The sequence below is a fragment of the Novosphingobium sp. AP12 genome (genome assembly GCF_000281975.1).
Classification (GTDB): Bacteria; Pseudomonadota; Alphaproteobacteria; order Sphingomonadales; family Sphingomonadaceae; genus Novosphingobium.
This window is the reverse complement of the sequence record NZ_AKKE01000029.1, coordinates 1-42140: the sequence shown is the minus strand read 5'-3', so window position 1 is coordinate 42140 and position 42140 is coordinate 1. Positions and strand designations below refer to the sequence as shown.

Genomic DNA, 42140 nt, shown 5'->3' with positions numbered 1-42140 from the left:
TGGCGGGACGCCACGGCCGCCGCAATGCCCTGCTGGGCGCCAGCGCTCTGTGCGCAGCCGCCTATTTCAGTTGGCTGTTCATCCCGGCCGAGCATCCCGAGCCCTATGTCCACATTTGCGCTCTGCTTTCGGGGATTGCGACCGGCGGCGTTTTCCTTGGTCTCTACACCGTGCTAACCGACACGATGGACTATTCCCGCCATGCCCAGGGCGAAAACCGCGCCGGCATGCTGGCCGGAATCTTCGTGATGGTCGAAAAGGGTACGGCGGCCTTCGGCACCTTCGTGTTCAGCATGGCTATGGCCTGGGTGGGCTTTGTATCTTCGACCGGCGACGGCGCGAGCACGCAGCCCCCGGCTGTGCGCGTGGGCATCATGATCGCGCTGTCGCTGGTGCCAGCCCTGGCCGCCGTGGCCGCCGCGCTGATCATGATGCGCTACCGCCTACCGGGAGAGCCCCTTTCGCCTTCGGGCAAGCCTGACGTCAACGGGCCGGAGCCTCGACACGGCAGCGCTATATTGGAGACAGCTGTGCCGTAATACCCATGAATACCCAAATACTACATGACGGCGGGCCACCGATGGGTGGCCCGCCTATTTGTGTTCTCGCTATTCTTAACATATCCGACCTACGGATATAGGTAACTAGACATTATATTTGGGAACCAATCACGACATCATGATGCCTCGAGGACAATATAACTTGAGGGAATTATCCATGACCGATCGGCCGAGATGTTTTTACGTGACCGGAAGCGCTATCGCTGCCGCGCTCGTCCTCGCATCAAGCCCTGCATTGGCACAGCAGGCGGAAGACAGCGAAAACAGCAACACCATCGTCGTCACTGCCAAGAACCGTAAGGAAAACCTGCAGGACGTGCCGCTGGCGATCACCGCGCTCAGCAGCCAGGATCTCGCCAGCGCGCAGATCCGCGATGCCCGCGACCTCCAGAAGATCACGCCGAACCTCAGCCTCTTCGCCGGGTCGGGCCGTAACGACCCATCCGCCTACTCACTGCGCGGACTTGCCCCCAACACTTCGGACGAGCGCTACCAAGGCATCTCGATCTTCATCGACGGCGTGGCGCTGTCGGGCCAGCTCGCTTCGCTGGATCTCGAGAACCTGCAGCGCGTCGAAGTCATCAAGGGGCCCCAGAGCGCCACGTTCGGCCGCGCGACCTACAGCGGTGCGATCAACTATGTCACCGCCGACCCCTCGGGCGACACTATCGCTGGTTTCGTCAAGGCGCGCGGAAGCCTGACCAACAGCGCTCCGGAAGCTAGCTATTACGTGGGCGGCACCATCACCGCGCCGATCGTGCAGGACGCGTTGTGGCTATCGGTTTCTGGCTCACTGATGCAGAACGGCGCCTTCGCCAAGTCGGTAGACGACCGGGCGCCGATCGGACGCGAGCGAACGCAGGTCGCCTCCGGCACGCTGTTCTTCAAGCCGGACGAAACCTTCTCGATCAAGCTGCGTGGAATGTACCAGCACGACCGCGATTCCTCGCCGTCGCAGGTCGCCGAGCATCCGCGCGAATGGCTGAACGCAGGCGTGCCGGTTTCGCCCTTCGCGCGCGGCAACGGCTCGTTCTTCCCCTCTTACCTTCCCAGCGGTGATCTCGATTCCATCGGCACTCAGGGCGCCACCGGATACGGCCGCGACCGCTACTTCGCCAGCGCCGTCGTCACCAAGCAACTGGGCGACTACGAACTGAGCTACCGGGGCGGCTACTTCAAGGAATCGCGCTGGGCCAACGTGGCAACGGTGCCGCGCGCGGTCAAGCCGGGGCAGGACCCGGTCTTCGGGGACCTGGTGACCAACGGCACCGTCACCGTGCGCAGTTCGGTGCTCGGCACCTTCCCCTCGACCGAGACGTTCGAGAACACGAGCCACCAGGTCATGCTCCTCTCACCGGGTGACAAGTCCTTCCGCTGGAGGGCGGGGCTTTACTACTTCTGGGAAAACGATCTATCGGCCTTCACCGGCTACGGCACGCCTGCAAACCCCAAGGGCGTGACCCGCAACGACAACCTTACCAACATCGCGGTTCTCGGCGGATTCGACTGGGATTTCACCGACAAGCTGACGCTCAGCGGCGAAGGCCGGTATGCGCGTGAGAAGGTGTCGTCGCCTGCCTGCCCAAGCTGCGCATTCTATCCCACCGCCACGGATTTCAGTAACAAATCGAACGACTTCAGCCCTCGCGTGACCCTGAGCTACAAGGTTACAGGCGAGAACATGGTCTATGCGCTGTTCTCGAAGGGCGTGAAGAGCGCTCGCTTCAGCTTCGTCAACGTCGCCGGAACTTTCGTCGGCCTGGCTGCGGATCCCGAAAAGCTGTTCAACTATGAAATCGGCAGCAAGAATTCGTTCTTCGACGATCGCCTGACACTCAACCTCGCAGCCTTCTACGACGAAGTGAAGGACCAGCAACTGGTCTCCACGCAAGAGCGCACGGTCAACGGCAACACCGTCAACATCGCCACGGTCGGAAACGTCGGCGCCTCTACCATCCTTGGTTTCGAAGGCGAAGCCAGCCTGAAGGTGACGCCGCGTCTGACCCTGCGGGGTTCGGTCGGCTATGCCCACCAGGAATTCACCGCCAAGAACCCCATCATCATCAGCGCCAGCTCGACATACGGCTTCCCGCCCAGTGGGAACAATTCCGTCGTGCTCGACGGCTTGACCCAGGCCAACGTGCCGGACTGGAACGGCTTCATCGGCGGCGAGTACAAGCTGCCGGAAGTGGGTGGTTTCTCACCGACCCTGCGCCTGGACGGGGCCTATCGCGGAAGCTGGTACGCCAACCTCGCCAACACCGTGAAGGGCCGCTCGGCCTGGACAATGGACACGCGGATCAACTTCGCCAGCGACATGATCGACTTCTCTCTGTTTGGCCGCAATATCCTCAACAACCAGCGCCCGACCGGCTCGGGTCTCGCCGGTGCCACGGCCACCTGTATCTTCGTGGAGCGTGACACGGCCACCTACGGCTCGAACCAGCAGTGCCTCTACGCCTCGGTTCCCCGCCCCGCCGAATGGGGCATGGAAGCCACGCTGCGGTTCTAAACCACTCCGGAAGTGATTCGAAATCGGCCCGGTAGGAACTTTCCTGCCGGGCCTTTTCTTTTTCTCCGGCCTCCCCGCCCGGAAGTCTCGACGAAATGTCCGGACACGACCCCTGCCGCATGGACTTTTCCGCAGGGCCGCGACATTCAGGTCCCGCATCGTCATGTCCGACCTGCGGTGATCCCCGGTGATAACCGACCTGCAAGGACATAGCTCCTGCATCCCTGATGCGTCGGATGCAGATCGCGCCGCAGGCAGGGAAAAATCCCGTCTTCTACCCACGGGCAGGTGCCGCACGAAGTCGACGTAGAGCGACCCGGTGACGGAAGGCAAGGTTCAGGTTCAAGTGGAGTTTTTATATGAAAAAGTCTGTCACGCGGGTGCTGCTGGTCGCAACGGCACTCACCACGCTTCCGACAATAGCCATGGCGCAGGACGCACCGCAGGACACGGACACCGCCTTCGGAGACATCGTGGTCAGCGCCCAGCGCATCGACCAGCGTCTTCAAGATGTTCCGATCTCGGTCACCGCGATCACCGCCGACGAGATCGAGACCCGTCAGGTCCTTTCACCGACCGACATCGGCCGCCTCGCGCCCAACGTGAACCTTAGCTCGGTCACCGGCGGCAGCGCCGGCCTCACCGCCTATATTCGTGGCGGCGGCGTCACCGACGGCGGCTACATCATGTCGGAGCCCGAGGTCGCACTCTACGTCAACGATGTCTATAATGCCCGCATGCAAGCCGCTCTGCTCGACTTCGCCGAGATCGAGCGGATCGAAGTCCTGCGCGGGCCCCAGGGCGTGCTCTACGGCCGTAATGCCGCGGCGGGTGCGATCAACATCATCACCAAGCAGCCGGCCGACACTCTCACCGGCAACGTCCAGGTCGGCTACGGCACCTGGAACGAGCGCCGTGCGAAAGGCTACCTTTCGGTGCCGATCAGCAAGGACGGCAAGTGGGCCTTCTCCCTCAACGGGATCGTTCGTGCCCGCGACGGCGGTCGTCAGTACAACGCGACACTCGATCGCAAGGTGGGTAAGGAAGACTTCCAGGGCGGCCAGTTCGACCTCGCTTACAAGGGTGATGCGATCAAGGGCAGGCTTAACCTGTTCTACGTCCACCTCAATAGCGACGGACAGTGGGCCAGCAACACGGTAACCAACGACGAGGGCAAGATCGTGCCGCTCTCGGGCTCCTACCGGACCGTGCTCTCGCCCTTCCCCTCTTATACCACGGTCACGCAGAAAGGCGGATCACTGCGCCTCTCGGCCGACTATCCGGGCGGTACGATCACCTCCATCACTGCCTACTCGCGCCTGAAGGACAGGTGGGGAGAGGACTTTTCGGGCGGCGTCTATCCGGCGATGATCGGTAGCCCCGGCGAAGCGCCGCTATCGCTTTTCGAGCGCGAAAGCCGATCGAAGTCCTGGCAGATCAGTCAGGAAACCCAGTTCGCCGGCGAGCTAGCGGACGATCTCGTGAATTATGTCGCAGGGCTCTACTACTTTCACGAGCAGGGCGATCAGGACATGAACTCCACGATCTTCTTCGCGCCTTCGTCAACGCGGTTCCATGCAGCAACCGATGCCTGGGCAGGCTATGGCCAGTTGACCTTCAACGCTACCGACCAGCTCTCAATCGTTGCGGGCGGACGTTATACGCTGGAGGACAAGAACCTCAACGCCACGCTGGCGGGCACGCCCGCGATAAGCCGCGACCACTACGAAAAGTTCACGCCGAAGTTCGGGATCAACTTCAAGCCCTCGCGCGATGTTCTGTTCTATGGGTCATACACTGTCGGCTTCAAGTCGGGCGGCTATAACGGCCTGGCCTCCACCGCCGAGCAACTCGCAACCGCTTACAAACCCGAAACCACCAAAGCATGGGAAGCGGGCGTCAAGGCAGACATCGGCCGCACCCTGCGCGGTTCGCTCGCCGGATTCCTCAACAAGATCATCGACCGGCAGGAAACGGTGAATCTCAACGACGGCGGCTTCCTGGTCGAGAACTACAACGTCAGGATCGCGGGCATCGAAGCCGAACTGGCATGGCGCCCGGTGACCGGCCTTCAGGTCTGGGGCAACGGTTCGGTCAACTGGGGCAAGTACCTTTCCACCGACTCTGTCGTAGCCTCTGTCATAGACAACGACCCGCCCTCGCTGCCCAAATACCAGGGAACCATTGGCGTTGACTACTCACTTCCAATGGGACCGGGAACGGCCAAGATCGGCGCGGACGCCGCATTCCGCGACCAGTACTATTCTACGCCGGACAATCTGGAGGTCGGCCACGTGGAAGCCACGCAGTTGGTCAATGCCTATTTCGGTTACGATGTAGGGCCCTGGACCTTCCAGGTCGCCGGCAAGAACCTCTTCAACCAGACCTATTGGACGACCGGCTTCGGGTTCTCCGTCATCAACCCGCGCATCATGGCCAATCCGCGTACGGTGCTCGCCACGGCAAAGTACAGCTTCTAGCGACGCGAAAGTCGGGCTCCTCCGCGACAGGGGAGCCCGGCTTCATGAGTTGGAGCGTGGATCCGGGAGTTCAGGCAATGCAGTCAGGTCGCTTTTACGGGCTGAACGTCGTCGTAACCGGGGGACGCGGCGGCATCGGGGCCGCCATCGTTTCAAGTTTCGCGCAGGAAGGTGCATCCGTCGTCAGCGCAGATATTTCCTGCGAGGACGAGGAGCCGCACAACGCTTCCGGTTCTCCGGGCGTGATCGAGCGCCGGCTCGACGTCAGTGACGAAACGGGCTGGAAGCACATGTTCGAGTTCGTCGAGGCCCGGTTTGGAGCGCTCGACGTTCTCGTCAATAATGCTGGCATCTATTCACCAAACATTGCATTCGAAGACATGCCCCTCGATGTCTGGCAGCGCCACTTCGCCATCAATTCCGATGGCACCTTCCTGGGCTGCAAGCACGCTATTCTGCACATGAAGGAGCGCGGGCGCGGTTCGATCGTGAACATAGGTTCGGGCATGTCCATCACGGCCAACCCGAACGGCGCCGCCTACAGCGCCTCGAAGGCCGCAGCCCTGATGACCACGCGAACGGCCGCACGCGCCGCCGGCCGGTACGGTATCACCGTCAACGCGGTGCTGCCGGGCGCCGTGCAGACCACGATGCTGATGGGCAATCTCCGGGACGAGGAAACGGAGAACGATTTCCTCCGACGTATGGAGAGCTTCAGCCCGTTGGGCCGCCTTGCTTCATCCCTCGATATCGCCCGCGCCGTCCTGTTCCTCGCTGACCCCGCCAATCGCGCGATTTCGGGTATTCATCTGCCCGTAGATGGAGGAAACATCCCCGGGGCATGACGGCCGTTCCGATCATCGCCGGAAGACCGCATCGTGCATTTTTTGGATCACAAGCTTTTCGCTGGCGCGCTACGATCAGGGCTGACTGAGGTTGGGGCTGATCTCTGGACGATCTCAGCTGCCCCCGAGTGGGGGCACAGAGTCGCACGCATCGCTCTACGCCACGCGCCGCTGCCGAACTCGATGCGATAGTCGCTGGACCGTGCGGACCGACGCGGGTCGCTTTATTGATGTTCTGCTGGAGATAATTGTCGAGCCAAGCGCCAGTCACGCACCATGCCGGAGCCGCATCCCAGACCCTGAACGCCGTACGCCCCGCGAGGCTGTGCCTGCGGAGTTGGGGTTAAGCTGGGGGTTAAGTGCTTGGTTGCGTGGGCGCGCAGGCCCAGACGATGGAAGAACGCGCGCGCACTGCTACGACAGCCGCGCAGACCAAGACCGGCACGAGCGACGCGCTGCGCGAGAATTACGTGACGCCCGGCATCAGCGGCCAGGCGATCTCGACAATCGACAGTTCCGCAACGCTCACGCCGTCGCTGAGCTGCCAGAAGTCAGCGAGCCTGCTCCAGGTCCTCATCCAGCCCAGCGCCACCGGCGACATCACGATGCTTCGGATATCGCAGGACACGGATTCCGACGGCAGCTTCGACATCTCGAACACGCTGGCCCAGCAGTTTTCGGGCATCTGCGCCAACGGGGTGATCTCTTGCGATCCCGGGACATGGAGCCAGTGCCACCATTTCCGTTGGGACATCGCCGCCGACCGCGCCGCCAGGCTGACAGAAGTCGAGATGCCCAAGCTTGCCGGATGCTACTGTATCAACAACAGTTGCGGCACCAATCTGGTCTGGGGTAACCTCGCCGAAGTGCTGAAGGACATCGGCGGCGGCATCGTCGGTGCCCTGACGACCAGCGATCCCAGGATGGGCGTGGCGCAGGCGCAAGTCAGCGGGCCGGTGATCGACTATATCGGCGCGCAGGCGACGGCGTGTACCGCGAACTCTTCGGTCAGTCAGACGGCCTACCGGGCCAGTCCGGCCGCAATCCAGAGCGATGCCACCACGCTGGCCACATCGAGCAGCGTGTTTCAGGCACTGGCGGCATCGCCGGCAGGCACGGGCAAGGCGGAGCAGGTCAGAAATTGCGCAATCGAACAGCACGTCACGGTCTTTGATCCCTCGATCGACGACATCGTCAGCCGCACTTCAGGAGGCCATTCCGAGGTGCGCTCGGGCAGCACCGCGATCGACTTTCTCATGGGGTCGCCTGCCGACAACAGCCTGAGCGGAGGGCAATGCAGCCTCTTCGATTTCAGGATGATCCTGCACGTCAGCGACCCGACGCGGATCACCCGGCGCGGCTGCCTGAGTATTTCGCGGACGACTGGGCCCAGGTCCGGATGATGGCGCGCTCGTCGCGTCCAGTCCGAATGCCTGGACGACGACCGGCCTGCCGCCCGGCAAGTGAGAAGAAAGATACCTTCTACGCCTATCCCGATCTCGACCTCCTGCCTTATCTCACGCAGGGCGATCACGAGATCTGGCTGCGCGTTGCGGTTGCGCAAGGCGGCGAAGCCTTCGCCAAAGTCCACGTGGAGGTCGACGATGCCTGTGCCACCAGCGAGCAGCTGATCGACCAATGTGCGGGCTATGCCTCCGACACCCAGTGCCGCCTGGTATCGGAGGAGGTCGACGGCGTCGCAACGTTCAACAAGGGCGTACAGACTGGCCTGAAGCCCCTGACACAGGCCCGGCAGTTCGGTGCGGATCGTTGCGCGGTGTCCGTGACCCGCGACTTCTTCGAGCGGGCGCGCAGCTACGGCTGCGTTGTCGATACCGGAAATATCGCCGCGCCCGATCTCTCGCGCGGCGCCTATATCATCGATCATTCCACCGAGACGATGCTGGCCGACCAGGTCCGCCATCCGGATGGCAGCACTGCGCAGACAACGTCTGCATTCTCGCTTCCCGATCACGGCTCGGTCGCGGCCTGCGAACCGGTCTGCAAGACCCGGGCACCCCGGGTCAACACGGCCGCGTCGCCTGCCGGCGTCATGGCCGCGCAGCAGAACGACCCTGTGCGTTGGGACACCTTCTTCCAAGTCTGCGGCGCGGCAAACGTATGCCCGGCAGGCGAAGGCGAGGAAATCGTCGCCGCATGCGGGTGCCTCGACGATTTTCCCGAAGCGGTGGTCATGATGCAGTCGGTCAGGCTCGCCGGTGCCGACACGACCTGCACAAGCGTAGCGCCATGACGTCGCATCCCTTCCGCGCCGCCCTGCTGGTAGTGGGCCTCCTTGCTGCAATCGGTCTCGCGCCGCCTGTTCAGGCGCAGCAGGTCTGCGCGAGCGACCTCGATGGCAACGGTGATGCGGCGGATGCTGGCGAAACCGCGAGTTGCCTCGCGACCGTCGCGGGAGGATGGCAATGCCCTATCCAGCAGACGGCGTGCACGGTTTCGCAGGCAGGTGTCTTCGCCTGTCCGCTGGGAAGCCAGTATTCGTGCGAGACACCGGCAGCCGGCGGCGCGCCGACCTGCTCTCCCAGTGCCTGCATCGACACCCAGGCAAACCCCGTCGAGGACGAGGGCGTAGTCGACGATCCAGGCGTGCCCGCCGACGGGACGATTGATGCTGACGGCAATTGCACCGCCAATATTCAGATCTTCTCGGGACGGGGCATGCGTTGCCGGCCGGCGGGGCTCAAGACGACCTTCCAGAACTGCTGCAAGGACAAGGGCGAGATCATCAAGGACGGCATGTGCTCGTCGCTGACATCGCTCTCGACCAAGATCGCCGTCGCCAAGGGCGTCTTCACTGGCACGAAAGCGGCCTACACCGCCTTCGGGCGTCAATGCCATTATTGCCGGCATCGACCCGACCTCGATCGCGATCAGCCTGGCGATCAATTTCATGATCGAGGTCCTGCTCCAGGGCTGCGACCAGCAGGACATGGAGGTGGGCATGCTGCGCGGGTCAGGCATGTGCCACGAAGTGGGCAGCTATTGCAGCTCGAAGATCCTGGGCATTTGCGTGCAGAAAGCGCGCGGCCACTGCTGCTTCAACACCAAGCTCGGCCGCATCATCCAGGAGCAGGGTAGGCCCCAGCTGAAGGCGTTCAACGCGATCGGATGGGGCACCCCCCGAAGCCCTGCGTGCCGCGGCTTCACCGCCGAGGAATTCCAGGCGCTCGATTTCAGCAAGATGGATCTGTCTGAATACTATGCGGACATCGAGATGCGCACTTCCGGCGAGATCCAAGTCGACATGAAGGAACGGATCGATGCCCACTGCAGGTGTTCGGACACTGACATGCGCAAGGCAATGGCACTTGCGGTCGCTGCGCTCGTCGCCGTGCCGGGTCATGGCAACGCCCAAGCCCCAGACCGAGCCCAAGCCCAGGTCGAGCGCGGCGCTGCAAAACGAAAGATCCAGGCACAAGGCGACGACGCCATGGAACGGGTGAGACGCGCGATCGAGGCGCGCAAGCCCGGCGCCGATGCACCGATGCCCGCTCTGCCAGCGAACCCCGACGCCGTGACATCACGCCGGGCATTCGACGCGCTGCGCACGCGCGGCAAGACGCCCGACATCGACCAGCGCGCCAGGACAGCTCTCGAGCAGGGCCGCCGCGATGTCGCGAATGACCGTGATGCGATGGTGAGACGGCTGAACCAGGCGTTTGGCATCGAGGCACCCGAGACCGCCGCGCTCGCGCGCGCCGCCCTGCCTGCAACCCCACCGGGGTGCGTGCCGGTGCTGTTCGTGTCCTCGTCGATGCCGATCGCGACGTTACGCACATACGCCGCGCAGCTCGAAAAGGCGCGGGGCGTGATGGCGTTGCGGGGCATGCCCGGCGGCCTTAGCAAGATCGCCCCCCTGGCAAAGCTGTCCGCTCAGATATTGCGCCTCGATCCCGGCTGTGACGGCCCGGCCTGCGCAATGCGCGACGTTCAGCTGATCGTCGATCCGATCGTGTTTCGCCAGCATGGCGTGGCCCGGGTTCCGGCTCTCGCGATGATCCCCAGCAACCCGACACTTCCCTATTGTGAACGTGAGGATGAGAGCCCGCGCAGCGCGCATCTGGTCCTGGGCGATGCCGCGCTTTCGGGAATGGTCGAGGAATTCGCCCGCCTGGGCGGCAAAGAGGAGGTGCGCGATGCTCAGGCACGCCTGGAAATTCGCTAGGACCGCATGGCCCGAGATCAAGCTGTTGCCGCTTCGCGCAGGCGTCGCCCTGGGTGCCTCGGGCCTCGGCCAGCCGCCCCGGCCAGGGCAGCTCTTCAAGGCCTACTGCATCGTCCTTCCGGTGGGCCTACTGACGTGGTGGGCCATACCCCAGGTCACCTGAGTAATGAGCCCTTCGATCGATGCCTGGGCGGTCCGTGCAGATCCTGGACCGATCCGGCGCGGCGACCTCGTCTCATTCATGCTGGTCCATCCTCTGGCTGGCCCCACGCCCGTCCCCGTGACCAAATATGCAATGTGCCTTCCCGGCGACCGGCTGCAGATGACCGAAAAGCGCTCGATGTGGCCCGGTGGCAAGGATGGCTGGTACTACTGCAACGGGCACCTGATCGCGATAAGCAAGCCGGTTGGACGTGGCGGGGTGCGCCTGGAACATTACGTTCCGCATCAGCCAATAATACCCGAAGGCTTCATCTTCGTCGGCTCGCACCATCACATCGGTTGCGACAGCTATTACGGGCCGGTCGCGATCCCGCGGCTGACCCGAATGGGGCGGGTGCTGTGAGACCACGGTCCATCATCGCACTGACCGCGCTGGTCTCGGCGTGCTGCGCGACCGACGCCCTCGCCGCGCCACCGCCGACGGTACAGCAAGATCGCTTGAAACTTGGGTACTGGTGGTACGCGCCTGATCCCGAACCAGCTGAGCCTGCGCCAAATGAGGTACTGGCCAAACCCGTCATTCCGCCATCTGCCGAGCTTGCGCGCCTTTCTCCGCCACAGATCCGCAAGCTCATCGAACAGCAGCGCGACTATGCAGCGACAGTGCTTAGTGTGGATGCCGTCGCCGATTTCTGGTGACTGGAGGATTTCGCCCGCCGCAAGGCGCGGGCGTTCGCCGGCGTGACCCAGATCGCCATGCTGCAGCATCCCGAACTCAATTCCAGATCCGCCAATCCCATGGTCGGCGATGCGCGTAACCAGTTGCTCGCTCACAAGGACGATGTTCGGCGCCAGTACCTGCGCTGCCAGGCGGGTGAATTCGCGCTGGTGATGTTCAGCCGGACGAGCTGCGGCTACTGCCGGGTCCAGTGGCCGATCGTCCAGCGCTTTCAGGACGACATGGGCTAGCAGGTCACACTGATGGATCTCGACCGGCGCCCGGACTCGGCAGCCGGTTCGGCATCGAGATGACGCCCACGACCATGATCATCCGCCGCGCCAGCCAGCAGCGGATGGTCATCGCCAGCGGCGTCGAGGCTTATCCCGCCCTCGCGCAGATGGCGTATCAGGCGGTCCGCCTGCTGCGCGGCGATATCCGCCCCGAACAGTTCATGACCGGCCCGCGCGAAGACGACAGATTCTTCGATGCCCTGGGCAACGGACCGGTGTCGGCAAACGATCCCAACGGGGCCGCCGCGGGGATCGTCGATGCGAGCCTGGGAGCGGGACGATGAGGGCGGCGCCTAAGACCGCACCTGGAACACCCTGCCCCCTCATACGCCGCTGCGCGTCAGGCGGGGATTCGCGCCGCCTCGCCGCGCTGCACGAGCAGGCGCACTGCCTTCTGGTCGAAACTCACGAAAGTCTCGCCGCCAAGCCATTGCCCTTCGTGAGCGATCACCCCATCGGCAAAGTCACCGCCGGCGTCGAGCATAGCAAGCCCGGCCTCGACGGCCTGGCGGTCGAGGCGCACGTTTTCAGCTTCCAGGAGGACCCGCACCGCACCTGCTATACCGGTGGCGGGCAGTTTGTAGAGGCGGGCGAGCACCCAGCAGAACTCGCAGAGCGATGGGAGCGCGATAGCGACGATCTCCGCCTCGCGCATCAGCTTCTGTGCCAACAGGCCCTGCACCGGGTCGTCGAGCGTCGCGGCGCGCACGAGGATGTTGGTATCGGCGGTGATCTTCACAGCTCGCCGGCCCAGCCTTGTTCGATCGCCGCATTCATGTCCTCGATCGAAACCGCCGGCTGGCCCTCGCGGCGGAGCGCCCCGAAGAAGCCTTCGATGCTGCCCGAAGGGCGTGTCGCGCGGATCCGCACTTCGCCGCCAGGTGCCTTCTCGAACGTGATCCGGTCGCCCGGATGGACACCGAGGTGCTGGAGCAAATCCTTGCGCAGCGTGATCTGCCCCTTGGTCGAAATCGTCAGCCCGTTCATCGCCCGAGTCCTTTCGTCGATAAATGTAAGTAGGATTTCCCTTACTGACAAGTCGCCTGCCGCTCAGGGGATAACGGGCCAGACCCGGCGGCGCGATGTCAACTTCACCAGAGCAATCTGTCTTCAGCGGTCGGCCGCGTTGATGAGATGTGGCCTGGCAAACCTGGACACCGGGATAAGTGGATTTTCTGCCTGACGGCGGCCAGGATGGCCGCCTGACAGGAGTAGAGATGAGCAAACGCCCCCATAGGAATCACAGCCCGGCCTTCAAAGCGAAGGTGGCGTTGGCCGCCGTGAAGGGCGAGAAGACGCTGGCGGAGCTGGCGCAGTTATATGATGTGCACCCGAACCAGATCACGACGTGGCGCACGCAGCTTCTGGAAGGAGCCGCCGGCGTGTTCGGGAACGAGGCGCGTAGCGAGGGGTCGGATCCCATCCGCAACGCCTTTGAAGACCTCAGAAAGCTCTTCCATCCGCAGGCGGGCGGCATCCCACAGTTCATCTGTCAAGATACGCAACTGCGGCACCTCCTTAGGAATCCATGGCCATGACACTCGCTTCCCAGTCGATGGGTTCTTTATGAACTTCTGCCGATTCCAAACAAGGACACCCACATAGAGTTTGTTCTGTAGAATTCCCGTCCTGCGCGCCCGGTGCCCGCGTATGGTTGTGTCAGACCACTGTTTGCCGAACGGTCCAGGTATGCACTCACGATTGAGATCGGTCGCAATTGCTCGCGGGCTTTTTCCGCTAGAGAACTCCCGGAAGATCTGATGTATGACAAGCGCTTCGGCCTCATTTATCGATCTCTCCCCTCGGATCAGCTCACCATTGCCATCCACCCTTTTGGCGACGTCGTAGCCGTAGCAAATACCCCCGCCCGACTTGCCTTTTTCAACTCGACCGCGAAGCCCTCGATGGGTCTTTTTCGCAAGGTCCTTGAGGAACAGCGCATTCATCGTCCCCTTCAGGCCGACGGGTAGTTCCGTAGTTTCGCCTTCCGCGATCGTGACCAGCTTTGCCCCAGCGAACTGAAAGTGCTTGTACAACGTTGGCACATCCGCCTGATCGCGGGAAATGCGATCAAGTGCTTCAGCCAGAATTGTATCGAACTTTCCCAACTGCGCGTCTTGCAGCAAAGATTGAATCCCAGGGCGTAAGATTACTGATGCACCCGAGATTGCGGCATCATGGTAGGTCTCAATAATCCGCCAGCCTTCCCGGGAAGCTTGATTACGACAGATGGCGAACTGTTTTCGATCGAAGTATGACTTTGTATATCGCTTGAATATCGAGCGTAGAGTGCAGTTCGGGTCACTATAGATCTCCAGTCATCAGGGTAGACGCGCTGCGATGGATCAGCTTGCAAATGTGTTCGATACCGATCTGAAGTTCGGCGGCAGTTTGAGGTAAACGTCCATCTCGATGTATCGGTACCATCGGGGTTTCGCCGCGAATTACGGGGTCCGAAAATCCTGACAACCATCCTTTCCACTTCTCCTCTCCTATACCGGATGGGAGGCTTGGATTGTCGCTGTTACGCGCACTCTGACTCACATAAGACGTGGCTGGCGAATGGATCGCTGCTACTTCTAAGCCGCTCGATCTGTCCATGGGTGGCATTTCTCTGCTTTTCGGTTGCAATGCCACGCACGCAATGGCGAGCCCAAATGGGCGGAAATCCAGGCCACCCTTCGCAATCATTCAGGTCGGTTTCTAGCGGAACGATCTCGTTTTGGCCCTTAGATCGCCTCGCCATATCCTCACGCGCGATGTGCCTATCGATCGCTTCGGCTATCCGACGGATGCGCGCGTCCAAATCATCCATCGCGTTCTGGCCGCCCGGCCTATCCTGGCCAACAGGCGAGGTCACTTGGTTTGGTCCTGATCCGCGTGGTCAGTTTCAAGCGGCAATGACTGGGGCGAGACGACAGTCGCGAGATGAAATACCGCTCCGCCAAATCTGGAAACCAGGCGTTGCGCTACACTCTTGCGGTATCGCAGTTGCCGCTCGGGGGTCGGGCTGTGGTATACGCCTACAGCTTTCCAGTAGTCATGGGTCACTCTGAGCCCGGACAGGAATATCCATTTCGCCGCTTGCACATTGAAGCAGGGGTCATGGATCAGCCATTTGCGGACTAATGCGGGTTCGCGGCCAACGAGCGACGATAAACGGGCGACCCACGAACTGTTCACCTGAAGAGGGCCGAGATCGTGCGTGCCGTTCGTGTTCGCAATTTCTGCGCCGATCCACCCGGCCTCCTGATCGCGAAGTCCCCACAGGGTCCTCTCAAGCCAGGCTCTGCCACCGGCCGCCTGTTGAATGCACTGCGCAAGGCGAGCTTCGTGGTGGTCAGAGGGTGAAGCACGTCCTTCAGCGTGGCTGACTGACACCAAGAGCGAGGCGAGTGGGAGCAATCGGCGGAGGGTCGGATCAACGATCATGTCCACCTCCATGGTCATGGCTGGAGACGTGGTGAGGCTCAGGCGGGGACCGGGAAACGGACTGCTTTCGCGCGGCGTTTTCGTGCTCGTCTCCTTTGAGCGAACTCCGGTCAAGCAGCGAGACGATCCATCGATCGATAGAGCTCGCCGCCGATTGCGCCCGCCCGGCAATGTACGACGCGAGGCCGTCAGCCTTGGCTAATTTCGGCTGAGATTGGGCCGCCGAGAGACCGTCCATGCGCCCCTCCCGCTCGATGCGTTGCTCGTCGCGCAGCCGATCCCAGCGATCGCCATGGAGGGCGGTGCGCCCTTTCACGCGGTCTTTCTCGATCCGGCCCAGACCCTGCAGGGCGGACGTCTTTTCGCCGGATCGCACCTTTAATCTATCGACCAGTCTGTCGCGGTCCTCTGTCCAGAGACTCGCGCCAAACCGGGCGCGGGTGATGGCGGTATAATAATTCTGCATCATCTCGAAGATGGAGGCTGCCACCAATTTCCTGAACTCGATCCAGGTGAACGACTGCCGCCTCGCCAATCGCATGGTCCAGATAACCAAGGGCGACGACAACATGTCCGGCATCATCGAGGAGATGACGGGTTATCGTTCGGTCAAGCAGGGCTTCGCCAAGAGCTACCAGCAGAGCCGTGAGAAGATCGAGGCGAACAGTAACAACCCGACCGAGGACCTCAAGGACGCGCTTGCCAATTGCCCGCCGGAGGTGACCGACATTTTCCGGACCGGCTCGCTCCTTGCCCATGCCGCTTCGCGCGTCGGAGCGGGCGACTGGGCGAGTGTGATGCGGGCCCGGGTTGGTGATGTCTACATGCGCTGGGATCCAACGGACAAAGTTCCCCTCTTCACAGCAATCCCGCAGTGCGCAGGCCAAGATACCGAAAGCGCGCAGGATTTTCTGGCGGGACGGGTGCAGCGCCGTTCGATCAACCTGCCGCCGACAGCCGCGGACTGCGGGCCTGACGGTGCGGGCCGCGGCGCCCTTGTCCTGGCGCGCGAGCGTATGCAGTCGATCGCAGTCAAGATCCGCACCCGCGCCGCCCTTTCGAGCGAAGAGCGGCAGTTCGTTGCGAACGTGCGGACCTTGCCGGTCTACCGCATGCTCGAATGGGGCGTGCGCCAGGGCGTGGTCGATTCCGTGATCGCCGATACCGACGAGCTGGTGGCGCTTACGCTCGCCTATCAGATGCTGAACGACCTCACCCGCACGATCGACTACGCAGTGACCAATGCTGAACGGGGCGCGACGATTTCGGGTTCCGCCGACGCGGGCGTTGCCAACGTGTGCCAGACACGCATCTTGACCAAAGGGATCGAGCAGCTCCGGGACCTGCGCGACGAAGTGCAGCGCCAGCGCGCACAGATGCGGCAGAGCTACATGGCCGCGCTGGACCAGGCGAACCTCTCCACCAGCTATGCCGGTCTCCTGCGAGAGCGCGATCGTGACGCGCGCGACGCCGCCGGCGCCGCTGCGCGCAGCCAGTAGGTTCGTGCGTCATGCGCCAGTTGGTTAAGCTCTCCGCCGCCCTCCCCGCGCTGCTTCTCGCTTCGCCCGCCTTGGCGGTCGATACCAGCTTCCACACCTATGACGGGTTCGCCGAGACGGTCGAGGCATTCCGCCTGGTCTCGATGATCTTCGGCGACCCCCGCTATGAGACGCTGGTGATGATCGTCGCCACCGTAGGGATAGGGCTTGGCGCCATTATCGCGAGCGTGCGCGGCACCGGCATGGGGCTTGTCGCCTTCGGCTTCCAGATCCTCATCGGTGTCGGTCTCTTTGTTGGGCTCGTCGCGACGACGGGTACGGTCCATGTCTATGACCGGGTCCGCAATGCCTATCAACCGGTGGGCGGGGTCCCGAACCTGCTGGTGCTCGTCGCCGGCGCGACGAACATGATGGAACGGGCCCTGGTCGAAACGATCGACGACAACACGCTCGATCCCAATGCCAAAATCGAGTTCGGCGCGGGCGGGCACAGCTTCGACCTGTTCCTGAACGCGGTGTCGCCGCGCGGGCCGATGACCGACATCTTTACCGACGCGACGATCAAGGACTACGTCCGGCAATGCTATCCGGTCGCCCGGGTATCGGCCGCCTACGGGGTCGATGACGACAAGCTCTTTCGCACTGCGAGCGATTTGCCGAGCGCCTTTGCGGCGATGGCCGGCCCTGCGACCTTCGCGACCGTTTACACGGCGGCAGACAAGGGCGGCACTACGGTCAGCTGCAGCGATGCCTGGACACACATTTCGGATCGTTTGTCAGATCCCAGCCTATTCGAAGACTACACCCGGCAGGTCTGCGCGCGCACCGGTTACGACATCGGCAATGGCCAGCAGATGACCCGCTGCCGCCAGCGGCTGGGAGAAATGGGCCAGATGATGCTGGGCCATCCGCTCAGCGCACAGGCGCTCATGACCCATGTGCTGCTGGGGGGCAGCGTGGGCGATGTCCTGTTCGAGGATTCGCCTGCCAGCGCAGCGCGGGTGATGGCCAACCGAGCGATCGTATCGAACGGCCTGGCCACAATGTCGGTGGCCAACGAGTGGATGCCGACGATCCGGGCGACGGTGTTCGGGATCATGCTGTTCATGATCCCGATCGCCCTCCTGTTCATTCTGACGCCGATCAACCTGCGCGTGGCCAGCTTCGCTATCGGCATGTTCGTGTTCGTCGCCCTTTGGGGAGTGATAGACGCCGGGATCTACCAGCTTACCCTCGGCCGTGCGGTTGCAACGATGGAGGAGCTTCGCTCGAACGCGCTTGCGGCCAATGCGTGGTTTCTTGCGCCTTCTGCGGCCATGAAGGCGCTCGCAATCTTCGGCAGTTTCAGGACCGCGGCCGCCGGCCTGGCCGGCGCCTTTGTGTTCACGGTCTTTCGCTTCAGCGGCAACATGTTCACTGCATTCACCTCAGGTTCGCTGGGTATCGCCGGTCAGGGCAGTGCTGCCGCGGCGCCAATGGCGACTATGGAAGGTCAGGCCTCCGCCCTGGAAGCCCAGGCCTCTGCAATGGGCACGCGATCTCGCGCCGCGGCAGCCTCGAGCTTTGGCGACTTCGGCGAGCGATCGAGCTTCGCCGCTAATCGGACGTATGGCGAGGCGGGGCATATTCTGGGCGAGCGTCCCGGCACGCAGGGCAATACCGCCTTCGCGCTGGGCGGCCTCGAGGGCTCCCGCCAACTCGGCAGCCTGGCCCCTGCTCTTAACGGCCGCGACCTCGCCGACCCTCAGGTCGCGCGCGCCGTCCAGGCCAATGCGGCGACCAGTGCTATCCATCAGTTCGCGGAGAAGGACGCCCTGCGCAGTCTTGGCACCGCTTATTTCGGAGAAGGGGAAGCCGGGGAAAAGGCTTTCGCCGCCTTCGGCCAGAACCTGGTCCAGTGGCGAGCGTTCGGAGACGAACGCGCGTACGACATGATGATGCAGTCGGCGACGCGGCATTTCGAGCGGGCCGGCTATTCGGGGAGCGATGCCAGGCTGAAGGCCTCGGGCATCATTGGCGAAGCGCAGTCGGACCCGACATTCGCGAAGCTCATCGCCAACACCTGGGATCAGGAACAGATGCTGGCAAACGACCTGACCTCCGCGCAAGTGCAGGTCGGCGCCATGGAAGGACGGCGCGATTATGCCGGCGACAATGTGGCGGGAGTCGAACGGGCCAATGTCGCGACCGAACAGGGATGGCGCAGCGGCAGCAACCAGGGCCAACGCGAGGCTGCCGGCATGCTCGGTCTTTCGGTCGACGAAACCTCGCGCCGCATCGGGTTCATCAACGCGCTTTCGGGCGAGGCGCGAAGCAGCGCGATCAGCCAGCTTGGGAAGGCCACGGGGCGCAACGAGGCTCAGGTACTCGCCGCGCTCGAGCATTACACGGCGGCGACCCAGGTCGGCACTGCGGACGGGGCAACGGCCGAAGCGCGCCGGGAAGGCACCAGTGTTTATGGGCGAACGCGCGAGGCGGCCGGCTACGACTTTGCCGAACGATCGGGCAAGCTCGATGCCCAGCGCGAAGTCGGCACCAGCGGAACGCGAAGCGCGGCGCGGATCGGCGAGCAGCGCCGCCAATCGGAGAATTTCGGTTTTGCCGAAGGGGCAGCTGCTGCGGGCGTCTCCACACGTCAGGCCGCCCGGCTCGACAGCTTCATCCAGGCCCTTAGCAAAACGTCCGGAAACCAGATCGACATGGCTGAAGGCGGACCGGAGGGTATCGCCGATCGCGCACGGAACGAGCGCCTCACAGGGATTGTCGATCGCGAGCGGCTGACCCGCATGCAGGGGCTGCTGGCCGAAAAGGGCATCAACCTGTCGAAGCGCCAGATCGCCATGGACCAGAACGGCGACCTCGGCCTCAACCTGACGCCCGAAACCGCAGCAGCCATGTGGAAAGCGGGCCTCATCAACGAAAGCCAGCTTGGCGCGATCGCCAATGGGGGACATGCTCGGCTAAGCTTCGCGCACAACGACCTCCTGGTCTCCAGCGGCACGGATTTCGCCCGATCGGCGCGCAGCGATACCAGCACACGCTTCGAAGCCGGCAAGCAGGCCGGCCCAGACACGATCGAGCATTTCATGGGCGGCGGCGCCGAAGGCCAGGCGATGCTCGCCAACTGGCTTCGCGGCGGCTTCGAAATGGACCGCAAGGGCGAGTGGCGATTGAAACCCCAGGTCGCCGATACGCTCCAGCGCGATGTTCAGGCGATCATGACCCAGACCGGATGGGAGCGAACATTGTCCCGATCAGCGCAGGATCAAGCCACGATGGGGACAAACATTGGCCTTAATCTGGGCAAGTCGGTCACCGTATCAGAAACGGAATCATCAGGAGGCCGCGGTGCCACCTCCAGCCGAGGCCAACGACGCTCGGATGTTCCCTTCGAGAAAAAGGATCAGATAAAGTCTGGAAATTTCGGCGCCAATCTGGGGTTTGAAAGCCGCGACGTCGGAGTGCTGAGCGAGAACGCTCAATCCACAATGGATATCGTGAACTATGACGTTCGAAATTCAATAGCCGCAGCAGAACTGGCCGCAGCGCGTAGCAGAGATCCCGCCGCATCGTTCTCGCGTGAACTGTCGACGCGGATTCTAGGGAATGAGGGCATGCGCAACCGCTACCTCCAAGACGCCAACAACGGACGGGCAACATTTGACGTCACCGGACCGTTGACATCCCTGGAACAGAACTCGGTCCTCTCGAAAGGAACGTTCTCAACCGATGTTCACGGAAGTGCCGCCGACGGAGACAGCAACTTCAAAAAGCATCAGGAATGACGATTCCTGTGCGGATCGATGTACGATCCATTGTTCGGGTTGTTGGGATTTCCAACCCACAGCCCCCCAGATCGGGGATCATATATGTTGGTTCCCCTTCTCATCTCAGCCATGAAGCGCATGTGATCTTGGTGGGCGAGCTCGGCCATGAGGCCCTCCTCTTCCTCATCCGTCAGCGACCTTCCCTCGCCCTGACCGACAAAGCTGTCCATCCACTCACGGACAAAACCGGCGCCCAGCACGAGAAGGGCCGTCATCGGCAGGAACAGAACATTTAGGAAGCCCGCCAGCGCACCGCTGTAGAAATCTGCGAGGAACTCGCTCACGTTCGAAGCTGCAAGCCCGGTCCACCAGACAGGGATCGCAGCCCACCACAGTTTCGCATACCAAGGCTTCCACAACCAAGCCGACAGCGCCGGGCGAGGACGGTCTTGATGAGCCATGTCGTGTTCGATGGTAGCGGCCACCGGTGAAATCCTTTCGGATCTCAATTACCATCCAACGCCCATTTTGTCACGTTCGAAAACACAAGGCATCTTGTCCTTTTTGTCTAATTCCGTATTCTATCGACAGAAAGGACGATAATGGCAACGTACGCACGGTCGGCTGGACGGCACCCTGCACTTCCCGGAAACCTGGCCCCCAACGACACACTCCGCCGCAAGGCACTGGAAAAGCTGACGCTCGCAATCGCTAGGGCAGTCGAGTCCGCGAGCGACGATACACTGGCGGATATCGTCGGAACTGAAGACCTGCGCCATGCCCTCACGATCGCCCCACGGGATATTGCGCCAGAATCCTCTGCGGATCTTGCAGCGATCAAGGCTGCGCGCGAGAAGACCGCTCGTTTCCGCGACGACATGGCAAGCCGCGCAGGTGGTATGCTAGAACGCGCAGACGTCGCCGAGATGCTGGGCGTCAGTGTAGCTGCAATCGAAAAGCAGCGGCAACGCCGCCAAGTATTGGGCGTCCTTTACGGTAACGAAATCCGCTATCCGGCCGCCCAGTTCGTGGCCGGCGCGACTGTCGCGAACCTCAAGCAGTTGCTCGAGGCTCTCGGCGACTCCGACCCGTGGGAGCAGCTTATGCTGCTCACGACGCCAGTCTCGGGATATGGGCCGGAACAGGAAACCCCGTTGCAGATCCTTGCTCGCAAGCCCGGTGCAGAAACGCTGAAGCAAGTCGTCGCGCTCGTGACAGGCTGGGCAGCCTGACGCGTCATGGCCGTAACCTTGATGCGCCGTATCGGCGCAGGCGTACATCTGCACCGATACCATCGCGCCATTCACAGTCCGATTTTCTTTGGTCCGAGTGGCCCCAATCCGGCCAACCGGTTCGACTCCCCGGACGGCAGCTACAGGATCCTATATGCTGCGCGATCCATCGAGACGGCGTTTGGTGAGACGTTCGTGCGCGCTCCGGCCAATCCTTACATACTCTCGACAACGATCGATGCACGGGTTCGAAGCGAGCTCGTGACAACCCGGGCACTCAGGCTTTATACGCTTGTGGATGCCGGGGTCTCCACGCACGGTTTCTCCTTCACTGATCTCCATGGCGACGCCTACACGCGCACTTGGGAGATTAGCGGGCATATCCAGGAGACGACGAGCGCCGATGGGATCCTCTACACCTCGCGCTTCAATAATCAGCGGTGCGTTGCGTTGTTCGAGCGCGCCTCCGATGCGATAGCGGTCTCGGCCGTGACCGCCGTTCCTATTTCACCATCCGAAGCGGAACGGTTGGCTGCCCAATTCGGCAAGACGTATGTGGAACCCTGACACTTCGCGCGGCATTGCGCCGTGCCAGCCCAACTTGTTCAAAGTTTAAGCCAACATGTCTGAAATCCTTCTGTTCAAGCACGGTGATTTCATTCAGGCTGAACCGAAAGCCCCCTCCCCTACCCGAGCCGCTCAATCGATAAAGCCATGAAAAACAGCCTTGATCACCTTCCTTCGAAAAAGCAGCGCGACCTGGACCGGATCGTCCAGATCCTGTTCGAGGAATTCGAGGACGCGCACGGTAGCCCTACAGGGGAACGTAAGCTCGGACGCATCCTCAAAATCATTCTGTTCGGATCCTATGCGACAGGCCGGTGGGTGCATGAGCCGCACACAAAAAGAGGCTATCAGTCGGATTACGACCTGCTCATCATCGTCAATCAGAAGGAACTCACCGACCGGGTCGATTACTGGTCGAATGCCGAGGATCGCCTCGACCGCGCATGGTCAGTTACACGAGAAATCAGCGCGCCGGTGAACTTCATCGTCCATACGCTTCAGGAAGTGAACGATGGCCTGGCCCATGGCCGGTATTTCTTCATGGATGTCGCGCGCGATGGCATTGTGCTCTATCAGCTCGACGATAGCGAATTGCACGCGCCCAAGCCGAAGACCCCGCAGGCCGCTTACGATATGGCGGCAGCGTACTTCGACAAGTGGTTCAAGCTCGCTGTTTCGGCTCAAATGGGCTTCAAGTTTTTCCATATCAACGAGCAGTACGAAGATGCAGCCTTCAATTTGCAGCAGGCATGCGAGCGGCTCTACTACTGCGTGCTACTAGTCTACACCTTCTACACTCCTTACGTTCACAACATCAAATATCTGAGAACACAGGCGGAGAAACTCTCACCTCGGCTGATCGAAGCGTGGCCCCGGCCGGCGCGCAAAAAAGAGGCGATGTTCCAGAAGCTGAAGGACGCGTATGTCAAATCCCGCCACTCCGACCATTTCAAGGTGACGGAAGAGGAGTTTAGCTGGCTCTCGGAGAGGGTCGAGATGCTTGGCGAAATCGTAAACGAGCTCTGCCAAGCCCGACTTGCGGAATTGAAGGCCGCGATCTGAAGCTAGGCGGCGGCCATTGCGGTATCACCTTTCGAAGGTGGGCCTAAAGGCAGCCCTGCTGCCGCCGGCCGTGTAGGGTGTGCTGAAGATTAGGCACTGAACACCTCGCCTGTTGGTTGGTCCGCTTTCTGGGAAACTGGCGGATTACCGGGCTTCCCGTGGGGAAATTTAGCCCGGCGGGCGTCTGATGGCCAGCGATGAAATCGCTGATTGAGACCAAAAACGGTCTCTGGTACGCAAATAGCCACCATTCTATCGTCAGCAGCGGTTCCCGCGATCAGGACCCGCGCGGACCTTGCGGCCTGCGAGTCTGCTTCCAGCGTTTGCGTCTCAGGTCTCCTCGGGGCGGACGAGTCCTTAATCTGGCCCGCCCGCCCCATTTTCTCAGGCGGCCTCCCAAACCCGGTTGAGAACCTGCGCCGCCATTGCCGATTTGTCTTGCGGCAGGAACCGCCCGTAATGCTTCGCAACCGTGTCCGGGGTATCCTGGATACCATAACTGGCCTGCTCGTAAGATCCGGTCTGTTTCAGGATATGGGTCGCCAGGACATCCCTGACGTTATGGGGGCCATGCGGCAGCAGGCCCCTGATCGCACCGCGCCCCGTGTATGGATTGAAGACCCCGTAACGCTGGGTAATGAGGCGCCACGCCTCGTAAAAGGTGTTTTGATCGTAGGCCGCATCGCGGCTCGTGGCCTTCGCCGATTTAACAAAGAACGTGCCGGGGTCATCGGCGCCATTCAGGAGCAGCGCGCGGTCCTGCCGGAGGTACATGTCGATGTGGTCGTAGAGGCCGCCAAGGTCCGGTAATACGAGACGAAACGGCTTACCGGAAAAGAACGAGGAGTGCGCGTTCTTGAATGCGGCCGAAGGCACCAGGACCTCCCAGCCCTGATCGCGATCGCTCCATCGAAGCTCGCCTCGTTTGAGCGTTTCCAGCTGCCTTTCCGTGCGTGACTGTTGGGCCTTCGGACAGACCATGAGCTGACGCAAATTCTTCTGCCGCAGGCCCAGATGCAGGCCGAGCCGTAGAATGAGATAGGACCGGGTGACCTCCGCCGCCGCGCGGGGATGACGGCGGGCGTCGGGTCTGTGTTTCAGCACCTCCTCGGCGATCTTCAGATACTCCGCAACCGGACTGGGGGCTTCCAGAATTGGGAGGATTGGCTCGAATGGATCACGATGGACGCGTGCCACGCGTTCGACTTCCTTCACCCTCGTCAACACATGGACGTGCAGTCGCTCGCAGGCCCCTCCCCAATCGCTTTTGGCCACGGCCACGTCGTCTTCCGAGACCAGCCCCGCGATCGGAGCGAGCCGATTGGCCAGCTCCGGATGCTGACGGATCCACCCGGTTTCCGACCGGACCATCGCCATCGCATTGCGGAGCATGTCGGCCTCCCAGAGCGTGAAGAATCCGCGCCGCTGCTCGCGCCACTGGACGTACCAATCCCACACCCTGGGAAAGATCAGTAGCGCGAAACTCAGCTGGCCGAGAGGCACTCCCAATCCCGCCACCGCGCCCTTGGGTGATGCCGCCAGCGCCCCGAACATCAGACCGAAATGCTCGATTTTCTGTGCCGTCGTTTCCCCGCCCCAAACGCCCGAGCGCTGGAACCCGACATCGGTGAGCGTGGCGGTCTTGAAGCGGATCAATTCGCGCATTTCCGCAAGAAGCTGTGGGGGCGCATCCGGCCCTCCCCTGCCCGCTTCCGCAGCGACTTCGAGGCCATCGTTCGCCGGCTGGTTTCGAACGGCCTGGGCCCTCCTGCCGGTCAAAGCCGGGAAGCGGACACCGTAGCGATCTCTCATCGCCTTGGCCTGGTAGCGTCGGTAATCCGTCGCTCCCGATATGACGACGGTGCGGATCCAATCGAGGATCTCCGCTTGCTCGCGCCGGGAGCGTTCGGCGAAGTCGTCGGGGAGATGCCAGGCCAGCCGCCGTTGCTCGGCTTTGGAGATTCCATCGATGCCGGCAAGCTGGCTCACTCGGCGCGAGTGGGGCAGTTTAGCTTTGAAGTAGCCGGCCGGCAGCCGGTAGCGTCCTTCGATGCGTGCCAGGATCAGAAGGCTGTCCGCGCTCCCGGGGCTGCGCTTACCGGCAAGCCAGGATTTGAGGGTCGAGGAGGTGAACTTTTCGCCGGTGTGCACGAGAGCCTTATGAAGCTGATAGTAGCTTTCGCCATGGCGCTTTATGTGCAGGTTTAGTGCCTCGGGAAAGCCGGGCGGATCGATCCATTCGCTTGACAGCGGTGTGGGTTTTTCAATCACGGGCACAGGCTTGCGGCCGCGTCTGCGAGAAGGGTTTTCGGTCCCGTCGCGGCACACGCGGCGTGAGTTCGAAGGCATCGAAATTTGTTTCCGTTTTCTGCTTGACTGAGACCGGGCAGGACAGCCCGGCGCCAGCGCAGTGCTACGGTTTCGGCACGCATTTCAAGCCGGGCTGCGCAAGTTGGGGGGGACAGGGTTTGGGACTTTCCGGTCAGTCCGCTTTGGCGTGGAGCGAGTGAGATAACGGACATTCTAATGTCTACTTTCCTACCCCCTTCTTGATCGTTTCGGGCGAGGTAGGCGATGGCGAAGATTTGGCTTCCCCAGCAGCTGTAACCACAAGATCGAACGCGGCGATCACCTGGCCAGCAAACTTGATTGTCGTATCTGCGCTAAATGCCAGCAATCCGTCGCTGCAGTTCAACTAGGCGCGGATCGCCCTTCAAATCGGCGATTCTGGCTAGTTTTTCAACAAGTTGTTGAACGCCGTACGGCCAGTCACCTGCGCGCACGGGCAATATCGCTGACATGACGGCCAAATACTCTTCCGGATTTACAGCGACGGTCTCGTCTTGCGACCGCATCCACCACAGTCCCAACGGGGCTGCGTTAGCAACCCTAGTCAGAAGTGGAAGGATCGCCTCGGTTAAGATTGAGACATGCTCTCCCCCAGTTAGAGCGATTTGCGCGAGAGCCGACATCGCACCGCCCGATCGGACGAAACTCTGCCGCGGCCAGACCTCTTCAAGAAACGCCAGCTTATCGGCGAGCGGATTGGGCGCGGGAGGATCAGCCGTAGCATCCTCGTTCCAACGCATCAGTTGATTGAGCGCCATCACGCGATCGGCATCGCTGGCCGTCATTAGCGCCGCTTTCAAATCTTCGCTCGAAAGCAGCCGGCTTCCACTGTCATCGTGCTGGCGCCACGCCGACAATAGAATGCCAACGATCCGCCGATAGCCGCGCGGCAGTGCTCTGTCCTCGACGGATGCGGCCTGCGGATCATGGGCGATGAGCCTGCGCAACGCGTCGACCAGGCGATGCGCGAAATCTGAGGCGTGGTTGATGCCGAAGTCATGCTCGTCGTCGCCATTAGCCGATTCGAACGGGCGCAGCATGAAATATGGTTCGCTGCGAAGTCGCGTCTCCAATGCGACAGCAAGCGTCAAATTGCTTCGTAAACCCTCGACATATCGGCGGAGCCATTCATCGGGAACCTCGACCTCAGGGTAGGTCGGGTAATGGACTTCCCAAGAAAGGACGTTGTCGCTGGACGCAGTCGGATCAACTGGTACGTCCGTCCAAGAGCGTCGTACCGCCAGTCGGGGTTCGGTTGCTTCGAATAGGCGCTGCATATACCATTCCGACCAACCTCCGGAGGCAGTGGCGGAAGAAACGACGCCGTAGGCGGCGAGATCGTGCCCGCCATATCGCAGGTTGTTCTTTCGCTTCGCATCGACCAGGTCACGCCAAGTCTGTCGCAACGCCGCATCGGCAGTTGGCGTTTCGAACGTTCGTTCGATCGCCTCACTGAGCGCGGGGTGGAGATGATGCTGTCCGGCGGCCCACCACATGGCGAATGGCTGTTCGGCAACTCCGCCGAGCCAGTTGGATAAAATGAACTGCCGCGAAGAAAGTTGATGTGGATCCTGGGCGCTTCCGCCGCGCATGCTTGATCGTGGTATCGAGCTGTTCGGGTAGGTGTCGGTGGGCAGCGGCTCGAGCGCCGACCACGCGCCATCAGGTAGTGCCCGATCGCTTCTAGGATTTTGCGGGTTGCTCGGAGACGGTAGCAGATCGCTGTCGAGACCGAACTGCGCGAATGGATCGATCGCCGTCCCTTTTGGATCGATCAGCCGATCCCTCGGCGTGGCGTACCGGATCGCTGGATCGAATACACCCAGCCATTGCGCGGGCGGCGTCGGCTTTGCGGCGAGAAAAGCACGAGCGCCTACTTGGGACGATACTAATTGCGCAATCTGACCACGTTCGAAAGGATTCAGCGACCCCGGCGGCTGTGACGCGAGTTCGGCGATACTATTATGCCAGGCTTCCGGATCACGAGCGCGTTTCGCCCAGAGTGTGATCGTCGACCAAAGTTGGTCGAAGCGGTCAAACGGAATGGCGGTAACACCCTTCTGCATCCATAGCGTGGAGGCGGCCTTCGCGGTGCCGCTTTGGAAGGCGTACAAGCGATCACCGGCATAGTTTGGCCGCAACGCTTCGAGCAAGTATTTCAACGGTGGGTCGTCCGCAGAATACCCGACGAAGACAATGCGAAACCGCTCGATCAGCGCCTGCATAAAGCGCGTTGCCCAGCCGTCAGAAAGATAGGCTCGGCCGAAATCGGCCGATGAGAGAACAAACTCTTCGCTGTCGATATCGTCGTACGCGTCATTGACCTTGCCGTGCAGGTGCACGATCCCGCGAAACCCTGCCCCCTTCGACGGATTGGGAAACAGGGGAGGAACAAGACAATCGAGCGGCGTTGACGCAGCGGCCTCGAACAGCAAATCGAAATTGGTCGTTACCAACCGCGTGACGCCGTCTGGTCCTCTTGAAAGGTCTAGAAGCGACCGATGCGCATCAAGAATGGCAGTCTCAGGAGGTTTAACTGCCTTTGAGACCGCGCGCCGTACATTCTGCACGGGAAAGTCACGCTCAAGCAGTCCGAAAATCTGATCCGTGGCGACGACACTTCCCACACCATCGATTGCCGGGAGGTTTTGTGCGATATCCAAGACTTGGGCGGCCGTGCTCTCGCTCGCAACGCCGAGTTCGGTGATCACGCGCTGGGCGAGCTGGGGGAAGGTCGGTCCGCCTGCCTGATGCAAGGACACGCCAGATCCACAAAAAATATGACTTGGCCGTCATCCCGCGCATCGAGCAGGTCGCCGGGAATATCTGGTCCGTCCGCAGTAAACCGCATGCCGCCTTCACTCCACTTCCGCAGCCTACCGTAGGTCGATTGTCTGCTCCAGTCGATTTCTTGACCGACGGTCAATTACTCAATTTTCGGCGCAGCTCGCCGGTCTCTTACAACCAGCAGACAGTCGGCAGTCAGCCCCAAACAGAAAAGCAGTCCGACCGCTCCCGGGGGCCGGAAATCGGCGGCTACGCGTCTGAGAAGGCACGGGTTTGTGGTCTGCGCAACGCCTTGGGTTGGGACATTGCTGCCGTTCGAAGCAGCTGCACGGAACGACGGCTTCTGGCAAATTGCTGTAGATGAGAATGGCGCTCAGGATTGCTCCCGCGCTGCTCGCTGAGTGCCAGCTTTCCAAGCGATGACTGCGCCCAGGCTTGCGATCATTGCCCCGCCGACGAAAGCAGCAGAGAGGCCCGACGCGAATTGGTCAGGCGTCGCTACAGCGGCATAAATGGACGTGATGACCGCGATACCGAGCGCACCGCCAATCTGCTGGTCCATTTGCAGAAGCCCAGATACCGCACCGGCATGCTCTTCAGGCACGCCATGCATGATGGCGACCGTACCCGGCGCAAAGATCAAGGCGACGCCGATGGCATGGATCAAAAGAGGGACGAGGACGGCCGGAAAATAGCGGCTGTCAGCCGCCAGAAAAGCAAAGCCCAGCATGCTGAGAGCGACGACCAGACTGCCGGAGATAAGCAGGGCACGAGACCCAAACCTTGCAATCAATCGTGGCGCAAAACGACTGATCATCGCTACAGCCAGCGTGAGAGGCAGATAGCCCAGGCCTGCTGCAAATGGCGTCCAGCCAAGCACGCGCTGAAGATACTGGACCAGCATGAAAAGCATGGCGAAATGCATGCCGACGATCACCGCCATCACCGTAAGCGCTGCAAGGCGTGACCGGTCCTGCAGCAGGCTGAGGTTGAGTAGCGGGTTGGGATGAACCCGCTCGGTCTGTATGAAGAGGCCCAAAAGCAGTGCGGCAGCGACAAACGAGAATAGCGTGCCAACCGCCGCCCAACCGTTGTCGGCTGCGCTGATAAACCCATAGGTAAGTGCGCCGGATGCAATCGTCCCGGTGAGCGCTCCGACATAGTCGAGTCGAGATCGCCTTGGATGGGTTTCGGCGACAAGCCGTCCGATCGCGATGACAACCAATACGCCGACTGGCACATTGATGAGTAAGGCCCAGCGCCATGACAGGAGCTCGGTCAGGACTCCTCCTAGGATCAAGCCTGCGGATGCCCCTGTCGATGAGACGGCAATGAACATCGAGAGGCCTTTCGCCTGCTCTGCTTCATTGCGTGCCATGACCATTACCAACGCCAGGACGCTTGGCGCCGCCAGCGCCGCGCCGCCTCCTTGAAAGACCCGCGCCATGATCAGGACCCACGGCTCCTGCGCGATACCGCCAAGCAGCGACGCGGCGACAAATACAGTCAGTCCCATGCGGAATGCCCGCACTTGGCCAATCATGTCCCCGAGACGCCCTCCCAGCAGGAGCAGGCCGCCAAAGGCGATACCAAAGGCGTTTATCACCCAGGTCAGCCCTGCGGCACTAAAGCCGAGATCGACTTGTATTCGTGGCAGCGCCACCACGACGATCATGAGGTCCATTGCGAGCATCAGCTGGGCCGCAAGGACCGTCCAGAGGGCAAGCGCGCGTCTGCGCGACGTGAAAGCCGCGCTTCCACGAAGGAGGCCTGACATGGGTATCTTCCTGATAAGCTGGAGACGCGATCGGACAGATCGCGTGAATGAGCGCCTGGCCGGATCGCCAGGCGCTCGATTTATGAAGTAGTCATCTGCACCTATGTTGTCAGTCAGACGCCGCGCGCGCCACCCGTGGAGCGGATGGATTCGCCGCTTATCCAGTGGCTGTCGTCCGATGCGAGGAAGACGGCCGTGCGGGCGATGTCGTCAGGCTCGCCAAAGCGGCCGAGTGGCGTCTCTGCCAGCAGCGTCTTGCCGAAATCACCGTCGAAGTTGCCATCGGTCGCAGGGGTATTGGTATAGCCCGGCCTGATGGCATTCACCCGGATGCCGCGCGGCCCCAGTTCGCGGGCCAAGCCGTAGGTCATGGTGTCGATGGCGCCCTTCGTTGCGGAATAGACCGTGGTGGCGGCGGACGGATGGGTGCTCAGGATCGAACTGACGTTGATGATGCTACCACCAGCATCGTTGAAATTCTTCAAGGCCTCACGCACCGCCAGGAAGGAGCCCAACACGTTGATGTTGAACTGCGTGTGGAAAGCCTCTTCGGTCACGTCCGCGACCATTTCGAAAACGGCGACGCCGGCATTGTTCACCAGCACGTCGATCTTGCCATGGTCGGCCGCGACCGCATCGAACATGCGCACGACATCTGCCGCCTTCGACATGTCGGCCTGCATGGCAACGGCCTTGCCGCCGGCTGCCTCGATCGACTTGACGACGGCCTCGGCCTTGTCCTTGCCGTTGGCGTAATTGACGACGACCATCGCGCCCTCAGCCGCAAAGGCCTTGGCGATGCCGGCACCAATGCCGCTTGATGCGCCGGTCACGACGGCCAGTTTGTCATTCAATCTCATCGTTTCGTCCTTCTTGTAATGCAATCTTGTAAGAGCAGAGGGAGGTGTTCTCTCGCCGTTGCGATATTGGGCTAGTGCGGGCTCCACCCATGCCGCTTCTTCTCTGCTATTTGCCTATTCTTCTCACAGTCGCTTGTTTTCCGATGGTCCAGACGCCATCTGCCGCTCCATGATCGAGGCAATGAAAGAGTTGCGCACCATAGTGATGCGCGCCGGCAGCAGATGGACGGAAACCGGGCTTCCACGCGTGGCGATGGTCCGGGCCGAGGCTTGTTCGGATCAGGTCTATGAGCCGATGCTCCACCTGGTCCTGCAGGGGTCAAAGAGCCTTTCGATCGGGGACAAAATTCTCAGCTTCGAGGAAGCGAGCTATTTCGTCGTGCCTGTGGACGTGCCGGCCACGGGGGAAATCCAGGCCGAAGGGCCAGGCGAGCCGTATCTGGCCGTCAGCCTGACACTGGAGCCTGCCGCGATCGCGGCCATGCTGGCGGAGATGCAGGCAGGCGACACCGCGCCGCCGCCCTCCGGGTTCTCGGTATCGGTAGCAAGCCCGGAAATGATCGATGCCTGGTTGCGGCTCATGCGGCTGATGGACAGACCTCAGGAGGCTGCGATCCTGGCACCGATGATCGAGCGCGAGATATTGTTTCGAACGCTGATTGGCCCGCAAGGCGACAAACTGCGTGAGATTGCATCGTCGGACAGCCGGCTTTCGCAGATACGTCCGGCAATAGGCTGGATCCGGGATAACTTTGCCGAACCCATCCGCGCCGAGTCACTTGCCGAAATGACCAGCATGAGCGTCGCGGCCTTCTACCGGCACTTCAAGGCGGTCACCTCCATGGCGCCGATCCAATATCAGAAACGGCTGCGTTTGCTGACAGCGCGGCGCCTGCTGCTGTTCGAAGCCAAGGACGCAGGCTCGATCGCCCACTCCGTGGGATACGAGAGCGCTTCCCAGTTCAGCCGCGAATACGCGCGGATGTTCGGCCTGCCGCCGCGCCGTGATGCAGCCCGCTACAAGGTGCCGACCTCCTCCAGCGACCAGGACGTCAACGGCCCATTCTTGGCAGAAGCCGGTTTTTTATGACCTGGCGCTCCAGATGATTTCCTGACGTGCGATCATTCATCATCCGGAGCACCGATTGGGCGAATGTTATCCGCGCCAATGCGGAGGATAGGCCGCATCGTAGCCTGGTATGGTCTTGAGCCGATCCAGCCACGCGCTGATCGCAGGTTGGGTCTGACCGAGGTTGTCGAACCCGAGACCGAGTTCGACTGCCTCGGGCTTGGCGCCGAAGCGTCCGAGCATCTGGAGGATGGGCATAGCCGCGATGTCGGCAGCGGACACTGATTCACCAGCGAGATAGGGATGACGCTTTAGAATGTCCTCCAACCACGCCAAGCTGGTGGTGGCGACAACCGCAGCCACGCGGGCAGCTTCAGGATCCTTGATGGCTTCGCCATAGGAGATGGCGCGAACCACGCCTGTCTCGATCGGATCCCGAACGTAGTTCACAACCTCGAAGATGCGCTGCCAGATCAGGCCGGTCTCCACCGGTGTTTCTCCGAACAGGGCGGGGGTCGGATGGGCGCTTTCCAGGAACGCCATGATGGCTAGCGACTCTGCGATGACAACGCCGTCGGCGTTCAACACCGGCACCGTACCGCGCGGATTGAGCGCCAGGAACTCCGGCGTCTTGTGTTCCTTCCTGCCCGGATCAAGCCGGTGCGAAACATATTCGACACCCTTGTACTCCAGGGCGAGCATGGCGCGCCACGCATTGGGGCTGCCGCTTATCCAGTAGAAATCATAGGCCATTGGCTGTCCTTTCAAGGACGATCGGTGATCGCGGGCATCGCGGCGCACCGGTAGGTGTTGGTCGGCATCAGCAGGCCAAGGTAGCGATCATCGCTGGAATCCCTGCGATTTGCGCCGCCCTTCGACCTCAGACCAGTTCGGCGAGAGCCGAGGTATCGAAACGCATCATGCCCGCATAGTCGGCCGCCCGGACTTTGCGCACCCAGTTCGGATCGGTGATCAGCGCCCGTCCTACGGCGATCAGGTCGAACTCGTCCTTGTCCATTCGGCGGACGAGTTCGTCCAGGCCGGCCGGATCGGAACTCTCGCCGGAAAATGCGCTCACGACGTCGCGCGACAGTCCGACAGATCCGACGCTGATGGTCGCGGCTCCGGTCAGCTTTTTCGCCCAGCCCGCGAAATTGAGCCCTGCCTCCCCGTCCACTTCAGGGAACTCCGGTTCCCAGAACCGCCGCGTTGAGCAGTGCAGAATATCCGCGCCGGCTTCGACGAGCGGCGTCAGCCACTCGGTCATTTCGCCCGGAGTCTGCGCCAGTCGCGCCGCGTAATCCTGCCCCTTCCACTGGCTCAACCGCAAAATGATCGGGAAGTCCGGCCCGACCTCTTCGCGGACCGCCGCGACGATGTCGGCGGCGAACCGCGTGCGGTCACGCAGGGTCGCGCCGCCGTAACGGTCCGATCGGCGGTTGGTTTCGGACCAGAAGAACTGGTCTATCAGATAACCGTGGGCGCCATGCATTTCGACGGTGTCGAAGCCCAGGCGCCTGGCATGCCCGGCAGCCTTCGCGAATGCCGCGACGGTATCGGCAACCGCCTCCTCGCTCATCGCAGTACCGCGCGGAATGTGGGATGTGACAAGCCCTGACGGGCTCTCTGGAAGGATGGCCGGCTCCCAGTCGATCGCCGAACTCTTGACCGACCCCGCGTGCATGAACTGCGGGCCCATCCGCCCGCCGGCGGAATGAACTGTGTCGATGACGCTGCGCCAGCCTGCCAGCGCAGGCTTCCCGTAGAAGGACGGGACAGTCGGCTCATTTCCCGAACTGGGCCGATCGACCATCGCCGCCTCGCTGAGGATCAGGCCGACGCCGCCTTCCGCGCGGCGGCGATAGTAGTCGGCCTGGGCTTGTCCGGGAACGCCGTCGATCGCGAATGACCGGGTCATGGGGGCCATGACGATCCGGTTCGGGACGGTCAGCGATTTGAGCGCGAAGGGGCGAAACAGGGTATCGGTGGCAAGCATTTTCAGCTCCTCGTAGCGATTGAAATGGGAGCCGCCCCGGCAGCCTTTCGAAGACCACGGGGCAGCTCCGATCGTGGTCAGACCTGTGCCTGGCCACCGTCCGCGAAGATTTCAGTCCCGTTGACGAAACTCGAATCGTCCGACGCGAGGAAGAGCGCGGCCCGCGCGATTTCTTCCGGTTCGCCCACCCGGCCGAGCGGGATGCGGGTCGCGAGAAAATCGAGCATTCCCTGCTGATGTGCGGGGTCTTCCCCTGCGAACCCGAGCAGGAACGGCGTCTTGATCGGGCCGGGGCTCAGGACGTTGACGCGAACGCCGGCCTCCTTGAGGTCGAGAATCCAGCTTCGTGCCAGGTTGCGGACCGCAGCCTTGGAGGCGGAGTATACGCTAAACGCGGCAGCGCCTTCGATGCTGGCGCTGGAGCCGGTCAGGATGATCGACGATCCCTTGATGAGCAGCGGCAGGGCCTTCTGGACGGTGAAGATGACTGCCTTCACATTGCGACCGAAGATATCGTCGATATGCTCCTCGGTGATCTGGCCGAGAGGAAGCATGCCGCCACCGCCCGCATTGGCGAAAAGGGCATCGATCCGGCCCGCCTCGCGCCCGACCTGCTCGTAGAGGCGATCGAGATCGGCCACGTTCGATGAATCCGCCTGGATGGCGGTGACGTTGCCGCCGATTTCGGCCTGCGCCGCCTGCAGCGTGTCGAGGCTGCGGCCGGTGATGTAGACATGTGCGCCCTCGGCGGCGAACAGCTTGGCGGTTGCCAGGCCGATGCCGCTGGTGCCACCCGTGATGACAGCGATCTTGCCGTCGAGCCGATCCGACATGGTAATTCTCCGATTTGCTTGAAGGGCCGGCCCGGTTCGTCGGGCCCGCTCCCTGTCCTCCAGGTAGGGGGAAGCCGGGAGGTGCAGAAGCTCGTGGCGATGGAGACATTATCCATGTCGGTGGACGATGGGCCGCGACGCCTGGGCGGCGCGGGGCAAGCCGATTTCAATTCTGCTGCGCGAATATTTCCACGGCCCAATCGATGAACGCCCTCAGTTTTGCACTGGGATGCCGGGTGGCGGGATAGACCAGATGGATCGGCAGTGTCGGTTGGGCCCAGTCCTCTAAGACTGCCGTCAGGCGGCCCTGGGCCAAAGGCAGGTGCGCGCTGAATCCGAAAATCTGTCCGATCCCGAGCCCGGCGAGCAAGGCTGCCGTGTGTGCGGTGCTTTCGCTGATGCTCACTGCCGCCCTCGGGCTGATTTCGTAGGCCTCGTCTTCTTTGCTGTAATGCATCGGCAGTGATCGGCCGGTTTGCGGAAAGAGATAGGCGACCCCGAGATGGCCGGCCTCAAGCTCTTTGGGATGAGCCGGAACGCCGCGTGCCGCGAAATAGGCCGGGGTGGCGCAGGTGACGGAATGGAGGGTGCATAGACGCCTTGCGATAAGCGAGGTGTCGGCCAGGTCGCCTCCCCGGATGACGCAGTCCACGCCCTCGCCGATCAGGTCGACGGGGCGATCGCTAACGCCCAGCAACACGTCCACGTCGGGATAGCGCGCGCGGAAATCGGGCAGCCGGGGGATGATGAGCAGGTTGGCCAGCGATGACCCGACATCGACCCGCAGCCGCCCGCGCGGGTTCGACCGGGCATCGGCGGCGGCGGCGTCCATGTCATCGAGATCGGCAAGCAGCTTCAACGCATGCTTGCGGTATGCCTCGCCTTCCGGGGTGATGGTGAGCGCGCGGGTGCTGCGTTCGACCAGTTTCGTGCGTAAATGCTGCTCCAGATCCTGAAGCAGTTTGCTCACCGACGAGCGCGGCAGGTCGAGCGAATCCGCCGCTTTCGCAAAGGAACCCGCTTCGGTGATGCGGACGAAGACCCGAATGGCGAGAAGTTGATCCAACGAAAGGTCCTTTGGCGAAACGGAGCATGAAGCTGGCGATGGCATCGACCGAGATGGGCCGGGTTCCGGCGGCAGCGCCATGTGGGCTGACCATTCATCGAGGCGCCAGGGAAGCCTGCATTACATGCCAGCGTTCCCGTGGTCTACGATACCTGGCGGCTGAGCAACATCGGCGCCGGGCCATCCGCCCAGCGCGCGGAACAGAGCGATGGAGCTGGCTTCGCGCGTCTCCCTGATAGCTAGGAGCGCGAGTTCAGCGGCATAGTAGGCGCGTTCGGAATCCAACGTCACCAGGAATGGATCAAGTCCGGAACGGAACCGGGCCTGCGCCAGCGTATACGCCTCGCGAGCGGCATTCCTTTGAAGCTGCCGGGCATCGACTTCGCTGCCGAGTGTCTGCCGGCGCGCCAGGGCATCGGCGCTTTCGCGAAACCCGGATTGGATGGACCGTTCATAGCGGGCAAGCATAGCGCGCTTCTCGGCCTCGGCATATCGGATCCCACCTTTTGCCCGGCCCGCGTCGAAGATCGAGAACGAAGCCTGAGGGGTTACGGCCCAGTAATTACTCCCGCCCGCGAACAGCCCTCCGATGCCCGTGCTCAACGTGCCGAGCGCACCCACCAACGAAAGACTCGGAAAGAACGCGGCTCGGGCGGCGCCGATGTCCGCATTGGCGGCCTGCAACTCGTGCTCGGCCTGCTGAATATCCGGTCGGCTCAGCAGGACCGTGGAGGGTAATTCCCCAGGCAGGGTGCGCAAGGTGATCCCGGCAGTTGGGATACCATCGGGTAGCAGGTCGGCCGGTACAGGTGCACCGGCGATCAGGTCCAGGGCGTTGCGATCCTGCGCCACCGATGTCGTCAGGGCCTGCACCTGGGCACGCACATTTTCGTAGGCGGTGATGGCCTGCCGTACCTCGAGCGCCGATGCCGCGCCGGCGTCATGGCGGGCCAGCACGATGGCTTGCGTCACACCGAAGGCCTTCTGCGTCTCGATGGTGGTTCGGAGGCGATCCTGATCCGCACCGAGCCGGACGTAAAGGGTCGAGAGTTCCGCGATCAACGTCATCTGCACCGAGCTGCGGGCCATGTCGGTGGCAAGATATCGTTGCAGTGCGGCCTCGTTCTCATTGCGAAGGCGGCCGAACAGATCGATCTCCCAGGCATTTAGGCTTGCCCCCGCCGAATATGTATCAATGCGCCGGCTCCCGTCGCCGGCGGATGAGCCCGGCGCATTGCTCCCGATCGAACCGGCGGGGGTATCGGCGGACAGTCTCTGAAGATTGGCCTGGCCGCCCGCTGCAATCGTCGGGAACAAGTCCGCGCGTCGGATGCGATATTGCGCGCGCGCCATATCGACGTTCGCCAGGGCAAGACGCAGATCGCGATTGTTGGCGATCGCCATCGCGGCGAGCTGCCGCAAGCGCGGCTCGGCGATGAAGGTCTGCCAACCTGACGGCAGATCGGTTGTGGTGGCGGGGACCGGGGCAGTCTCCCTCGGTTCATCAGCCAGTGCCAGGGGGACCGGCATGGCCGGGCGACGATAATCCGGAGCCAGGCTGCAAGCGCTGACGCCAAGCGCCAGCAGGATCGCGGAGGAAATTCTGCGTCGCATGTCAGATCGGCTCCTGGCTTGGGTGGGGAGACGCAGGCACGGCAGGCGCGGATCGCTTTTGTCCGAACACCCGCTGCACCAACATGAAGAACACCGGCACGAAGAAGATCGTGAGGAAGGTGCCGGTCAGCATTCCGCCGATGACACCGCGACCGATCGCGTGCTGCGCCGCGGCGCCTGCTCCGGTTGAAAAGGCGAGCGGCAGTACGCCGAAGCCGAAAGCCAGGGATGTCATCAGGATCGGGCGAAGTCGCTGCTCGGCAGCTTCGCGGACGGCATCGAACGCGGTCTTGCCGGCCTGCATGTTCTCTTCGGCAAATTCCACGATGAGAATAGCGTTCTTGGCCGTGACGCCCACCGTGGTGATGAGCGCGACCTGGAAATAGATGTCGTTGGCAAGGCCCGTCAGCCAGGCGACCAGCAGGGCGCCGAAGATGCCGCAAGGCAGAACGAGAATGACAGCCAGCGGGACCGACCAGCTTTCATACAGGGCGACAAGACACAGGAACACGATCAGGATCGAGATGGTGTAGAGCATCGGCGCGCGTCCACTCGACAATGCCTCTTCGTAGGACTGCGCGGTCCAGCCAACATTGAACCCGGCCGGCAGCTTTGTCGCCAGGTCGTTCATCACGGTCATGGCAGAGCCGGTCGTCTGGCCCGCGCCGGGCGCACCGAGAATCTCGACCGAGGGTGTGCCGTTATAGCGCTCGAGCCGCATTGGACCGACGGCCCAGCTTGTCTTCGCGAAGGCCGAGAGCGGCGCCATCGCGCCGGATGCGCCGCGCACGTAGATCCGTTGCAGATCGTCCGGGGACCGGCGAAATGCCTCGTCGGCCTGCAGGAAGACCTTCTTCACACGGCCCTGATCGAGGAAGTCGTTGACGTACGATGATCCGAACAGGCTGGCGAGCGTGTCGTTGACGTCCGCCTGCGCGACCCCCAGGGCAGCGGCGCGCCTGGTATCCACCGCGATCTTGAGTTGCGGAGCATCCTCGATCCCATTCGGCCGTACCGCCATCAATCGAGGATCGTTGGCTGCAGCCGCGATCAGGGCGTTTCTGGCGGCAATGAGCTTTGCGTGCCCGTGGCCGACCTCGTCCATCAGCTCCAGATCGAACCCGGTCGTCTGGCCAAGATCCGGTGCTGCCGGCTGCGAGAACGAGAAGAACGAGCCCGCGCGATCTTTCGCCATGGCAGCATTGATCCGGCCGGCGATCGCAGCGGCGCTCTTGTCGCTTCCCTTTCTGTCCTCCCAATCCTTCAGGCGCAGCATCATGACGCCGGCGTTTTCTCCCTGGCCGCTGAAGCTGAAGCCGGTGGCGGTAAACACGGTCTCGACGTTGGCACTTTCCGTTCGGACGATATGCTGGCGGGCGCGCTCCAGCAGTGCGTCGGTCTGTTCGGCGCTGGCGTTCGCGGGCAGTGATACCAGCGCAAAGAGCGAGCCCTGATCCTCGTCGGGCAGGAACCCGGTGGGAAGCCGCACGAAGAGGAACACGAGCCCGGCGCACAGCAGGCCATACAGGACGAGCGAGCGCCCCCAACGACGCGATACGGTCCGGACAGCGCCATCATAGCGGTTGCGCCCACGATCGAAGGTGCGGTTGAACCATCCGAAAAAGCCCCGGCGTTCGGTATGCTCGGGGTTATGAGGTTTGAGCAGGCTGGCACACAGCGCGGGCGTCAAGATCAACGCGACCAGAACCGACAGCAGCATCGTCGTTGCGATCGTGATCGAGAACTGCCGGTAGATGACGCCTGTCGAACCGCTGAAGAACGCCATGGGCAGGAACACGGCGGAAAGCACCACCGCGATCCCGATCAACGCGCCGCTGATCTCTTGCATTGAAGCGCGCGCAGCTTGGGCCGGGCTCATGCCCTGCTCCTGGATCAGACGTTCCACATTCTCGACGACCACGATCGTATCGTCGACGAGCAGGCCGATGGCCAGGACCAGCCCGAACAGCGTGAGGGTGTTGATGGTGAAGCCGGTGACATAGAGCGCCGCAAGCGCACCGAGCAGCACGACGGGCACCGAGATCGCCGGGATGAGCGTCGCTCGCCAGCTCTGCAAGAACAGGAACATGACGAGGAAGACCAGCACGAAGGCTTCGCCGATCGTCTCGATCACCTTGATGATTGACCGGTCGACGAACACCGACGTGTCGAACGAATAGACGACTTTCACGTCGGACGGGAATTGCTGCGACAGCTGGCCCATGCGCGCCTTGATGCCGGCCATGGTGTCGAGCGAGTTGGCACCCGGCGCCAGTTTGACGAGCAGCGCGGCTGCGGGCTTCCCGTCCTGCCGGCTTTCGATGGCGTAGCTTTCGCCGCCCAGTTCTATGCGGGCGACATCGCGGAGCGACACGCTCGACTGATCGGGATTGACGCGCAGGACGATGCGCTCGAACTCCTTCGGGGTCGTGAGGCGGGACTGCGCACCGACGGTAACGTTTAGCGACTGGCCCCGCGCGACCGGACGCGCCCCAATCTGCCCGGCGGACACCTGCGCGTTCTGCGCCAAGATCGCGGCACGGACGTCCTGCACGCTGAGGTTGAGCGCCGACATCTTCAGCGGATCGAGCCAGACACGCATGGCATGCTGCGCGCCGAACAGGTTCAGCTGCCCCACGCCGGCAACGCGGCTGATCTGGTCCTTCACCCGCGAGCTGAGCAGATCGCCGAGATCAGTACTGTTGTGGGTGCCATCCGCCGACACGAGGGAGATGATGAGCAGGACGTAGTTGACCGCCTTGTCGACCTTGATCCCCTGCCGCTGGACCTCCGGCGGAAGCAGCGCGGTCGCCAGCTGCAGCTTGTTCTGCACCTGCACCTGGGCATCATTGGCCTTGATGCCCTGCTCGAAGGTGAGCGTGATGGTGGCGGTCCCGGATGCATCGCTCTTGGCGGCAATGTAGCGAAGACCATCCAGCCCGTTCATTTGCTGCTCGATGATCTGAGTAACCGTGGTTTCGAGCGTCTGAGCATCCGCGCCCGGATAAGTGGCGGTGATCTCAATGGCCGGGGCAGCAAGATCGGGGAACTGAGCGACCGGCAATGCGCGCAGCGCCAGAAGCCCCAGCAGCATGGTGATGATGGCGACAACCCAGGCAAGTTTGGGGCGGTCGATGAAATAAGTCGCGATCACTGGCTGGCCCCTTTCGATCCGGCCGCGCCGTTTCGTTGCGGAGGGACCGGTGTCACGACCTGGCCGGGCCTGGCCGTGGTCAATCCATCGACGACGATGCGATCGCCGGGCACCAGCCCGCGCGTCACCAGCCACCTGTCGCCCACGGCCCTGTCAGCCGTGACGGTACGTTGCTCCAGCGTGTTGTTGCTGCCGAGCACCAGCGCCCTGCCGTCACCCTTCTCGTCTCTCGTCACCGCGCCCTGCGGAACCAGGATCGCGCCGCGGCACGTTCCTTCGGGAAGCACGGTGCGCACCGTCATGCCCGGCAGAAGCCGACCGTCGGGATTGGCGAACAGGGCCCGCAAGGCGACCGCGCCGGTGGTCGGATCGACGATGGTTTCGGAAAATCGGATGCTGCCGGGCCGGGCGTAGGGACGCCCGTTGGGCAGGATCAATCTGACATTGGCGACATCGGAACCCGTTCGGCTCAGATCGCCCGCTTCATAGCTGTCCCGTAGATCGAGCATCTCGTCCGCCGACTGGCTGAGATCAACATAGACCTCGTCGGTGCGAGTGATCGTGGCCAGCGCGGTCGGCTGCCCCGCTTGCACCAGCGCGCCGACCGTCACGAAGGAACGTCCGATGCGGCCGGAGATCGGAGCGCGGATGCGGGTGAAGGCCAGGTTTATGCGGGCAGCGTCGAGAGCGCCTTGTTGCGCGCGCACGGATGCTTTCGTCTGCGCATAGGCGGCGCGGGCCGTCTCGACCTCCTGGCGGCTGACGGCGTCGAGCTTGACCAGATCGTCATAGCGGCCGGCTTGGGCACGGCGGGCCTCGATATTCGCCGTGGCTTCCGCCGTCCGGCCATCCGCCGTCGCGACCGCGGCGCGGTATGGTGCATCCTCGATCACATAGAGCAGCTGCCCCTTCCGGACGTAGGAGCCCTCTTCGAACAGTCGCTGGCGGATCACGCCGTCGATCTGCGGGCGAACCTCCGACACTTCGCGCGCCACGACCCTGCCGGGCAATTCGATCGATAAGGTGACCGGCTCTTCGCGTACCGCGATGACGCCGACGGCAGGCGGAAGCGGCGCAGGCGCCATGGCTGGCCCTGTGCGGAGCGCCAAATACAAGCCGGCAGCGATGATCGCGACGAGCGCCAGCACTATCAGGACCTTGCCTGTAGCGGGCCCGTGCCGGCTTGTCGGAGCAAACCTTCCCTCATCCATCAGCTGGGTGTCTACGTTCATATCGCTTCCCTGTGGGCGAGCAGGCGCGCTGCGCGACCGGGTGGTCCGCAGGACAATCATGCGAGGTAAAAAGATCCCATGGGCGCGG

General features: G+C 62.3%; 30 protein-coding genes and 5 pseudogenes. 18 read left to right on the top strand and 17 right to left on the bottom strand.

What is annotated here, in order from left to right; genetic code table 11:
- The 10 genes and pseudogenes from PMI02_RS06095 to PMI02_RS06060 form a co-directional block, all read left to right on the top strand.
- The coding region (locus PMI02_RS06095; RefSeq protein WP_007680246.1) for an MFS transporter at nt 1-539 on the top strand (539 nt) is incomplete at its 5' end.
- A gap of 205 nt (nt 540-744) precedes the next feature.
- Nucleotides 745-3072 (top strand): TonB-dependent receptor, encoded by a 2328-nt coding sequence (locus PMI02_RS06090; RefSeq protein WP_162130147.1) that lies wholly within the window; start codon nt 745-747, stop codon nt 3070-3072.
- Nucleotides 3073-3431: 359 nt separating this feature from the next.
- Entirely contained in the window at nt 3432-5552 is a 2121-nt protein-coding gene (locus tag PMI02_RS06085) for a TonB-dependent receptor (protein WP_007680242.1), read from the top strand.
- A gap of 77 nt (nt 5553-5629) precedes the next feature.
- Nucleotides 5630-6397 carry an SDR family NAD(P)-dependent oxidoreductase gene (locus tag PMI02_RS06080; protein WP_007680240.1) on the top strand — a complete coding sequence of 256 codons (768 nt, stop codon included), beginning with the start codon at nt 5630-5632 and terminating at the stop codon, nt 6395-6397.
- A gap of 392 nt (nt 6398-6789) precedes the next feature.
- Nucleotides 6790-7800, top strand: a complete 1011-nt coding sequence (locus PMI02_RS28345; protein WP_007680229.1) for a hypothetical protein — start codon at nt 6790-6792, stop codon at nt 7798-7800.
- Entirely contained in the window at nt 7800-8651 is an 852-nt protein-coding gene (locus PMI02_RS28340; protein WP_369751209.1) for a hypothetical protein, read from the top strand. The genes PMI02_RS28345 and PMI02_RS28340 overlap by 1 nt, the downstream gene beginning before the upstream one ends.
- Nucleotides 8648-9686, top strand: a pseudogene (gene traN / locus PMI02_RS26260) (conjugal transfer protein TraN); the annotation flags it as partial. The gene PMI02_RS28340 and the pseudogene traN, both read left to right, overlap by 4 nt.
- Nucleotides 9663-10583 carry a type-F conjugative transfer system pilin assembly protein TrbC gene (locus PMI02_RS06070; protein WP_369751210.1) on the top strand — a complete coding sequence of 307 codons (921 nt, stop codon included), beginning with the start codon at nt 9663-9665 and terminating at the stop codon, nt 10581-10583. The pseudogene traN and the gene PMI02_RS06070, both read left to right, overlap by 24 nt.
- Nucleotides 10555-11148, top strand: a pseudogene (locus tag PMI02_RS06065) (peptidase). Before PMI02_RS06070 ends, PMI02_RS06065 begins: the two are co-directional and overlap by 29 nt.
- Nucleotides 11149-11168: 20 nt before the next feature.
- Nucleotides 11169-12040 (top strand): annotated as a pseudogene (locus PMI02_RS06060) (conjugal transfer protein TraF).
- 56 nt (nt 12041-12096) lie between these two features.
- Here the strand turns inward: PMI02_RS06060 and PMI02_RS06055 are convergent.
- Together PMI02_RS06055 and PMI02_RS06050 are read right to left on the bottom strand one after the other, a co-directional pair.
- Entirely contained in the window at nt 12097-12495 is a 399-nt protein-coding gene (locus PMI02_RS06055) for a type II toxin-antitoxin system VapC family toxin (RefSeq protein ID WP_007680212.1), read from the bottom strand.
- Nucleotides 12492-12743 carry an AbrB/MazE/SpoVT family DNA-binding domain-containing protein gene (locus PMI02_RS06050; RefSeq protein ID WP_007680209.1) on the bottom strand — a complete coding sequence of 84 codons (252 nt, stop codon included), beginning with the start codon at nt 12741-12743 and terminating at the stop codon, nt 12492-12494. Before PMI02_RS06050 ends, PMI02_RS06055 begins: the two co-directional genes overlap by 4 nt.
- 230 nt (nt 12744-12973) lie before the next feature.
- Between PMI02_RS06050 and PMI02_RS26970 the strand changes: the two are divergent.
- Nucleotides 12974-13162: pseudogene (locus PMI02_RS26970) on the top strand (transposase); the annotation flags it as partial.
- Here PMI02_RS26970 and PMI02_RS26250 read toward each other — a convergent pair.
- The 3 genes from PMI02_RS26250 to PMI02_RS06035 all read right to left on the bottom strand — a co-directional run bounded on the left by PMI02_RS26250 (nt 13073) and on the right by PMI02_RS06035 (nt 15678).
- On the bottom strand, nt 13073-13948 hold the full coding sequence (locus PMI02_RS26250; protein WP_238539000.1) for a recombinase family protein: 876 nt from the start codon (nt 13946-13948) through the stop codon (nt 13073-13075). The pseudogene PMI02_RS26970 and the gene PMI02_RS26250 overlap by 90 nt on opposite strands.
- A gap of 664 nt (nt 13949-14612) precedes the next feature.
- Nucleotides 14613-15188: a lytic transglycosylase domain-containing protein gene (locus PMI02_RS26245; protein ID WP_238538999.1), complete on the bottom strand. Its 576-nt coding sequence runs from the start codon at nt 15186-15188 to the stop codon at nt 14613-14615.
- Nucleotides 15178-15678, bottom strand: coding sequence for a hypothetical protein (locus tag PMI02_RS06035; RefSeq protein WP_193372875.1), 501 nt, complete (start codon nt 15676-15678; stop codon nt 15178-15180). Before PMI02_RS06035 ends, PMI02_RS26245 begins: the two co-directional genes overlap by 11 nt.
- On the opposite strand from PMI02_RS06035, the pseudogene PMI02_RS06030 reads away from it, so the two are divergent.
- Both PMI02_RS06030 and PMI02_RS06025 read left to right on the top strand, forming a co-directional pair.
- Nucleotides 15653-16687, top strand: a pseudogene (locus PMI02_RS06030) (conjugal transfer protein TraH); the annotation flags it as partial. The gene PMI02_RS06035 and the pseudogene PMI02_RS06030 sit on opposite strands and share 26 nt — an antisense overlap.
- 11 nt (nt 16688-16698) lie before the next feature.
- Nucleotides 16699-20472, top strand: a complete 3774-nt coding sequence (locus PMI02_RS06025) for a conjugal transfer protein TraG N-terminal domain-containing protein (RefSeq protein ID WP_007680191.1) — start codon at nt 16699-16701, stop codon at nt 20470-20472.
- Here PMI02_RS06025 and PMI02_RS06020 read toward each other — a convergent pair.
- Nucleotides 20463-20939, bottom strand: coding sequence for a hypothetical protein (locus PMI02_RS06020; RefSeq protein ID WP_007680190.1), 477 nt, complete (start codon nt 20937-20939; stop codon nt 20463-20465). The genes PMI02_RS06025 and PMI02_RS06020 overlap by 10 nt on opposite strands.
- Before the next feature lie 117 nt (nt 20940-21056).
- Between PMI02_RS06020 and PMI02_RS06015 the strand changes: the two genes are divergently transcribed.
- The 3 genes from PMI02_RS06015 to PMI02_RS06005 all read left to right on the top strand — a co-directional run bounded on the left by PMI02_RS06015 (nt 21057) and on the right by PMI02_RS06005 (nt 23315).
- Nucleotides 21057-21686, top strand: coding sequence for a hypothetical protein (locus tag PMI02_RS06015; RefSeq protein WP_007680187.1), 630 nt, complete (start codon nt 21057-21059; stop codon nt 21684-21686).
- Between the two features lie 21 nt (nt 21687-21707).
- The gene (locus PMI02_RS06010) at nt 21708-22253 is read left to right on the top strand and encodes an RES family NAD+ phosphorylase (RefSeq protein ID WP_238538998.1); all 546 of its coding nucleotides are present in this window, start codon (nt 21708-21710) and stop codon (nt 22251-22253) included.
- 147 nt (nt 22254-22400) lie between these two features.
- The gene (locus PMI02_RS06005; protein ID WP_007680177.1) at nt 22401-23315 is read left to right on the top strand and encodes a HEPN domain-containing protein; all 915 of its coding nucleotides are present in this window, start codon (nt 22401-22403) and stop codon (nt 23313-23315) included.
- A 384-nt stretch (nt 23316-23699) separates the two neighbouring features.
- Here PMI02_RS06005 and PMI02_RS06000 read toward each other — a convergent pair whose 3' ends face one another.
- Together PMI02_RS06000 and PMI02_RS05995 are read right to left on the bottom strand one after the other, a co-directional pair.
- Entirely contained in the window at nt 23700-25592 is a 1893-nt protein-coding gene (locus PMI02_RS06000; RefSeq protein ID WP_238538997.1) for a hypothetical protein, read from the bottom strand.
- Between the two features lie 386 nt (nt 25593-25978).
- Entirely contained in the window at nt 25979-28375 is a 2397-nt protein-coding gene (locus PMI02_RS05995; RefSeq protein ID WP_157222407.1) for an SIR2 family protein, read from the bottom strand.
- A gap of 74 nt (nt 28376-28449) precedes the next feature.
- Here PMI02_RS05995 and PMI02_RS26965 point away from each other — a divergent pair, with 74 nt between their 5' ends.
- On the top strand, nt 28450-28815 hold the full coding sequence (locus PMI02_RS26965; protein WP_157222406.1) for a hypothetical protein: 366 nt from the start codon (nt 28450-28452) through the stop codon (nt 28813-28815).
- Nucleotides 28816-28824: 9 nt separating this feature from the next.
- Here PMI02_RS26965 and PMI02_RS05990 read toward each other — a convergent pair whose 3' ends face one another.
- The gene (locus PMI02_RS05990; protein ID WP_007680172.1) at nt 28825-30228 is read right to left on the bottom strand and encodes an MFS transporter; all 1404 of its coding nucleotides are present in this window, start codon (nt 30226-30228) and stop codon (nt 28825-28827) included.
- 113 nt (nt 30229-30341) lie between these two features.
- On the bottom strand, nt 30342-31088 hold the full coding sequence (locus PMI02_RS05985; RefSeq protein WP_007680170.1) for an SDR family NAD(P)-dependent oxidoreductase: 747 nt from the start codon (nt 31086-31088) through the stop codon (nt 30342-30344).
- A 169-nt stretch (nt 31089-31257) separates the two neighbouring features.
- Here PMI02_RS05985 and PMI02_RS05980 point away from each other — a divergent pair, with 169 nt between their 5' ends.
- Nucleotides 31258-32178, top strand: coding sequence for an AraC family transcriptional regulator (locus PMI02_RS05980; RefSeq protein ID WP_007680168.1), 921 nt, complete (start codon nt 31258-31260; stop codon nt 32176-32178).
- A gap of 66 nt (nt 32179-32244) precedes the next feature.
- On the opposite strand, the gene PMI02_RS05975 is transcribed toward PMI02_RS05980, so the two are convergent.
- The 7 genes from PMI02_RS05975 to PMI02_RS05945 all read right to left on the bottom strand — a co-directional run bounded on the left by PMI02_RS05975 (nt 32245) and on the right by PMI02_RS05945 (nt 41968).
- Nucleotides 32245-32910 carry a glutathione S-transferase family protein gene (locus PMI02_RS05975; protein WP_007680165.1) on the bottom strand — a complete coding sequence of 222 codons (666 nt, stop codon included), beginning with the start codon at nt 32908-32910 and terminating at the stop codon, nt 32245-32247.
- Nucleotides 32911-33037: 127 nt separating this feature from the next.
- A complete protein-coding gene (locus tag PMI02_RS05970; RefSeq protein ID WP_007680162.1) occupies nt 33038-34153 on the bottom strand; it encodes an NADH:flavin oxidoreductase in 1116 nt (371 codons plus the stop codon).
- 77 nt (nt 34154-34230) lie between these two features.
- A complete protein-coding gene (locus PMI02_RS05965) occupies nt 34231-34986 on the bottom strand; it encodes an SDR family oxidoreductase (RefSeq protein WP_007680158.1) in 756 nt (251 codons plus the stop codon).
- 166 nt (nt 34987-35152) lie between these two features.
- A complete protein-coding gene (locus tag PMI02_RS05960; protein WP_007680156.1) occupies nt 35153-36052 on the bottom strand; it encodes a LysR family transcriptional regulator in 900 nt (299 codons plus the stop codon).
- Nucleotides 36053-36172: 120 nt separating this feature from the next.
- Complete coding sequence (locus PMI02_RS05955) at nt 36173-37666, bottom strand: efflux transporter outer membrane subunit (protein ID WP_007680154.1); 1494 nt, start codon at nt 37664-37666, stop codon at nt 36173-36175.
- Between the two features lies 1 nt (nt 37667).
- The gene (locus PMI02_RS05950) at nt 37668-40817 is read right to left on the bottom strand and encodes an efflux RND transporter permease subunit (RefSeq protein ID WP_036502533.1); all 3150 of its coding nucleotides are present in this window, start codon (nt 40815-40817) and stop codon (nt 37668-37670) included.
- Entirely contained in the window at nt 40817-41968 is a 1152-nt protein-coding gene (locus PMI02_RS05945) for an efflux RND transporter periplasmic adaptor subunit (RefSeq protein WP_238538996.1), read from the bottom strand. Before PMI02_RS05945 ends, PMI02_RS05950 begins: the two co-directional genes overlap by 1 nt.
- Nucleotides 41969-42140: the final 172 nt, after the last annotated feature.

Bases quoted from the DNA above. Each gene is read 5' to 3' on its own strand.
- PMI02_RS06010 (WP_238538998.1), top strand. From the start codon at position 21,708: ATGCGCCGTATCGGCGCAGGCGTACATCTGCACCGATACCATCGCGCC.
- PMI02_RS05970 (WP_007680162.1), bottom strand. From the start codon at position 34,153: ATGCTTGCCACCGATACCCTGTTTCGCCCCTTCGCGCTCAAATCGCTG.
- PMI02_RS05990 (WP_007680172.1), bottom strand. From the start codon at position 30,228: ATGTCAGGCCTCCTTCGTGGAAGCGCGGCTTTCACGTCGCGCAGACGC.
- PMI02_RS05955 (WP_007680154.1), bottom strand. From the start codon at position 37,666: ATGCGACGCAGAATTTCCTCCGCGATCCTGCTGGCGCTTGGCGTCAGC.
- PMI02_RS06005 (WP_007680177.1), top strand. From the start codon at position 22,401: ATGAAAAACAGCCTTGATCACCTTCCTTCGAAAAAGCAGCGCGACCTG.
- PMI02_RS28345 (WP_007680229.1), top strand. From the start codon at position 6,790: ATGGAAGAACGCGCGCGCACTGCTACGACAGCCGCGCAGACCAAGACC.
- PMI02_RS26245 (WP_238538999.1), bottom strand. From the start codon at position 15,188: ATGATCGTTGATCCGACCCTCCGCCGATTGCTCCCACTCGCCTCGCTC.
- PMI02_RS05985 (WP_007680170.1), bottom strand. From the start codon at position 31,088: ATGAGATTGAATGACAAACTGGCCGTCGTGACCGGCGCATCAAGCGGC.
- PMI02_RS05980 (WP_007680168.1), top strand. From the start codon at position 31,258: ATGATCGAGGCAATGAAAGAGTTGCGCACCATAGTGATGCGCGCCGGC.
- PMI02_RS06025 (WP_007680191.1), top strand. From the start codon at position 16,699: ATGCGCCAGTTGGTTAAGCTCTCCGCCGCCCTCCCCGCGCTGCTTCTC.
- PMI02_RS28340 (WP_369751209.1), top strand. From the start codon at position 7,800: ATGGCGCGCTCGTCGCGTCCAGTCCGAATGCCTGGACGACGACCGGCC.
- PMI02_RS06085 (WP_007680242.1), top strand. From the start codon at position 3,432: ATGAAAAAGTCTGTCACGCGGGTGCTGCTGGTCGCAACGGCACTCACC.
- PMI02_RS05975 (WP_007680165.1), bottom strand. From the start codon at position 32,910: ATGGCCTATGATTTCTACTGGATAAGCGGCAGCCCCAATGCGTGGCGC.
- PMI02_RS05965 (WP_007680158.1), bottom strand. From the start codon at position 34,986: ATGTCGGATCGGCTCGACGGCAAGATCGCTGTCATCACGGGTGGCACC.
- PMI02_RS06070 (WP_369751210.1), top strand. From the start codon at position 9,663: ATGAAGGAACGGATCGATGCCCACTGCAGGTGTTCGGACACTGACATG.
- PMI02_RS06050 (WP_007680209.1), bottom strand. From the start codon at position 12,743: ATGAACGGGCTGACGATTTCGACCAAGGGGCAGATCACGCTGCGCAAG.
- PMI02_RS06015 (WP_007680187.1), top strand. From the start codon at position 21,057: ATGGCAACGTACGCACGGTCGGCTGGACGGCACCCTGCACTTCCCGGA.
- PMI02_RS06080 (WP_007680240.1), top strand. From the start codon at position 5,630: ATGCAGTCAGGTCGCTTTTACGGGCTGAACGTCGTCGTAACCGGGGGA.